The organism is Streptomyces roseochromogenus subsp. oscitans DS 12.976, assembly GCF_000497445.1.
GTDB lineage: Bacteria > Actinomycetota > Actinomycetes > Streptomycetales > Streptomycetaceae > Streptomyces > Streptomyces oscitans.
Genome location: NZ_CM002285.1, coordinates 5,668,652 through 5,726,322, shown reverse-complemented (window position 1 = coordinate 5,726,322; position 57,671 = coordinate 5,668,652). Strand labels below are relative to the sequence as shown.

The window sequence follows — 57,671 nt, the reverse complement described above, 5'->3', positions numbered from 1 at the left end:
TTTCCGAGGGCTGGGCGGGATTCCCCGGCGTGTTCTACGGATTGCGCGCCGGGCCGGATGCGCCCGGCGCCCCCGAAGCACCACTCGCACCCTCTCCGTCGTCCGCACGCCCGGTGCGCCGCTCTCCCTGAGAGCGTGCCCGCTTCCACCGCGCGAGCAACCCGTCGGGCACCTCTTCCGCGGTGAGCGCGAAGACCAGGTGGTCGCGCCAGGCCCCGTCGATGTGGAGATAACGGGGCCGGAGCCCCTCCTCACGAAATCCGAGTTTCTCCACGACCCGGCGGCTGGGCCGGTTCTCGGGACGAATGCAGACCTCGATGCGGTGCAGCCCGACGGTGTGGAAACAGTGGTCCACCACGAGCGCGACAGCCGCCGGCATCACCCCGCGCCCGGCCACCGCCTCGTCCACCCAGTAGCCGATATGCCCCGAGCACATCGATCCCCAGGTGATCCCCGCGACAGTCAACTGCCCGACGAGCCGCCCCTGGTATTCGATGACGAACGGCAGCATCCGGCCCGCGTTGGCCTCGGAACGCAAGTGCCGGACCATCTGGCGGTAGGTCGGCCGGTGCGCGATCGGTCCGCTCGGTGTGGGCGGCGGGATGGTCGCCTCCCAGGGGCGCAGCCAGTCCCTGTTGCGCCGGTTCACCTCGCGCCAGGCCCGCTGGTCGCGCAGCCTTATCGGCCGGAGGACGACGTCGCCGTCCGCCAGCACGACGGGCCAGGATGGGCTGTTCAGTTCGCACCCCCGCTACTGGGTCTGGGGTGGTCGCCGCCGCGGATCTGGTCGACGGCGTGGATCAGCAGGGGCTCCAGCACGGCGAGGCCGTCCTTCACCCCGCCCGTGGAGCCCGGCAGATTGACGATCAGGGTCCGCCCGGCCACCCCGGCCAGGCCTCGCGAGAGCGCCGCTGTCGGGACCTTCTCCCGCCCGAACGCCCGGATGGCCTCCGCGATGCCCGGCACCTCGCGGTCGATCACCGCACGGGTCGCCTCGGGCGTGCGGTCGGTGGGCGAGATCCCGGTGCCGCCGGTGGTGACGATGGCGTCGTACCCGGCGTCGGCCCCCGCGCGCAGGGCCGCCTCCACGGGGTCCCCGTCTGGAACGACCTGAGGGCCGTCGACGTCGAATCCGAAGCCCTTCAGGCCGTCGGCGATCAAGGGGCCGCCCTTGTCCTCGTAGACTCCCGCGGCAGCCCTGTTGGAGGCGGTGACCACCAGAGCGCGGTAGGTCATGTCCGGCTCCAGTCGCCCGACTTGCCGCCCGTCTTCTCCTCCACCCGCACGTCCGTGATGACCGCTCCCTTGTCGACCGCCTTGACCATGTCGATCACGGTGAGCGCGGCGACCGTCACGGCGGTGAGGGCCTCCATCTCGACGCCCGTACGGTCCGTCGTCTTCACGGTGGCCTGGATCTCCACGGCGTCGTCCGCGACCGACAGATCCAGTTTCACACCAGACACTGACAATGGGTGGCACAGCGGGATCAGGTCCGGGGTGCGCTTGGCACCCATGATGCCGGCGATGCGCGCGGTGGCGAGGGCATCCCCCTTGGGCACTCCCTCGCCGCGCAGCAGCTCGACCACGCGAGGTGAGACGAGGACGCGCCCACTGGCCCGGGCGGTGCGCGCGCTCACGTCCTTCTCGGATACGTCGACCATGCGAGCAGCGCCCGCCTCATCGATGTGTGTCAGTCCGTCCTGCGTACTCATGCTGTGTGCCGCTCCCGGTCCGGGCCCGTCACAGTGCGGTGCACGGGCCTGTTGTGCGCGACACGGTACCGCCATGTCCGCGCAGGCACCGGCCCAGGACCCCTGTGGGGCTTGGCGCCCGCGCACGCACGCGTGCCTCAGCCGAGCAGCACGACCTCCACCTCGGCTCCGGGATCGACGGACTCCACGTCCTCGGGGACGACGATCAGCGCGTCGGCGTGCGCCAGCGCCGCGATCAGATGCGAGCCGGAACCGCCGACGGGGGCCACCTCGCCGTCGCCGTACGTACCGCGCAGGAACTGCCGACGCCCCTTGGGCGAGCGCAGCGCCTTGTCCGCCTTCAGGGTGGCCCGGGCCCGGGGCCGGTTCACGTCCGTGAGGCCCATCAGGGCGCGGATGGCTGGACGGACGAACAGCTCGAAGGAGACGTACGACGACACCGGGTTACCCGGCAGAGCCAGCAGCGGTGTGTGGTCGGGGCCGACGGAGCCGAAGCCCTGCGGCTTGCCAGGCTGCATGGCGAGCTTGCGGAACTCCACGCCGCCGCCCGCCTCGTCCTCGTCGCCTACGTGCGACAGCGCCTCCTTGACGACGTCGTACGCCCCGACGCTCACCCCGCCCGTGGTCACCAGCAGGTCGGCGCGGACGAGCTGGTCCTCGATGGTGGCGCGGAGGGTCTCGGCGTCATCGACGACGGCGCCCACCCGGTAGGCGATGGCGCCGGCGTCCCGCGCGGCGGCGGTGAGGGCGAAGCTGTTGGAGTCGTAGATCTGGCCGCGGGCCAGTTCCTCGCCGGGCTGGACGAGTTCGCTGCCCGTGGACAGGACGACCACGCGCGGACGCGGGCGCACGCGTACCGTGCCGCGGCCGATTGCGGCCAGCAGTGCGATCTGCGGTGGGCCGAGGACGGTCCCGGCCTCCAAGGCGCGGTCACCGGCCTTCACATCGCTGCCCTTGGCGCGCACGTGCGCGCGTGCCTCGGCGGGGCGGTGCACGCGCACGTGCCCCTCGGCGCCCTCGGGGGCCAGGCTGCGGGCCCGCATGCCGCTCACCGGACCCTCGCCGAGCCCGCCGTCGGTCCACTCGACGGGGACCACGGCCTCGGCGCCTGGGGGCAGCGGGGCGCCGGTCATGATGCGGGCGGCCTGGCCGGGGCCGACCCGGACCAGGTCGGCCGCGCCCGCCGCGACATCGCCCACGACCTCCAGGACGGCCGGGAACTCTTCGCTGGCGCCCGCGACGTCCGCGATCCGCACCGCGTACCCGTCCATGGAGCTGTTGTCGAAAGGCGGCAGGGACACCGGCACCGTGACGTCTTCGACCAGGACGCAGCCCTGGGCATCGAGCAGCTGCAGCTCGATGGGTTCGAGGGGGCGGACGGTCTCGAGGATGTCCTCCAGGTGCTCGTCCACCGACCACAGGTGGTCCGGGCCGGCGGGGCGGGTCGCGGCGCTGCTCAAGATTGCTGCATCTCCTCGGCTACGTAACTGCGAAGCCAGGTCCGGAAGTCCGGGCCCAGGTCTTCACGTTCGCACGCGAGTCTGACAATGGCACGCAGATAGTCGCCACGGTCGCCGGTGTCATAGCGGCGGCCCTTGAAGACGACGCCGTGCACCGGTCCGCCGACCTTCTCGTCCACGGCGAGCTGCTGGAGGGCGTCGGTGAGCTGGATCTCTCCGCCGCGGCCCGGCTCGGTCTTGCGCAGTATGTCGAAGATGTGCGGGTCCAGGACATAGCGGCCGATGATCGCGTAGTTCGACGGGGCGTCCGCCGGATCCGGCTTCTCGACCATCCCGGTCACCTTGACGACGTCGCCGTCGGCGGTCGCCTCCACGGCCGCGCAGCCGTAGAGGTAGATCTGCTCGGGCGCGACCTCCATGAGGGCGATCACGCTGCCGCCGTGCTGCTCCTGTACGTCGATCATGCGCTGGAGGAGCGGGTCGCGCGGGTCGATCAGATCGTCGCCCAGGAGCACCGCGAAAGGCTCGTGGCCGACGTGCGGGGCAGCGCACAGCACGGCGTGCCCGAGTCCCCTGGGGTCGCCCTGACGCACGTAGTGCATGGTCGCCAGGTCGCTGGACTCCCGCACCTTCGCCAGCCGCTCGGCGTCGCCCTTCTTCTGGAGCGCCGATTCCAGCTCGTAGTTGCGGTCGAAGTGGTCCTCGAGCGGACGCTTGTTGCGCCCGGTGATCATGAGGACGTCGTCTAGACCCGCCGACACGGCCTCCTCGACCACGTACTGGATCGCGGGCTTGTCGACGACCGGCAGCATCTCCTTGGGAGTGGCTTTGGTAGCCGGCAGGAACCGAGTGCCGAGGCCCGCCGCGGGAATGACAGCCTTGCTGATCCTGGGGTGCGACTGAGTCATGCCCGCCACCATATCCGGTGCCTTTGTCGGAAAACTGTGGCTCCGATTGGTTGACCCTTTATGACTGCATTGAACAATCAAGAAGGACGCGAGAACGACCCGTGGAACACATCGGACGCACGAGCCAGCCTGACAAGCGCATGTTGCGGCGGGAGTTCCTCTCGGTGAGGAACAGGTTGACGCAGGATGACGTCGACGCGACAGGGCGCGCGCTGGCGGAGCGTGCACTGGAGCTGGCCGAGCTGGCGCATGCGCGCACGGTGGCGGCGTACGTCTCCGTGGGGAGCGAGCCCGGCACGTCGGCGCTGCTGGACGCGCTGCGCGCGCGGGGCGTGCGGGTCCTGCTCCCCGCGCTCCTGCCCGACAACGACCTGGACTGGGGCGAATACGCCGGCCCGGGCTCCCTCGCGCAGGTCCAACACGGCGGGAAAATGGCGCTTTTCGAGCCCTCCGGGACGCGTCTCGGCCCGGACGCCGTCACAGCCGCGGACGTCGTCCTGCTGCCTGGGCTCGCGGTCGACGCGCGTGGGATGCGCCTGGGGCGCGGCGGAGGGTCGTACGACCGCGCACTGGCTCGTCTGGAGCGCGCGGGCGCACACCCCCGGCTCGTGGTGCTGCTGTACGACACGGAGGTCGTCGCGCACGTCCCGGCGGAGGCGCACGACAAACCAGTGCACGCGGTGGTGACGCCCTCCGGCGTGCGCCGCTTCCCGAGCGCCTGACCGAGCGCCCACGCCCCGCTGCGTCAGCCGACAGCACAACGCGCCATCGATACGGCACTGCCCCGTACGACGAAACGGCCCTCCACGCGTGCGTGTGGAGGGCCGCTTCCCGTGCCGTGTCGTCAGTGGCTCACGGCTTGAGGACGAGTGTGTCGCTCGTGCTCTGGTCGACCGCCTTGTCCGAGAACGACCAGGGCAGCAGCTCGCCCTTGGCCCACAGGCTCGTCTGGTCCGTGTAGTGCGCACTGAAGGCGTGCCCGGAGGCGCCGGTCAGGTTGATCCACTTGGACTTGTCGAGGTCGGCGAGGTTGACGACCATCCGCATGGACGGCACCCAGACGACGTTGTAGCCGCCGGCGGCGTTCCAGCCGGTCGCGTTCACCGTGGCCTCGCCGCCGCTGAGCTTCCAGGGGCCGCGGTTGAGGATGTACTGCAGGACCGTGGGGCCGTCGGTGCCGAGTGTCTGGTTCTTCAGGAACAGGCGGTGCAGCCGGCCCCAGCTCCAGGTGTCGATGTCCTTGCCGAGCTTGGCGGTCAGCTCCCAGCGGGCGTCGATCATGGCGCGCGCGAAGAGCTGGTCCACGTTGTTCGCGGCCGGACGGGTGCCCGACTTGGGCGTCTTCCACCAGTCGCTGTCCGGCTTGTCCATCAGGGTGCGCACGACCTCGAACCAGCGGTCGCCGCCATCCGGCTGCGCCTGGTCGGTGTCGCGCTCGCCGCACTCGCGCACCTTGGTGTTGTCGTCGACCGGGCCAGTGCTGTTGATCTTGGGGACAGACAGGCACTGTCCGTCGACGCGCAGCTCCTTGGGGAGCTTGTTGCCGAAGGCGAGCTTGAGGATGTTGCGCCAGACGGCGTTGAAGTAGGCGGCCGCCGCGGAGTCGGCGTCCTGGGTGTAGTCCCAGCCCTCAAGCAGCTTCTGCGCCTCGCGCACGTTCTTGTCGTCGAGGTTGATCTTCAGCAGCCTGGGCACCAGGAGCTTGGCGATCTCACTGCTGTTGTCCAGCTGCATCTGCCGCATGTCGTCGGTGGAGATCTTGCCGCCGTCCTTGATCTTGGACTCGATCAGGTCGGTGATGCGCTGACTGCGGGTGCCGTAGCCCCAGTCCGTGGTGAGCGTGTACGGGTACTTGCCCTTGTCGACCACGGCCTGGTTGGCGGTGACGATGTAGCCGCGCTCGGGATCGAACTCGTAGGGGAGCTCGTTCTGCTTGATGAAGCCCGTCCAGCGGTACTTCGAGTCCCAGCCGGGCGCGGGGATGGAGCCATCGTCGGCGGCGGAGCGGGTGGGGATCTTGCCGGGCAGCGTGTAGCCGATGTGGCCGTCGGTGTCGGCGTAGACCAGGTTCTGCGAGGGCACGTCGAAGAGGGCGGCGGCCTGGCGGAACTCGCTCCAGTCGGCCGCCCTGTCGATGGCGAAGATGGCGTCCATGGAGGTGCCCGGGTCCAGCGCGGTCCACCTCAGGGCGATGCCGTAACCGTCGCCGCGGTCGGGGGCGGCGGTGTTGACCGTGGCTCGCTTGCCGACCTGGACGAGTTCGTCGTCGCGGTCGGACAGCAGTGGCATGCCGTCCTGGGTCTGGCGCACGACGATCGTCTTGGACGTGCCGTCGGCGACCTTGATGGTCTCCTCGCGGGTCTTGAACGGCCGGACCTTGCCGTCGTACAGGTAGCCGTTCGCGCTCACCTTCTCCAGGTAGAGGTCGGTAACGTCGACCTCGGAGTTGGTCATGCCCCAGGCGATGCCGGCATTGTGACCGATGATCACACCGGGCATGCCGGCAAAGGTGTAGCCGGTCACGTCGTACTGGCATGTGCTGGAGACGCTGCGGCAGTGCAGGCCCATCTGGTACCAGACGGACGGGAGCGACGCCGACAGGTGCGGGTCGTTGGCGAGCAGCGGCTTCTTGGTGATGGTGTACTTCCCGGACACCACCCAGGAGTTGGAGCCGATGCCCTGGCCGTTCACGCCGACGGCGGTCGGGACATTGTCCAGGACGTTGTAGAGGCCCGCCAGCTGGCTTGTGAGCGTCGATCCGGTCGTGGACGAGGCGGAGGAGCTGGTCGCGCCCTTCGTGGCCCCAGAGGCGCTTGTGGCGCCGCCGGCCTTACCGGTCGCGCCCGTCGTGCCGGTGCCCTGAGAGGTGCCCGTGCCGCCGCTCTGCCGGAAGGACTTGGTCAGCTGGTTGTACTGGCCCTCCTGGACGATCGGCTTGTTGCGGCTGTACGGGTACTCCGGGTACAAATCCTGGATCTGCTGCGGGCCGAGCCGGCTGGTCATCAGCGCGCGGTCGATCTCGTCCTGCATGTTGCCGCGCAGGTCCCAGGCCATCGCCTTCAGCCAGGAGACGGAGTCGACCGGGGTCCACTTCTCCGGCTTGTAGTCGTTGGTGAAGCCCAGAGCGGCGTACTCGAGGGAGATGTCCTTGCCGTCCTTGCCCTGAAGGTAGGCGTTGACTCCCTTGGCGTACGCCTGGAGGTACTTCTTCGTGGAGGCCGACAGCTTGGTGTCGTACTCCTGCTCGGCGATCCGGTCCCAGCCGAGGGTGCGCAGGAACTCATCGTTCTTGACCTGGCCCTTGCCGAACATCTCCGACAGGCGCCCGGACGTCATGTGCCGGCGCACGTCCATCTCGTAGAACCTGTCCTGCGCCTGCACGTAGCCCTGCGCCATGAACAGGTCCTCGTCAGAGGACGCGTAGATCTGCGGGATGCCGTTGCCGTCCCGCTTGACGTCGACCGGCCCCGACAGGCCGTCGAGCGTGATCGAGCCCTTGGTCTGCGGGAAGGAGGCACGGACGGTGCTGATCGACCAGTACGCGCCGTAGGCGATGCCTCCGATGATGGCCAGTACCAGTACCAGCACGATCAATCGGGCTTTGCGCCCCTTCTTCCTGCCGGACTCGGCGGGCTTGTCACCCGTTGTGGCGGTGGTGTTGGGGGGCATCGCTGTCCTTGCTGTCCTAACGCGAGCGGCAGGTCGGGCTGTGACTTTGAATGAGCGCTGGAGCAACCATAGGCGCAGGGCCCTGCGCCGCTTGACGCGGAGTGGGGAACCAGCGCGCACGAGCGTTCGATCTTGCCCCCACGAGCGTCAAGAAAGTGTCAAGACTTAGGTAAGGTAACGAAGTACTTGGGTGCGGTGCGCCGCAGCCTCGGGTCTTGTGTACGTGAGCTCGCGCGCCGGCGCGCGAGCCAAGGAAGGGAACCGCTGCTGACTGTTCACCACCTCAACCAGCTCTTGCTCGTCTGCTCCGTGGTCCTGCTCGTCGCCGTCGCGGCCGTGCGGATCTCCTCCCGCAGCGGGCTCCCCAGCCTGCTCGTCTACCTGGCGATCGGCGTCCTGATGGGCCAGGACGGCCTCGGCGAAATCCACTTCAACAGCGCCGCGGCGACCCAGGTCATGGGGTACGCGGCCCTGGTCGTGATCCTCGCCGAGGGTGGTCTCGGCACGAAGTGGAAGGAGATCAAGCCGGTCCTGTCGTCCGCCTCGGTCCTGGCGACCCTCGGCGTCGCCGTCAGCGTGGGTGTCACCGCGGCCGGCGCGCACTACCTGGTCGGGCTGGAGTGGCGGCAGGCGCTCATCATCGGCGCGGTGGTGTCGTCGACGGACGCGGCGGCGGTCTTCTCGGTGCTGCGCAAAGTTCCGCTCCCCGCGCGCGTGACGGGCACGCTGGAGGCGGAGTCAGGCTTCAACGACGCCCCGGTGGTCATCCTGGTCGTCGCCTTCTCCACGGCCGGCCCGGTCGAGCACTGGTACGTCCTGCTGGGCGAGATAGCCCTGGAGCTGGCCATCGGCGCGGCCATAGGGCTCGCGGTGGGCTGGTTCGGCTCCTGGGGGCTCAAGCACGTGGCCCTGCCCGCCTCCGGCCTCTACCCGATCGCGGTCATGGCGATCGCCGTGACCGCGTACGCCGCCGGCGCCCTGGCGCACGGCAGCGGCTTCCTGGCCGTCTACCTGGCCTCGATGGTTCTCGGCAACGCCAAGCTTCCGCACTGGCCGGCAACACGCGGCTTCGCCGAGGGGCTCGGCTGGATCGCCCAGATCGGCATGTTCGTCCTGCTCGGCCTGCTGGTCACCCCACACGAGCTGGGCGACGACGTCTGGCCCGCTCTCATCATCGGGCTGATCCTGACCATGGTGGCCCGCCCGCTGAGCGTCGTGTTCAGCCTGGCGCCGTTCCGCGTGCCGTGGCAGGAGCAGACGCTGATGTCCTGGGCCGGCCTGCGTGGCGCCGTGCCCATCATTCTGGCCACCATCCCGATGGTGAACGGCGTCGCCGACAGCCGTCGCATCTTCAACATCGTCTTCGTCCTGGTCGTCGTCTACACCCTCGTCCAAGGGCCGACCCTGCCGTGGCTGGCGCGCAAGCTGCGCCTGGGCGAGGAGGGCGAGGCCTCCGACCTCGGCATCGAGTCGGCGCCCCTGGAGCGGCTTCGCGGGCACCTGCTGTCCATCTCGGTCCCCGAGCGCTCCCGGATGCACGGCGTGGAAGTCAGCGAGCTGCGCCTGCCGCCCGGCGCCGCCGTCACCCTCGTCGTCCGCGAAGAAAAATCGTTTGTTCCGCTGCCCACGACGGTGCTGCGCCAGGGCGACGAGCTGCTCGTCGTCGCCACCGACCCGGTGCGCGACGCGGCGGAGCGACGCCTGCGCGCAGTCGCCCACGGCGGCAAGCTGGCGGGCTGGCTGGGGGCGAACGGGGCAGGCAGTTCGCGTTAGGAGGTCTTCCCTCAGGGTTCATATCCTGATCTCAGGGTTCACGTCCCGTGAATTCCCAGGTGCTCACGCCCATGGTGCTCGTTTTCACAGACAGGGAAGGCAGTGTTCCCTGTACCATGAAGGGCACCCTGATCGAACCAACTCTGCCTGACGCAGAGCTGGCGCGACCGTATGGCGGCCGCACCGCCCCCACCCGCAGTGGGCGCCGGCATCTACCGCAGTCCGCGCAAGAGGACAGCTCTCGGCGCCTTGGCCCACTCCAGGCCCGCGCTACCAGGCGGCAGAAAGGCACGGGCCGTGGTATCCACGGTCACCACCACCGAACCGGAGAAGACCTCCCCGGTCTCGTCCCGCCCGGGATACGGACAGCTGCTGCGCACCCGCGGCGCCTGGACCTTCCTGCTCCCCGGCTTCGCGGCACGCCAGCCGTTCGCGATGCTCACCATCTCCATCGTGCTGCTGGTGCAGCACACCACCGGCTCGTACGGCGCCGCAGGCGCCACCGCAGCCGTCACCGGTGTCTCCATGGCGCTGTTCGCGCCGTACAGCGGCCGCCTCGCCGATCGCTACGGCCAGCGCGCCGTGCTGATGCCCGGCGTTCTGGTGCACACGGTGTCGGGCCTGTCGCTGACGGCGCTCGCGCTGGCGCACGCACCCCTGTGGGCGCTGTTCCTGGCGGCCGTCCCGACCGGCGCCTCGGTGCCGCAGGTCGGCCCCATGGTGCGTGCGCGCTGGGGCGTGAAGCTGCAGGGCTCACCCCTGATGACCACCGCGGCGGCGTTCGAGTCGGTCACGGACGAGCTCACCTTCGTCTTCGGTCCGCTGCTGGCGACCGCGCTGTGCACCACCGTGACGCCGGCGGCAGGCCTGGTCACGGAGGGCGCGCTGACCCTCGTCGGCGGTCTGCTGTTCGCCGCGCAAAAGGGCACGCAGCCGCCGGTGACCGGTGAGAGCGGGCACGCGCGCGTGCAGCACGCCTCCGCGTTGCGCGTGCCGGGCGTGCGCGTGCTGGTCGTGACCTTCCTCGGTATCGGGTCCGTCTTCGGCGGCATGCAGGTGTCGCTGGCGGCGTTCACGGAGTCGATCGGCGAGCCCGGCCTGAACGGCGTCCTGTACGGCGTCTTCGCCGCCGGAAACATGCTGTCCGGCATCGTCTGCGGCGCCATCGCCTGGAAGACCGCTCCCCAGCGCCGCCTGGTCGTCGGCTACACGGCGCTCGCGATCATCGCGTCCGCCCTGTGGACGGCGCACTCGGTGCTGCTGCTCGCCGGGCTCGGCCTGCTGGTCGGCATGTGCATCGCGCCAGCGCTGATCACCGGCTACACGCTGGTCGAGAGCCTGGTCCCGGCCGGTGCCCGCACGGAGGCCTTCACCTGGCTGACCGGCGCGGTCGCACTCGGGCAGGCGGCCGCCGTCACGGTTGCCGGACAGCTGGAGGACCGTCTGTGGGGCGGCGCGGGATTCCTGGTGCCGATGGCCGGCACGGTGCTCGCGCTGGCGACCCTGCTGGCGCGGCGATCGAGGCTGGTCGCACGGCAGCAGAACCGCACCGTCGCACGTGGCGTCGGTCACCGCGTGCCGGTGACGGTGGACTGATCCCCGGGAATGCGTCACTATGGACCGTCGTTAGCACTCATTGAGTGAGAGTGCCAGGAGGAAGACAGTGCCGACCTACCAGTACCAGTGCACCGAGTGCGGCGAGGGCCTTGAGGCGGTGCAGAAGTTCACCGATGACGCCCTGACCGAGTGCCCCAACTGCAGTGGCCGCCTGAAGAAGGTGTTCTCCGCGGTCGGCATCGTCTTCAAGGGCTCCGGCTTCTACCGCAACGACTCCCGCGGCTCCACGTCGAGCAGCAGCCCGGCGTCGAAGTCGTCGAGCACGTCGTCGGCCGGCTCCTCCTCATCCGACTCCAAGCCGTCCTCGTCGAGCTCCGCCAGCAGCTCCGCGGCCTGACATCTCTTCCCCGGACCCTGCCGTCGTGCGACGGCAGGGTCTTCGGCGCTCAACGGCACCGGCTCCCCTGCTGTTTTGCCGCCCGCTAGTGTGCTGGTCATGGCGAACGCAGAGATCGGCGTAATCGGTGGTTCAGGCTTCTACTCGTTCCTCGACCACGTGACCGAGGTCCAGGTGGACACCCCGTACGGGCCGCCCAGCGACTCCCTCTTCTTCGGCGAGATCGCCGGCCGGCGGGTCGCCTTCCTGCCCCGGCACGGCCGCGGCCACCACCTGCCGCCGCATCGCATCAACTACCGCGCCAACCTGTGGGCGCTCCGCTCCGTCGGCGTACGTCAGGTTCTCGGCCCCTGCGCGGTGGGCGGGCTGCGGCCCGAGTACGGCCCCGGCACCCTGCTGGTGCCGGACCAGTTCGTGGACCGTACGAAGTCCCGGGCGCAGACGTACTTCGACGGGTTGCCGCTGCCTGACGGCACGGTGCCGAATGTCGTGCACGTCTCCATGGCCGACCCGTACTGCCCCACCGGACGGACGGTCGCCCTGAAGGCTGCCCGGGGGCGGAACTGGGAACCGGTGGATGGCGGCACGCTGGTCGTGGTCGAGGGGCCGCGCTTCTCGACGCGCGCCGAATCGTTGTGGCACCAGGCGCAGGGCTGGTCGGTCGTGGGCATGACCGGTCACCCCGAAGCGGCGCTCGCCCGGGAACTGGAGCTGTGCTACACGTCGCTCACCCTGGTCACCGACCTGGACGCCGGCGCCGAGACCGGCGAGGGTGTCTCGCACGAAGAGGTGCTGCAGGTCTTCGCCGCGAACGTGGACCGGCTGCGCGGCGTGCTGTTCGACGCCGTGGCGGCACTGCCGGAGACCGGGGCGCGGGACTGTCTGTGCGTGAACGCACTCGGCGGGATGGATCCGGGCTTCGAGCTGCCGTAACGCACGCGCGAGCAGTTCCCGCGGTGGTGTGTACAAGCACCCTGTGGACAAACACCCTGTGGACAAACACCGGACGAGCCGGTGGGCAACCACGCGGAATTCCCCGTTCGGGTGGGCGAGTTGTCCACAACCCGTCCGTGATCCACCGGCTCCGGCGGGGTTCGGCGCGAGGCCTCATCGTGGCATCGCAAGCCGAAATCCTCGTCGCAGGCGGTGATCCTCATGCCTCGGTCCTCGTCGTCCTCGAATCCGTCCCCGACTTCGCCCTGGCCCTCTCGTCCCTTTCCTCCTTCTCCGCACTCTCGCTCTTCTGCCCCACCCAACCGCTCTCCTTTCCCCCCTCCCCTTCGGCTCCCGCGCCCGCTGGGCACGGACGCCCCCGCGACCTGTGACGTTCCGCAGTTCCCTCCGGTACGCGTACGCGGGGGGCGTTACCAGCTGCAGCGGCTCGTACGGCACCGCAGGCGGGCCATCGCGGCCGGCCTCGCGGTGACCGCGGCCGCGCTCGTCGCCGCGGGACCGTACACCGCCCCCGAACCGCACCGCGCGGAACAGGCCCGCGGTCACCCGGTCACAGAGCACGTACGCCGGCACTCGGCCGTGGAGACAGTGGCGGCGCCGGTGCGGATCGCCGATGCGGCCGCGGTCCAGCTCCTACGGCCCGGTGACCGCGTCGACGTGATCGCCGCCGAGGACCCCTCGGCCGGAGGCGTCGCCCGGGTGCTCGCGCGCGGTGTACGGGTGACCAAGGTGCCCGAGCCTGTGGAGGGCGGAGCCGAGAGCGGGGCGCTGGTCGTGTTGTCGGTGCCGCGTGCCGCTGCGGCACGGCTCGTCGGCGCGAGCGCCACGGCACGCCTGGCGGTGACGCTGTGCTGAACCGACTCGGACAATTTCTCGGCGACTTGCTGTCAAGTCGCTGGATCGAGCGATCGAACTGGACACAATGGCCTCACCGTGCCGTAGGTTGCGGAGCGTTTCGTTCCACAACCTGTGCATGCGAGGAGAGTTCCCTAGGTGAGCGCGAAGCAGGAACCGAGCGTCTGGCAGGGCTTCAAGGCCTTTCTGATGCGCGGCAACGTCGTCGATCTGGCAGTCGCGGTGGTCATCGGAGCCGCGTTCACGAACATCGTGAACTCGGTGGTGAAAGGGATCATCAACCCGCTGGTCGGCGCGATCGGCACACAGAACCTGGACAACTACAGCACGTGTCTCAGCCCCTCGTGCAAGGGGACGCACGGCATCCAGCTGATGTGGGGCTCCGTGCTCGGCGCCGCCCTGACCTTCGTGATCACGGCCACGGTGGTGTACTTCCTGATGGTGCTGCCGATGTCCAAGTATCTGGCACGGCAGGAGGCCCGCAAGAAGGCGCGCGCGGGCACGCAGGAGGCCATCGAGGTGACCGAGCTGGAGGTGCTCAAGGAGATCCGCGACGCCTTGGTCGCGCAGCGCGGGTCCGGGCACGACGAGCGCTAGCCGCGCTCCTGCGGACGGTTCAGAGGTGGTGGGGCGGCTTCTCGTCGAGGAAGCGCTTCAGGTCGGCGGCGCTGTCGCCGTCCGTGCGCTCGCCCCAGCCGCGATCGGTGTCGTCCGAGGACTGCTGGTCCAGCGGGTCGTCGAAGACCAGCGCGGGCTTCGGATCGCTGGGCTCGGATTCGGGGGCGGTGCTCATGCCTCAAGGGTACGGCCCTGGCCCGAGCGTCCGGGCGGAGCGCTCGCCGCAGGCGGAGGGCTTGATGTCGAGCAGGACCATGTCGGTGTCGCGCAGCAACGCGTCGGTCGCGCGGACGCCCAGGAAGCAGGACGTGTCGCGCCGGTGTCCGCCCCGGAAGCCGGTCCAGGCGTCCACGGGCGTCGGAGCGGTTCCCGCGGCATCTTCCGCAAGGGGAACGTGGTGATTTCCGCAGGCGTGGCGGTCATGATCCGCACCTTCCGCATCGGGGGGTCGCTGCGAGTCCATTGCACGCCCGTGAGAGACGGCCCGGACGCCGCGTTGGTCCCGGATCCATGCCCGTAAGTCCCGGCCCGCGTCGGTCCAAGGCAAAGAAGCGCACCCTGACCTGGGGGTTCGTTCGGGGCTTTGGACCCTCCCTCGTTTGTGAATTCGTTCACAAGATTTGGAGGCGGTTTTCTGCTGTCCTGGGAGGCATGACGTCGAGTTCCGCTCCGGCGCCCGTCTCCCCGGGCGCACCACAATCCTCCGGACCGCTGCGGCGGCTCACCGCGCGCGGACGCGACGAGGCGCACCGGGTCTCCTCGCCGCTAGAGCTCTTCTTCGACCTGTGCTTCGTCGTGGCGATCGCGCAGGCGGGTGTGCAACTGGTGCACGCCGTCGCCGAGGGGCATGCGGGCGACGGCATCCTCAACTACGCCATGCAGTTCTTCGCCATCTGGTGGGCCTGGATGAACTTCACCTGGTTCGCCTCGGCGTACGACAACGACGACGCGCTCTACCGGGTCGTCACCCTGGTGCAGATCGCCGGTGTCCTGGTGCTGGCCGCCGGAATCTCCCAGGCCTTTCAGCGTCACGACTACCTGGTGGTCTGGCTCGGCTACCTGATCATGCGGCTGGCGATGGCCGCGCAGTGGCTGAGAGCCGCGAGATCAGCCGAGGGCGCCGAGAGAGCCATGGCGTTGCGGTACGCGTGCGGTGTGCTGCTGTGCCTGGTCGGCTGGCTCGGACTGGTGGTGTTGCCCGGGCCCGCGCGGCCCTGGGTGTTCCTCGTGATGGCGATCGTGGAAATGTGCGTGCCGCTGTTCGCCGAGAAGAACTACGGGACCGCCTGGCATCCCCACCACATCGCCGAACGGTACGGCCTGTTCACCATCATCGTGCTCGGTGAGACGATCTCCGCGGCAACCTTCGCCGTGAAGTCGGCCGTGGACGAACACGATGCGCTGGGCGAGTTGCTTCCGATCGCGGCGGGCGGGCTCCTGATCGTCTTCTCCGCGTGGTGGATCTACTTCGTTGTGCCCATCCACGGCCATCTGCGCTCCAACGGGCAGGCGTTCCTGTGGGGCTACGGGCACTACCTGATCTTCGCCTCCGCCGCGGCGATCGGCGCCGGCCTGGAGGTGGCCGTCGAACACGCGGTCGGCAAGAACCACATCTCCACGCTGTCCGCGTCTGCAGCCGTGACGCTGCCCACGGCGCTGTACCTGCTGACCGTCTGGGCGCTCCACTCAAGGCACTTCAAAGTCGGCATCGCCCAGCAGCTGGTGCTGCCGGTCACGGCGCTGCTGGTGATCTGCTGCACCTTCCTGGGCGACTGGGCGGTGCTCGCGGCGGGGCTCGTGTCCGCGGCCGCGGTCGCGACCGGAGTGACGCTGACGGCGCGCATGACCGGCCGGGAGCGCGCGGCGAGCGCCACCGCGCCGGCCGCCTGAGTCCTCAGCGGCGCCTGCAGGGGCGAGACTGGCGTCCATGACAGTTGACGCAATCACGGACGTCGCCGGAGTGCGGGTGGGGCACGCCACCCGCAGCGGGGACGGCTGGCTCACCGGCACCACGGTCGTTCTTGCTCCGGACGACGGCGCAGTCGTCGCTGTGGACGTGCGCGGCGGCGGCCCCGGCACCAAGGAGACCGACGCGCTCGACCCGCGCAACGTCGTGAACCGGGTCGATGCGGTGGTGCTGACCGGCGGCAGCGCGTACGGGCTCGACGCGGCGTCCGGTGTGATGGCCTGGCTGGAGGAGCAGCGGCGCGGGGTGCGGGTGGGGACGGACCCGGCACACGTCGTGCCGGTTGTGCCCGCCGCGTGCGTCTTCGATCTGGGGCGCGGCGGAGACTTCCGCGCGCGACCGGACGCGGGCACGGGACGCGCGGCGGTGGAGGCCGCGGCGGAGACTGCGCCTGGGGCGCGGGTGCCGGAGGGGTGCGTCGGGGCCGGCGCGGGCGCCGTGGCGGGACAGATCAAGGGCGGGGTGGGCACCGCGAGCTCGGTCCTCGACTCGGGGATCACCGTGGCCGCGCTGGCGGTCGTGAACGCTGCGGGGTCGGTGATCGAGCCCGAGTCGGGGGCGCTGTACGGGGAGTTGTGTCAGGGGCGGGTGGAGTATCCCGAGGAGAGCGTGCACGAGGCCGCGCGCCGGCGCCTCGACGAAGCCGCCGTCAGGAAGGCGCCGCCCCCGCTCAACACGACGCTGGCGGTGGTCGCGACCGACGCGAACCTCTCCAAAGCGCAGGCACAGAAGCTGGCGGGCACGGCGCACGACGGGATCGCGCGCGCCGTTCGGCCGGTGCACCTCTTGCACGACGGGGACACGGTGTTCGCGCTGGCGACCGGTGCACGCTCGCTCGCCGAGCACCCGTTGGGGCTCAATGAGATCCTTGCCGCCGGCGCGGATGTCGTGACGCGCGCGATCGTGCGGGGGGTGCGCGCCGCCGAGTCGGTGGACGGGCCGGGCGGGACATGGCCGTCATACAGGGAGTTGTACGGGGCGCGGTAGGGGTGGTGAGGGCGCAGAGGTGCGCCCTCACCAGTGCGCGCGTCACCCGCGCGTCGCCCAAGGGTCGGCGCGGCGGACCGCGTTGGGGCGGCGGCGTGCTGAGGGCCGGGGCGGGACTCCCCCGCCGGGCTCGAATTGTCGCGGTTTTGTCACGTGATGGCGTTCACGGGAGCGGGAGGGAACCTTCCCCGGCGCCAGTGCCCTCTTTCTCCACGCACTGGAACGGATCACGCACATCACATGAACCTGGAGCATCCCGTGACAACGCCGGACATTACAGCGCGGCGCGCACTGGGGGCCTGTGCCGCCCTGATGGTCGGCGCCCTCACCCTGACCGCTTGTGGTGGCAGCGCCAATGCGACCAGCGACGGCAAGGACTCCCCCAAGACGTCGACGGCGAACATCGTGATCTCGGCCAAGGACGGTTCGACCGACGCATCCATCAACGCGACCGGCGTGAAGGTCAGCGGCGGCAAGCTGACCGACGTGAAGATGACCGTGGCGGGGACGGGGCAGGCCGTGACCGGGGCGATATCGGCGGACGGCAGCAGCTGGAAGCCGAAGGAGCAGCTGGAGCGCGGGACGAAGTACGAGATAGGTGCGACCGCGAAGGACGCGGACGGGCGTACGGCGGCCGCCAATTCCATCTTCACCACCGTCACGTCGGCGAACAGCTTCATCGGCACCTACACGCCGGACAACGGCGCCACGGTCGGAGTGGGTATGCCGGTGTCGTTCACGTTCGACAAGTCGATCAGCGACAAGAAGGCCGTGCAGTCGCACATCACGGTCAACTCCAGTGGTGGTCAGCAGGTGGTGGGGCACTGGTTCGGGGACCGGCGGCTGGATTTCCGGCCGCAGGAGTACTGGAAGGCCGGTTCCAAAGTCACGATGAAGATCGACCTGGACGGGGTCGAGGGCGCGAAGGGCGTCTACGGAGTGCAGAAGAAGACCGTCTCCTTCACCATCGGGCGGTCGCAGGTCTCCACGGTCGACGCCAACACGCAGACGATGACGGTGGTGCGGGACGGCAAGACGATCAAGTCGGTGCCGATCTCCGCGGGCAGCGCGCAGCACACCACGTACAACGGGCAGATGGTGATCTCCGAGAAGTTCGTGCAGACCCGCATGAACGGCTCGACGGTCGGCTTCGGCGGCGAGTACGACATCCCGGACGTGCCGCACGCGATGCGGCTGACGTCGTCGGGGACGTTCATCCACGGCAACTACTGGTACAGCAAGGGCGACCCGCCGTTCGGCCGGCAGGGCACCAGCCACGGCTGCATCGGCCTCGCGGACGTGCAGGGCGCGCAGGGGGCGACCTCGGCCAAGTGGTTCTTCGACAACACGCTCGTCGGGGACGTTGTGATCGTGAAGAACTCCCCCGACACGACGGTCGCTCCGGACAACGGGCTCAACGGCTGGAACATGTCGTGGAGCGCCTGGGCCGCCGGAAGTGCCGTCTGAACGGGAGCTTTTACGGCAGCTTTTGACGCCACGTGGGGCCGCGCGGGAACTTCTTGCGCGGCCCGCGCGTTTTCCCGGCATACGTTTTCTCGGTTCCCGGACATGATGCCCGGCTGAGGGGCTACGGTATGCACCCACAAGGTGACATGCAGCAACGCCGGGAGATGCCTTGAGCGTTCCGTACGAGACAGCAGCGTACGAACCAGCCGAGTCGCCCGAGTCTCCGGAGGAGCATCTCGCGCGACTCCTCGGTCGCGCCCTGAACTCCTTCGAGCTGCCCGACGACGTGATACGGCGGCTCGACTGCGCGCTGGCGCACGACAGTTCGCTGCACTCGGCGTACCACAGCGCGGGGCTGCACCGGGAGACGTACCGGCACACCTGGCTGCTCGCCGACGGCAGTGCGGTCACGCTGTGGGAGCTCGTACACAACCCGACGCCGGGCGCCGCCCCGGAGCACGAGGTGTACGTCGACGAGGAAGAGCTGCAGACGGCCACGGCGCGGCTCGGACTGTCGCCGGACACTCCGGAGTTCGAGCTGCCCGCGCTGATGCGGCTGTGGGCGATTCCGGAGCCCCGGCACGTGTTCGCCTCCGATGACTCGGCCGACCACGCGCGCCGGCTCCTGCGCCGTGCGGAGAATCCAGACCGGCCCGATGCGGAGACGGCGGCACTGCTGGCGACCGCGACCGCACACGAGATCACGCAGGCGTTCGGGCGCCCGGGGCGCGCCGGGCGTGCGGGGCTGAGCTACGCGCTGTATGAGCACGCGTTCCTGCTGCCGGACGACCGTGAGATCTCCCTGTGGGAGGTCGAGCACACGGCGACGCCGGACGGGCGGCACATGTGCGAGGTGTACATGTCGGAGGACGCAGCCCGGGACGCGATGGAACGGCGCGCGGCGCGGCAGGGGTAGCGCGCGTAGCGGTGTGCGCCCGGCGTGAAGGGCGCTTTGAGGGTTCGGGGCCTTTTCTCGTCGTCAGCCGTTGGCGAGTTGCCGTGCCAGGCCCGCGAAGGCGTCCTGCTCGGCGGGGGTCAGCTCGACGGACTCCAGAGCGGGGCCCATCCGCCGCTGGCGCGGCAGGGCCGGGAGAGCGGTGGGGGTGCGCCGCGTGGGAGTCTGGAGGCTCGTGCGGCGCAGCAGGCGCATCAGGACGACGGTCCAGGCGACGGCGGCCACGGCGAGGACGACCACGCCGATCAGCTGGAGAGTCGGGGCGTGCTCAAGCATGCGTCCCAGTACACACCACGGTCCGGGACTTTGATCCCGGACCGTGACGTATCTCGCAGGTGCCGTGAACAACTCACAGCGAACTAAAGGGACAAGGTGCGGCGAGGGGCGGTGCGCTGGTCAGGCCGCCACGGGCTGCTTGCTCCCCTTCGTCGGGTTGGCCGCGTTCGTGGCGGGGTCGGTGGCCGGGCTTTCGGGGGTCTGCTTGCGCATGCCCTTGAGGAGGACGACCAGGGCCGTGGTGGCGCAGACGCCGGCCGCGATGGCGATGAGGTACAGCAGCGGGTTGCCGATCAGCGGGACGACGAAGATGCCGCCGTGCGGGGCGCGCAGGGTGGCGCCGAAGGCCATCGAGAGGGCGCCGGTGAGCGCGCCGCCCACCATGGCGGACGGGATGACCCGCAGCGGGTCCGCGGCGGCGAACGGGATCGCGCCCTCGGAGATGAAGGAGGCGCCGAGGACCCAGGCGGCCTTGCCGTTCTCGCGCTCGGTGTGCGTGAACAGCTTGCCCCGCACGGTGGTGGCCAGGGCCATCGCCAGCGGCGGGACCATGCCGGCCGCCATCACCGCGGCCATGATCTTCATCGCGGAGTCGCTGGGGTTCGAGACGGCGATGCCGGCGGTGGCGAAGGTGTAAGCGACCTTGTTGACCGGGCCGCCCAGGTCGAAGCACATCATCAGGCCGAGCAGGGCGCCGAGCAGGATCGCGTTGGTGCCGGTGAGGCCGTTCAGCCAGCTGGTGAGACCCTTCTGGGCGGTGGCGATGGGCTTGCCGATGACGACGAACATCAGGAATCCGACGATCGCCGAGGAGATCAGCGGGATCACCACCACCGGCATGATGCCCCTCAGGGCCGCGGGGATGTTGATCTTCTGGATGGCCATCACCACGCCGCCGGCGATCAGGCCGGCCACCAGGCCGCCGAGGAAGCCCGCGTTGATGGTGAGTGAGATCGCGCCGCCCACGAAGCCGGGGACCAGGCCGGGGCGGTCGGCCATGCCGTAGGCGACGTAGCCGGCCAGGACCGGCACCAGGAAGCCGAAGGCCACGGCGCCGATCTGGAACAGCAGGGCACCCCAGCTGTCGGCCTGGGTCCACACGAAGTGGTCCATCACCGACGGCGCCTTGTTGATCTTGTAACCGCCGATCGCGAAGCCGAGGGCGATGAGGAGGCCGCCCGCGGCGACGAACGGAACCATGTAGCTCACGCCGCTCATCAGCCACTTGCGGAGCCTGGTGCCGTATCCCTCGGTGGAGTCGCCCGCGCGCTCGACCGGCGTATTGCCCGACGCGGGCGCCGGGGCGCTCGTCTCGCCGCGCGCCGCCTTCTCGCGCACCTCCGTGATGAGTTCGGCGGGTCGGTTGATTCCGGCCTTCACTCCGACGTCGAGGGTGGGTTTGCCGGCGAAGCGGTCCTTGTCGCGTACGGGGACGTCGTGCGCGAAGATCACGCCGTCCGCCGCCGCGATCACCGCCGGGTCCAGCCGGGTGAAGCCGGCCGAGCCCTGGGTTTCGACGATGAGTTCGACGCCCGCCTCGCGGCCCGCGTTCTCCAGGGACTCGGCTGCCATGTAGGTGTGCGCGATGCCGGTCGGGCAGGAGGTGACAGCGACGATCCGGAAGGGGCGCTCGCCGGAGTCCGAGGCGGAGCCGGCACCCGCCGGGTTTGCCTGCGCCGGGGCGGATGCTCCTGGCGCCTGCGCCGTAGTGGCCGCTGCGGCGCAGGCGGAGGCCGCCACCGGCGCCGCAGCGGTGTCTTCGGAGGCGCCCGCCTGGCTGGCTGCGCCTGCGGCGCCCGCGGCGCTCACAGCGCCCTGAGCAGCGCTCGCCGTAGCGTTCGCACCCGTGCCCGAGTCCTCGCTCCCGGCAGTCGTCGAGCCGCTCGCGCTCACGTCCGCGTCCGCGCCCTCCCGCGCAGCCGACGGCGCCTGGGGCGCGCTCGGGGTCTCGTCCCCGCGGATCAGTGCCGCGGCCGTGTCCCCGTCGGTCGCCGCGCGCAGGGCCGAGGTGAAGTCGGTGTTCATCAGCTGGCGGGCCAGCGAGGAGAGGATGGTGAGATGGGCGTCGTCGGCGCCGGCCGGGGCCGCGATCAGGAAGATCAGGTCGGCCGGGCCGTCCGGGGCACCGAAGTCGATGCCTGCGGCGCTGCGGCCGAAGGCGAGGGTCGGCTCGGTGACGTGGGTGCTGCGGCAGTGCGGGATGCCGATGCCGCCGTCGAGGCCGGTCGGCATCTGGGCCTCGCGGGCGGCCACGTCGCCGAGGAAGCCTTCCAGGTCGGTCACCCGGCCCTGGGCCACCATGCGTTCGGCGAGGGCGCGTGCCGCCGCTTCCTTGGTGCTGGCGGACAGGTCGAGGTCGACCAGGTCCGCGGTGATCATGTGGCTCATCGCGGGCTCCTATGCACGCGTATCGCCCGGGGAGAGGGGTGGGCGGAGAGGGGGACGGGGGTGCTGTGGGGGGAAGCGGTGGGGGTGGCGGCCGTGGTGAGTGACGGGGAGTCTCGCCATGGCCGGGGCGGGGTGGGCGTACGGCGGCGGGTCAGAGGGGTCATGACACGGGCTCCGTCAGTTCGCGGTCGAGGGGGATCTCGGCCGTGACGGTCACCGCCGCCGGGTCCAGGTCGGTGGGGGTCGGCATGACGCTGCCGGGGAGCTGGACGGCGGCGGCGCCGTGGGCGACGGCGGAGGCGAGGGCCTCGGGGCCGGTGCCGCCGGCGACCAGGAAGCCGGCGAGGGAGGAGTCGCCGGCGCCGACGTTGCTGCGGACGATGTCCACGTGGGCGGTGGCGAACCAGGCGCCCGCGTCTTCCACGAGGAGCTGTCCGTCGGCGCCCAGGCTCGCGAGCACGGCGCGTGCGCCCATGCCGCGCACCTCCTCGGCCGCCTTCAGTGCGTCGCCCACGGTCGCCAGGGGGCGCCCGACGGTTTCCGCGAGCTCCTCGGCGTTGGGCTTCACCACGTCCGGCCGCGCGGGCAGCGCCTCCAGCAGCGCACGCCCCGAGGTGTCCAGCGCGATGCGCGCGCCCCCCGCGTGCGCCTCCGTGACGACATCGGCGTACCACGAGGGCGCCAGCCCCCGGGGCAGGCTCCCGCAGCACGCGATCCAGTCGGCATCGCGGGACTGCTCGCGGACGGTGACCAGGAGCAGGGCCTGCTCGGCCGCGGAGAGCTCCGGACCCGGCGCGTTGATCTTGGTGAGCACCCCGTCGGACTCGGCGAGTGCGATGTTGGAACGGGTGGCTCCGGTGATCGGGACCGGCGCGACCTCGATGCCCTGCGCGTCGAGCAGATCGGCGATGAGCGCCCCCGGCGCACCACCCAGGGGCAGAACGGCGACCGTACGCCGCCCGGCGGCCGCGACGGCGCGCGAGACGTTCACGCCCTTGCCGCCGGGGTCCATGCGCTCGGTGTCGGCACGGATGACCTCGCCGCGCTTCAGGGCCTGGACCTCATAGGTGCGGTCGAGGGAGGGGTTGGGGGTGACGGTGAGGATCATGCGCGCACTACTTCCGTGCCGCCGCGCTCGATCGCGGCGGCGTCTTCGGGGCTCAGCCCGCTGTCGGTGATCAGCAGGTCCACATCGCTCAGGTCTCCGAAGCGGGCGAAGTGCTCCTGACCGTGCTTGGAGGAGTCGGCCAGCAGCACGACGCGGCGGGCGGCGGCGACCGCGGCCCGCTTGACCGCGGCCTCGGCGAGGTCCGGGGTGGTCAGACCGTGCTCGGCGGAGAAGCCGTTCGCCGCCACGAACAGCACGTCGGCGCGGATCTCTCCGTACGCGCGGAGCGCCCAGGCGTCCACGGCGGCGCGCGTGCGGTGGCGTACGCGCCCCCCGACCAGGTGGAGCTGGATGCCGGGGTGGTCGGCGAGGCGGGCGGCGATGGGGAGGCTGTGCGTGACGACGGTCAGGGAGGCCTCCAGCGGGATCGCGGCGGCGACCCGGGCGACCGTCGTACCGGCGTCGAGGATCATCGTGCCCTCGGCCGGGAGTTCGGCGAGGGCGGCCTTGGCGATGCGGTCCTTTTCGTCGGCGGCGGTGGACTCGCGCTCGGTGAGGTCCGGTTCGAAGTCGAGGCGGCCGACCGGGATGGCACCGCCGTGCACCCGGCGGACGAGACCTGCGCGGTCGAGGGCCTTCAGATCGCGGCGGATCGTTTCCGCGGTGACCTGGAACTCCTCGGCGAGCGACAGCACGTCCACCCGGCCGCCGTCACGGGCGAGCCGGAGGATCTCCTGCTGCCGTTCCGGTGCGTACATGTCGTTGGCCTCCGCCTCGATGTCCGTTCGTGGTGCCCGTTGCTGGCGTCCGTTCACTTCCGAGTGATGCCCGAACGTGTGGTTTCACTGGGAGGCTACGCCCGGATTTCTGGAAAGTAAACAGGTTCGGATTTCAATCGGGCATGAACGGACTTCCGACCCTGCACGAAGGGTCCTGTGACAGGTCCTCGCGGACAGCGCGAGGGCCCGGCACCTGGTCGGTGTCGGGCCCTCGTCGCGCCTGGTCAGGGCACCAGTTCGGGTTCCCTACTCAGCGTCGGCGGCTCGGCGTCCGCCGCCCCTTCGACATGCTGCGCGGGCCGTTTCGGCAGGGCGGACATCAGCAGGAAGATCGCGACCATGATCCCGGCGACCCACCACAGCGCGTGCTGGAAAGCGTGCACGAAGGCCGGCCCGACCTGCGCCGGGGCCAGCCGGTCGCCGATCTCACCGAAGAACACCACCGACACGAGCCCCAGGCCGAGCGCGTTACCCATCTGCTGGACCGTGTTGATCAGTCCGGACGCGGATCCGGCGTGCTCGCGCGGCACCTCCGAGAGCACCGCGTCGGTCAGCGGGGCGACGATCAGACCCATGCCGGCGCCCATGACGACCAGCGGCAGCGCCATCTGCCAGGAGGCGATGGCGAGGCCGTACCGGTGTGCCTCCCACAGATAGAGCAGCACGCCCGCTCCCATCACCAGCGCGCCCGCCTGGAGCACCTTCCGCCCGAACCTCGGGACCAGCTTCTGCACCGACATCCCGGCCGCCGTCGACACCGCGAGGGAGAACGGCACGCCGGTGAGCCCGGCTCGCAGCGGGCTCCAGCCCAGGCCGATCTGCATGTACAGCGTCCAGACCAGGAAGAAGATGCCGAGCGCGACACCGAAGACGGTCTGTACGGCGATGCCCGCCGCGAAGCTCTTCACCCGGAAGAGGGACAGCTCGATGAGCGGGGAACCGTCGCCGGCCGCCTTCCGTTTTTCGTACGACACCAGCGCCACGAAGACGACGAGCGCACCGGCCATACAGCCGTACCCCCACAGCGGCCAGCCCAGCTCACGGCCGCGTGTGAGCGGGTACAGCAGCATCAGCAGACCGAGCGAGACCAGGGCGACACCGACGAGGTCCAGTTTCAGGGCCTTGGGGGCCTTCGATTCCGTGATGAAACGGCGGCCCAGCATCCAGGCCAGAACACCTACAGGGAGGTTGATGAGGAAGATGGGCCGCCATTCGAGGCCGAAAAGGTTCCACTCCGTCAGCAGCGCGCCCAGCAGCGGGCCGGAGACCGCGCCCAGACCGACGACCGCGCCGAACATGCCGAACACCTTGCCGCGTTCGTGGGCCGGGAAGGTGGCGTGCACGATCGACAGCACCTGCGGCACCATCATCGCCGCCATACCTCCCTGCAGCAGGCGGGAGGCGACCAGCATCTCCGGGTTCGCGGCGAAGCCGCACAGGGCGGAGGCGAGGGTGAAACCGCCGATACCGATGAGGAAGAGCCGTTTGCGGCCGTGGATGTCGCCGAGACGGCCGCCGGTGATCAGACCGGCGGCGAAGGCCAGGGCGTAGCCGGCGGTTATCCACTGGATCTGGCTGACCGAGGCGTCTGCACTCCGCTGGATGGACGGGATGGCGATGTTGACGATCGTCACGTCGACCAGGTCCATGAAGGCTGCGGCCATGACGATCGCCAGAGCCAGCCAGCGGGTTCGGTCGGGTGACGGTTCGGGAAGCACCGTCGGAGTCCCCGAGTCGTCCCGGCTGCCGGTCGTCTGCGGCTTGTCGCGCCGCGCGGCGGAGCCGCTGCCGGACACAGTCCCGCGCCCCTTGAGGGTGTTGTCGTCGTGCGAAGTCATGACCTGAAGGTAGGACGGCACTAGGTCAGATTGTGTCCTAGTCGTGCGGCATGCTCGTAGGTATGACTACCGACACACCCGCCCGGGTGTTGCAGCTGCTCTCGCTCCTCCAGACGCCTCGCGAGTGGCCCGGTGGGGAACTGGCCGAGCGACTCGGGGTGTCGCGTCGTACCGTGCGGCGGGACATCGACCGGTTGCGGGAGCTGGGCTATCCGGTGCAGGCCACGAAAGGCGCGGACGGCGGGTACCGGCTGGTCGCGGGCAAGGCGATGCCGCCGCTGGTGCTGGACGACGAGGAGGCGGTGGCGATCGCGGTGGGCCTGCGGGCCGGTGCCGGGCATGCGGTGGAGGGCGTGGACGAGGCGTCCGTACGGGCCCTGGCCAAGCTGGAGCAGGTGCTGCCGACCCGGCTGCGCCACCGGGTGTCCACGCTGCAGGCGGCGACCACCTCGCTGACCAGCGGGGACGGACCGAGCATCGCGCCGGAGACGCTGACCGTGATGGCCTCGACGGTAGCGGGGCATGAGCGGCTGCGGTTCGCCTACCGCGACAAGGACGACAGCGAGTCGCGACGGCTGACCGAGCCGTATCGGCTGGTGTCGACCGGGCGGCGGTGGTATCTCGTCGCCTACGACCTCGACCGCGCCGACTGGCGCACCTTCCGGGTGGACCGGGTGAGTCAGCCGTTCGCGACCGGAGTCCGGTTCGTGCCACGGGAGTTGCCGACAGGGAGCGCCGCCGAGTATCTACGGCGGTCCATTCATCGGCGACAGGAGACGTACGAGTTCGCGGTGCGGTTCGCCGCACCGGCGGCGCAGGTCTCCACGCGGGTGCAGGCCTGGCTCGGGGTGCCGGAGGACGACGGCGAGGGCGGCTGTGTCCTGCGGGGCACCTCCGGCGAACCCGTGGAATGGCTGGCGATGCGGCTGGCGATGGCGGGGTGCGAGTTCACGGTGCGGGGGCCGGATGAACTGGTGGAATGCGTGCGGGAGTTGGGGGGACGGCTGAGTCGGGCGGGTCGTTGAGCCGGGTGAGAGGGAAGAGGTGAGGAGTGGGTGGGGTTGGGTGATTGAGTCGGGTGGGTCGTTGAGCAGCGTGGGGGCGAGACGGGCCGGTAGGGCGAGTCGGGCCGGGGGGAGTCGGGCGGGGGGTTGGGGCAGGCGGGGGCGGCCGGTCTTGGAGCCCCGGTAGTTACCGCCTGTGCGAGGTCCCGGCTGGGGTGACCTAGGTGTAGCCCTGGGTTTGCCCGCCCCACCCGAAGCCCCGCAAGGATCCGAGGTTGTGCAGCGCCAGGGCTGCGGGGCCTTCGGGGCCGGTGGGCGGGGAGGAGGTGGCGGCCCAGGACTCCACGGCCACGCGGACGGCCGCACCGGCGACGGCCGCGGCGAAGCGGAGGTCCGGGGTGACGGAAAAGGGGCGTGTGGGGGGCATGGAGGGCGTGGGACGCGCGTCAACGTTGTCGTTCGCTTCGCGCCCTTCGTAGGCTTCGCGTCTTTCGTAGGCTTCGCGTCTTACGTGGCCCTCGCGTCTTTCGTAGCCCTCGCGTCCTCCGCGTCCTCCGCGTCCTCCGTGGCCTCCGTGGCCTCCGGATTCTTCGCGGTCTTCGGCTGACTCGGATCCAGCAGCTTCGCTCGCGTCAACTCCGCTGCTTTTGAGGCCAGTTGGCCTGGACGCCAGGATCTCGGCCAGGGTTTGGTCCGACTCCTGACATACCTCGGCCCAGACCTTGCGCAGGGCGGGGCTGGCGTCGGCCAGGCGGATGAGAGTGCGGACCCATTCCCAGGACGCCGCCGAGACACCGACACCGGGGGTGAGGGTGTGGTGGACGGCGTGTTCCAGAGCCTCCGGGACGGTGAGGTGGGCCGGGGCCGCGCGGACCGCTTCCGCCCAGCGCTGGGCGCCCGCCGCGTAGAGAGGGGCGACCGCTTCCTCCTTGGTGGCGAAGTAGCGGTAGAACGTACGAGGTGCGATGCCCGCGGCCTGGGCGATGTCCTCGGCGCGGGTGGCCCGCAGGCCCTGGCGGACGAACAGGGCGGCCGCCGCGCGGGCGATCTCCGTCCGGGTCTCGGCCTTCCGGCGCTCGGTCAGCGAGACCGGCGCGGAAGCGGAAAACTGCTGGTGGGCGGGGCTGGGGGTGGTGCTCACTCCGGCAGGCTATGCCCATGTGGCAGAATCTGCCATCCGGCGGTCCACCCCGGGGTTCAGGTACGGGGTGGGCCGCCATTCCAAGTTCCAGGTTCCGGCAGCGCCCCGTCACCCACGCGGACTTGAGTGTCCCCCAAGGACTTGAGTCTCCCCCAAGGGGAGACCGGAAGGTGGGGCGCCCTGGCGCAACCGGTGACCCGGTGATCGACTGGGCGGCCACGGCACTGCGCGCACGGGCGGCTGCCCGACGGGAAAGGGCGGCCTGGAACAGTCCTCAACGGTCAAGCAGATCAGAGCAGTTGGCCAGTACCCCAGCCCTTTGACGGACCTGCGCGCACCCTACGAACAGGGACACAGATGAAGCCGGGCTTCGGCACCCGGGGGGACAGGTGCCGAAGCCCGACTTGGGAAGGTCCCGGCGCCGGGGGGGATGTGCGTCGGGACGTGGCTGGGGGTGAGGTGGGTCGTGCGGGGCTAGCTTGTGGGGTCGGCCGGTCTGTTCGGTGCGGTGCGATGAGGTGCCGTGGGGGGAGTGCGTTTCCCTGGGCCTGGCTGCTGCTGGACCCGCAGAGGTTGTTCCCGCGGGTCCGGGACTTGAAGCGATGCGACCAGGCCATGTTTGCGCCGTCTTTCGCCACCGGCGTGCGCGCCCCCCAGGCACCGTACGCCCACTGCCGCCACCCGCCCCCGAGCACCGCGCCCATGCACCCTACGCCCACTGGCGCCACCCCCCTCCAAGCACCGTACCCCCGCACCGCACGGCCACAGGCGCCCCAGTCGGCCGGGCACGGCACACCGGAGAAGCGGAGAACCGGAGGCACGACCGCAGACTGCCGGAAACAACAGACTGCAGGTCACCGGAGGCCGCCAGGCGCCGTATATCCGGCGCCTGGCCCATACAGCCCTGCCGTTACGCCGCCGCGTCGAAGCCCGTGTCCCGCGCCAGCTTCTTCAGTTCGAGCAGCGCGTGCTTCTCGATCTGGCGGATGCGTTCGCGGGTCAGGCCGTGCTCCTTGCCGACCTCGGTCAGCGTGCGCTCGCGGCCGTCCTCGATGCCGTACCGCATCTTGATGATGGAGGCCGTGCGCTGGTCCAGGCGGCCGATCAGGTCGTCCAGTTCCTCACTGCGGAGCAGGGTGAGGACCGACTGCTCGGGCGACACCGCCGACGTGTCCTCCAGCAGGTCGCCGAACTGGGTCTCGCCCTCGTCGTCCACCGACATGTTCAGCGAGACGGGGTCGCGGGCCCAGTCGAGGACGTCGGTGACGCGCTCCGGCGTGGTGGCCAGCTCCGCGGCGATCTCCGCGGGCTCCGGGTCGCGGCCGTTCTCCCGGTTGAACTCGCGCTGCACACGGCGGATACGGCCCAGCTCCTCCACCAGGTGGACGGGGAGCCGGATGGTGCGGGACTGGTCGGCGATGGAGCGGGTGATGGCCTGACGGATCCACCAGGTGGCGTACGTCGAGAACTTGAAGCCCTTGCGGTAGTCGAACTTCTCGACGGCGCGCACCAGGCCGGCGTTGCCCTCCTGGATCAGGTCCAGCAGGGGCAGGCCGCTGCGCGGGTAGCGCCGGGCGACGGCGACGACCAGGCGGAGGTTGGAGCGGATGAAGACGTCCTTGGCCCGCTCGCCGGCGGCGGCCAGCGCTTCCAGCTCCTCGCGGGTGGCGTCCGTCTTGGACTCCTCCTCACCGTCGAGGACCTGCTGCGCGAAGACACCCGCCTCGATGGTCTGGGACAGCTCGACCTCCTTTGCGGCGTCGAGCAGCGGCGTACGCGCGATCTCGTCGAGGTACATGCCGACCAGGTCGCGGTCTGCGATCTCGCCGCCATGAGCGCGAACACTGCTTGCCGAGTCGGCCGTCTCGCCGGTGGCGGACTGACGACGGGCGACGGCACGGGTTGCCATGCGTGCTCCCTTGCGATGGTGGTCTGGCGGGTGGTCCTGACGAACGCTCGGCACCGGGGGGAGTGACTCTGGGACTCTCTCCGAGCGCCCTGCATCCGTGGGAAACAACGACTGGAATCCGGACAGAATTCCCAACCCGCCCCCCAATTTTTATGATCATGCAGTACCCTGTCCGCCACCTGGGGAGGCGGCATGCCGACAGAACACACAGAGGTGCAGGTCAGGGCGGGAATCGAGGGGGACCTCGACGCCCTCACGGCGATCTACAACCACTATGTACGCGAGACGGCCATCACATTCGATACCGCGATCTTCACTCCGGAAGAGCGCCGTCCTTGGCTGCTCTCCCACCCGGAAGACGGCCCGCACCGGCTCATGGTTGCCACGGGAGCGGAATCACAGCAAATCCTGGGGTACGCCACATCCAGTCCTTACCGACCGAAGCCCGCGTACGAGACATCCGTGGAGGTTTCGGTGTACGTCGCCGCAGACGCCGGCCAACGCGGTATCGGCACGCTGCTCTACGACGCCCTCTTCAAGGCGCTGGCCGACGAGGACGTGCACCGCGCCTACGCCGGGATCGCCCAGCCCAACGAGGCCTCCGAGCGGCTGCACGCCCGCTTCGGCTTCCGCCACGTCGGCACGTACCGCGAGGTCGGCCGCAAGTTCGGCCGCTACTGGGACGTGGCCTGGTACGAGAAAGAGCTGTAGCTCAGCCGAACTGCACCGACCGCTTCGCCATCCCCATCCAGAAACCGTCGATCACCGACTTCTGCGCGTCCAGCTCGCCGCCCGCCTCCGCCGCGCCCATGGTGACGAAGAGCGGGGCGAAGTGTTCGGTGCGCGGGTGGGCGTAGCGGCCGGCCGGGGCCTTGTGCAGGAAGTCCAGCAGGGCGTCCCAGTCGCGGGCCTCCAGGGCCCGCCGGCCCCAGTCGTCGAACTCGGAGGACCAGCTGGGCACGCCGCTGCCCGCGTACCGCAGGGCGGCCAGATTGTGGGTGAAGAAGCCGGATCCGACGATCAGCACGCCCTCGTCCCGCAGCGGGGCGAGCTTGCGGCCGACGTCCATCAGGCGGACGGGGTCGAGAGTGGGCAGGGAGATCTGGAGCACCGGGATGTCGGCGCCGGGGTACATCTCGACGAGCGGGACGTAGGCGCCGTGGTCGAGGCCGCGGTCCGGGATGTCCTGGACGGGGAGGCCGGGGGCGCGCAGCAGTTTGCGGACGGATGCGGCCAGCTCGGGGGCGCCGGGGGCGGCGTACCGGACCTGGTAGTAGTGCTCGGGGAAGCCCCAGAAGTCGTGGACGAGCGGGACGGTGTCCACCGCGCCCAGGGCGAGCGGGGCCTCCTCCCAGTGGGCGGAGACCATGAGGATCGCCTTGGGGCGGGGCAGGGCGGCGGACCAGGCGGCGAGCTGGCCGGGCCAGACGGGGTCGTCGGCGAGGGGAGGGGCGCCGTGGCTGAGGTAGAGGGCGGGCATGCGCTCCTGGGCGGCGGCGGACGTTGCGGCGGACATGACTGCGGCTCCCGGTCATCAGATGCGAATGCTTTAACTCTCAAGTTCTATGCCGAACCGTACGCCTGACTTGTTCAAGTTTCAAGGAGCCGGCTCGTACAGTGGGACACATGAACACGGCATCCGACTCCGCCGCACAGCCCCGCTGGCTCAGCGACGAGGAACAGCGCGTCTGGCGCGCCTATCTGCACGCCACCACCCTGCTGGAGGACCACCTCGACCGGCAGCTGCAGCGCGACGCGGGCATGCCGCACATCTACTACGGCCTGCTCGTCGGCCTCGCCGAGGCCCCGCGCCGCCGGCTGCGGATGACCGAGCTGGCGATGCAGGCGAAGATCACCCGGTCCCGGCTCTCGCACGCGATCGCACGGCTGGAGAAGAACGGCTGGGTACGCCGCGAGGACTGCCCCTCCGACAAGCGCGGCCAGTTCGCGGTGCTCACGGACGAGGGTGTCGAGGTGCTGAAGCGCACCGCGCCCGGCCATGTGAACGCCGTACGGCAGGCGCTGTTCGACCGGCTCACCCCCCAGCAGCAGAAGGCCCTCGGCGAGATCATGGAGATCGTCGCCGAGGGCCTCCAGCCCAACGAAGCGGGTGCGGACCTGCCCTGGCTCCGCTAAATCACCCGACGGAGATCACCGTACGGAGATCACCGTACGGACCAGGTCAGTGGGCCACCACCGGCACCGGCACCTCGTCCTCGACGCCCTCGCCGCGGATCACCTCGGTGCCGCCCGGGCGGCCGGCGTTGACGAAGGTGAAGGCGATCAGAGCGGCGAGCCCGAGGATGCCGACGGCGAACCAGATCGCGGTGCTGTAGCCGTGCACCATGGCCTGGAGCCCGACCAGCTGCTGCTGCGGCTTGGTGGCCGCACCGGCGATGTGGTCCTTGACGTACGACGTCTTCGCGGACGCGGCGATGGTGTTCAGCAGGGCGGTGCCGATCGCGCCGCCCACCTGCTGCGAGGTGTTGACCATCGCGGAGGCGACACCGGCGTCCCGGGGCTCGACGCCCGTGGTGGCCAGGGACATGGCCGGCATGAACGCGGTACCCATGCCGAGGCCGAGCAGCAGCATCGCGGGCAGCAGGAGCATGCCGTACGAGGAGTCGATCTTCAGCTGGGTCAGCAGCAGCATGCCGACGCCGGCGACCAGGAAGCCGGGGCCCATCAGCAGCCGGGGCGCGATCCTGGTCATCAGGCGGGTGCCGATCTGGGTGGAGCCCGTGATCATGCCGGCGATCATCGGCAGGAACGCGAAGCCCGTCTTGACCGGCGAGTAGCCCTTCACGACCTGCAGGTAGTAGGTCAGGAAGAGGAACAGGCCGAACATGCCGATGATGGCGAGGCCGAGGGAGAGGTAGATACCGCCGCGGTTGCGGTTGCTGACCACACGCAGCGGCAGGAGCGGGGCCTTGACCCGGGACTCGACGGCCACGAAGGCGAGCAGCAGCACCGCGGACGCGACGAACATCGAGACGGTCACGGTGTCGCCCCAGCCGTCGGACTCGGCGCGGGTGAAGCCGTAGACGAGGGCGACCAGGCCCAGGGTGGACAGGATCACGCCGGGGATGTCGAGCGGGGCGCGGTTGCGGCCGCCCTCGGGCTCACGGATGACGAAGTAGGCGCCGGCCGCGGCGATCACGGCGAACGGGACGTTCACGAAGAAGGTCCAGCGCCAGTTCAGGTACTCGGTGAGGAAGCCGCCGAGGATCAGGCCGACGGCACCGCCGCCGCCGGCGATGGCGCCGTAGATGCCGAACGCCTTGGCGCGCTCCTTGGCGTCGGTGAACATCACCGCGAGCAGGGAGAGGGCGGCCGGTGCGAGCAGGGCGCCGAAGACGCCCTGGAGGGCGCGGGCGCCGAACATCATCGGGCCGCTGGTGGCGGCGCCGCCGAGCGCTGAGGCGAGGGCGAAGCCGGCCAGGCCGGTGACGAAGGCGCGCTTGCGGCCCCACTTGTCGGCGATACGGCCGCCGAACAGCAGCAGACCACCGAAGGCGAGCGCGTAGGCGGTGACCACCCACTGCCGGTTGCCGTCGGATATGCCGAGGTCGGTCTGGGCCGAGGGCAGGGCGATGTTCACGATGGTGGCGTCGAGGACGACCATCAGCTGGGCGAGCGCGATGAAGACGAGCGCCTTCCAGCGGTTGGCGTCGCCGGCCGGTGCGGCGGCGCCGGGAGCCTTGAGGGCTGATTCGGACATGGGGGTACCCACTTCGGGACTTCGTGACGGAAAACGTGCCGGAAAAACGGAAGACAGTGGAAGCGGCTCGTCGACGGTGACGGCCGGGGGTCTGCGGTCGGGCGTTGTGGTGGACTGAGGTGCGGGGCCGAACTCATCGGTCAGGGCGCGCGCAGCTCCTTGATCGTCACGGCCTCGCCCGGCAGGGCGGAGCGGGCGGGTGCCCGCAGCCCGTCGAGCAACAGCTGCAGATGACGGTGGACGAAACGGTCGCCGCGCAGACAGTCCGTGCCGGCCGGGGGCCGGCTCAGCTGGGCCACGACGATCATCAGGTCGCCGACGCCGACATCCGGCCTGAGCTGCCCGGCCGCCCTGGCCCGGCCCATGACCTCCTCGATGAGCCGCTCGACGCGCTCGCGGGAGGCCTGCAGGTCGGGGTGGTGCTGGTCGAAGGTGCTGGAGATCATCGGGCACAGCGCGCTGATCCGCTCGTCGGCGGAGGCGTGCACGAAGCGCTCCAGTGCGGCGAAGGCGTCCCCGGTCTCGGCGAGGGCCAGCTCGGCCGCCTCGGCCGTACGGTCCATGACGGAGCAGACGACCTCGCGGACGAGGGCCTCGCGGTCGGGGAAGTTGCGGTACACCGTGGCGTTGCCGACGCCGGCCCGGCGGGCGATCTCGTCGAGCGGCACGTCCGGGCCGTGCTCGACGAACATCTCCCGGGCGGCGGTGACGATCCGCTCCCGGTTGCGCACGGCGTCGGCGCGGGGCCGGGTCACCTTGCGCGGTGCGGGGGTGGTCGCGGTCGGCACGGCGGACTCCTCGGAGGCGATGAGGGCGATCCGGGGAGGGTGTCCCCGTTTCGCTCGGACACAGGTCCAAACGGGGAAAGGCTCCCCGGTTATTTCCCGCCCGCCAAAAGAACCCCTGTGACCTGAGACACACTCATCTCCCGCCGGGATTCACCCTCCTGCGGGCCGGCTTTCCCACGATCGGTCTCCTCCAGCGCGCGCCCCGCACCCCTCCGACACAGGGTGATCGCAAGGGTGCAGCCGGAGAACGGCGGCTGCCGTGGAGCGAGAGGTCCATGCATGCAGCCGCAGCCCGAGCCGCCGCGCCCGATATCCCTCTCCATATCCGGCGGGCGCACGTCCAGCGGGCGCACGTCCGGCGGGCGCACATCCGGCGGGCACACGTCCGGCGGGCACACGTCCGGCGGACGCCGGCACATACGCGTGCGCCGGGTGGCCGCTCTCGCCGCGGTGACCGCGCTGACCCTCGCGGTCAGCACCTCGGCCGGGACCGGACATCTGTCGGCGCCCACCACCGCCGGGCCCGTCGGCCTGGCCCGCTCCTCCGCCCTCGCCCCCTGCACCGTCCACGCCGGTCTGGACATCCAGATGACCGAGGGCCTGCCCACCCCGCACGGCTACGCCCGCTCCACCGGCACACTGCACGCGCTGACCCTGATGGTCGACTTCTCCGACGCGCCCGGCGAGGGCAACGCCATGGACCGCTTCCATGAGTTCTTCCCGCAGACCGAGCGGTGGTTCCGCACCGCGTCGTACGGCCGCCTGCGCTACCAGGCGCTGACGCCGATCAGCGGCTGGCTGCGGATGCCGAAACCGTTCAAGGCGTACGGCATCGAGCGCGGCGCGCCCTTCGATCCCGGCTACCGGGAGCTGGTGAAGGACATGGTGGCCGCAGCCGGCCAGAAAGTGGACTTCCGCTCGTACGACATCCTGAACGTCCTGGTCACCCCGAACGCCGGCCCCTCCGCGCTGGACACGGTCCTGTCCGTGACCTTCGCCGGGAACGGCGACGCGCCGGTCGCCGACGGGGTCCCCGTCGCCAACGCGTCGTTCATCTACTCCCGGCAGGACGACGGCTCCGGCTCCTACGCCCGTACCGGCTACCGGGTGCTGCCGCACGAGAACAGCCACACCTTCGGGCTGCCCGACCTGTACACGCAGGAGGGCGGGGGCGCGGTCGGGCACTGGGACATCATGAGCGAGGACTGGGGGGCCGACAACGATCTGCTCGGCTGGCACAAGTGGAAGCTGGGCTGGCTGGACGGCTCCCAGGTGGCCTGCGCGGCGACCCGGGGCAGCTCCGAGTACCAGCTGACGCCGCTGTACAAGCCCGGCGGCGGAAAGCTGGTCCTCGTGCCCGTCAGCGCGCAGAGCTCCTACGCACTGGAGGTCCGCGCGCAGGGCGGCAACGACGAGGCGGTGTGCCGGCCCGGCGTGCTGATCTACAAGGTGGACGGCACGATCGACACCGGCCGCGGCCCAGTCACGGTCTACGACAGCCATCGCAACAGCGGCGGCTGCACCCGCAGCCCCAACGTCCAGGCCGAGCTCTCCGACGCCACCTTCACCCCCGGCGAGACCTTCAAGGACCCGGGCCACGGCATCACCGTGGAGATCCTCGACACGGACGCGGACGGGAACTACCGGGTGCGGGTGACTCGCGGGTAAGGAGACGGGCGGGCGGTGGGGTTTACCGTAGGCGTGCCCGTATGCCGTACCGGAGAGCCGATGCCCGCGAAGACCGCACTGGATGCCGACGCCCGTGGTGAAGCGGGGGAAGCGGTCGGGCCGTTGGTGCGCGGGGTCGGTGTGCTGCGGCGGCTGACCGAGGCGGGCGGCACCCTGAGCCCGAGCGCGCTGGAGCGGGCCACCGGGCTCGCCCGGTCCACGGTCGACCGGATCACGGCGACCCTGGCCCGCATGGGCTACGTCCGTCTCGACGGCCGGGACGTCGTCCTCACCGCCGGTGTGATGGAACTGGGCAACGCCTATCTGGCCGCCCTGCGGCTGCCCGCGCTGCTCGGCGCCCGCGCCGACGCCCTCGCCGACGAGCTGGACGAGTCGGTGTCGCTCGCGGTCGCCGACCTCGACGGGATCCGGTTCATCCGGCAGGCCACCCGCCGCCGCGCGATGTCGGTGAGCTTCCGGATCGGCGACCTGCTGCCGGCCGAACGCACGGCGCCGGGGCCGCTGTTCGCGACCGAGTGGGCCGAGGGCGACTGGGCGCGGTGGCGGGCCCGCCGGGCGGCGGATCCGGCGGACGCGGCCTTCCCCGCCGTACCGCCCCGGCAGCCGCCCGCCGACGACTTCGCCTTCGCGCGGCGGGTGGAGCGGGCGCGCCGGGACGGCTGGGCGGTGGACGACCAGCTGATCGAACCGGGGCTGGTCGCCGTGTCCGTACCGGTACGGGAGCCGGGCACCGGCCGTCCGGCCTGCGTGGCGAGCGTGGTCAGCCACACCAGCCGGCACTCCGCGGCCGGCCTGCGCACCAGCCTCCTGCCGCGCCTGCGTACGGCGGTGGCGGCGATGGAGGCCGAGCTGCGTACGGCGCCGCCGCCCCAGCCGGGGCCGCCGCCCGCGGGCCTGGCGATCTGGACGGCGGCCTCCAAGCAGGAACTGGGCCGGGAGTTCGTGGAGTCGCTGGCCCGTGGCCTGACCGTGCTGACCGCTTTCGGGGCGGGCCGCCCGGCGCTGACGCTGACGGAGGCGGCGCGGGCGACCGGCCTCAGCCGGGCCACCGCCCGGCGCGCCCTGCTCACCCACGAGCACCTGGGCCTGGTGACGGCGCACGCCGACCGCACCTTCACGCTCACCCCGCGCGTCCTGGACCTCGGCTTCCCGCCGCTGTCCCGCAGCACGCTCGCCCGGCTCGCGGGGCCCCGGCTGCGGGCCCTGGCGGACCGGGTGCACGAGCCGGCGGCGCTCGCGGTGCTGACGGGGGACGGTACGGAGATCCAGTACACGGCCGGGGCGGGCACGAGCCGGGTGCTGACGGTGGACGTCACCGTGGGCGCGCGCCTGCCCGCCGCCGCGACCTCGCTCGGCCGGGTGCTCCTCGCGGACGCCGACCCGCGGTCCCGGGAGTTCGCCGAGGTACGTGCCCGGGGCTACGCCCTCGTCGACGAGGAGCTGGAGTCGGGACCACGGTCGATCGCGGTCCCGGTGCGCGACCGCACGGGCCGCACGGTGGCCGCGCTGAACGTGGCGACCCACCCGGCCCGCCGCACCCTGGAGGACTGCGTCCACACCCTCCTGCCCGAACTCCGCGCCACCGCCGACGAGATCCAGCGCGACCTGCACACGGCGTCGCGGTTCACCCGGGTGGCGCTGAGGTGAGCGAAGCGGGCTGCGGAGTCCGCACGTCCGCCGGTGGTGCGGCGGGGCGTTCCGGGCGGGCCGCGAGGACCGCCACAGCGATCAGCAGGGCGATGAGGGCGCAGGTCACCGCGTCGAGGGTGCCGCCGAACAGCGACTGGCTCAGGTAGACCAGGCCGGGCAGGGTGCTGAGCAGGACCATGGCCGACAGGGGTTCCGCGCGCTGCAGGCCGATCTGCAGCAGGAGCAGCGGGAGAGCGACCGCCCCGAGGGCCGTCAGCGCCATGAGGGGCAGCGCGGGCCCGGCGGACGCGGTACCGCCGGCGCCGAGGAGCAGCAGGGCGCCCGCGCAGACGTAGGTCAGGTGGAAGCGGTGGGTCATCACCCAGGCCGGCTCCGCGCCCGCCTGCCCCAGCTGCCGGGACAGCCGGGCCAGCAGCGCCGCCGAGACGCCCGACAGCGCGACCAGGGCCGTACCGCCGAGCGCGGCGCCGTCGAGGAGGCCGGCCCGGCCGTCCAGTCGTAGGGCGATCGCCCCCGACAGGACCAGGAGGCCGAGTGCCGCGGCCGCCCTCCCCGCTCTCGGCCGCCCCTCGCCGCGCACCAGGCCGGTGCAGATCACCGCGAGCGGCCCCACCCCGGACTGCACACTGCTGGCGAGCGCCGCGGGAACCCACGCCAGCGAGACGTAGAAGCCGAGGAAGGTGACGGCGGTGGCCAGGTTCATCAGCACCATGAGCCGGAGGGTCCCGCGGCCGCGCGGTGCCGGGCGCCGGGCCGTACGGCGGCTGCGCACGGCGTGGAGCGCGCCGCAGGCCACGGTGGCGGTGACGAAGGCGATGCAGGAGAACCGCAGGCTGCCGCCGAAGCCCAGCCGTCCGGAGAGAAAGCCGTCGGCGAGGGCCTGGAGCAGGACCGAGACCAGGATGAGGGCGGTCGGCACGTCAGCTCACACCCTCCGGTACGGGCCGCGGTGCCGCCTCTGCCAGCCGGAAGAAGCGGCCCTCGTCCTCGATGGCGTGCAGCGTGGCCAGCGAGTCGAGCAGCACCGTCTCGTCCTCGTGGACCAGGAAGGCGATCCCGGAGGTGCCGGTGGTCAGGTAGCGGTCGCGCACCGGCTCGCCGATGACGGGGGCCCGGTCCAGGCTGTGGAAGCCGGGCAGCCGGCGCAGCACGCGCAGGCCGTCCACCGCCCGCAGCACCCCTTCGCGATGGGGGCGCAGGAACGCCTTGGCGACCGTGCGCGGCGGCGCGTACGGCTGCTCGAACCGGGCCGCGAACTCGGCCGGCCGCAGATAGCGCTCCACCACCAGGTGCTGCTGGCTGTAGGAGAGCGCGGAGAAATACGGGTCCGGTGCGAGGGACGGGCCCATGACCCGGGAGTTGACCTCGATCAGCCGGGGTCCGCGCGGGGTCAGCATGACCTCGGTGTGGGCGGCGCCCTCGCGGATGCCGAGCGCGTCGAGGCAGTCGAGGACGTACGCGGTCAGCCCCTGTTCGGCCGCGGTCAGGGTGGGCCGGGAGATGATGTGCCGCAGCACCGGTGCGCCCTCGATGTGGTCGATGCGCTCGCGGTAGACCTCGGTGAGCAGATGACGCCCGTGCAGGCTCACGGTGTTGACGATGTACTGGGTGCCGGCCAGGAACTCCTGGACCAGTACCTCGTCGTTGACCTCGCCCATCAGGTTCCGCTCGGCCGCGATCGCGGCGAACGCCTCCTGGGCCTCCTCGCGGCTGTGGCAGATCCGGCAGCCGTCGCTGCCCGCGCTGTTACGCGGCTTGATCATCAGCGGGTAGCCCTCCTGCCAGGTGTCGAGCGTGGTGCGCAACTCCTCGCCGGTGCGGACGGAGACGGTGCGCGCGGCCGGGACGCCGGCGGCCCGGAGCGCCTCCACCATCAGCTGCTTGTCGCGCCGGGCCTCGATCAGTTCGGGGCGGTGGTGGTCCAGGCCCAGTGCGACGGCGAGGGTGTCGGCGAGGATGACGCCGTACTCGCTGGCCGCGATGACTGCGGTGGGCCGGAGGGCGCGCAGGTGCGCGAGGGTGGTGGGCAGGTCCTGGTGGAGCAGCTTGTGCGGTGAGGTCCGGTCGGCCTCCCAGGCCTCGCGCAGCTCGGGTTCGTAGAGGTGCAGGCAGTCGGCGCCCTCCTCGCGGAAGGCGCGGGCCAGTTCGGCGCCGGTGGAGACGGGGCTGACGAGAACGATCACGGGAGTCTGCTTTCGAAAGGTCGGGTTCCGAAGGATCGGGCGGGTGTCAGGCGGCCAGCACGCTCGGGGCGGCCGCGGCAGTCGCGGCGGTCGCGGTGAACTGGGCGGCCACGCGCTGGGCCTGCTTGGCGGCCGTGTTGAGGTAGTTGACGATGGCGGTGCGCGGATGCGCGGCGGCGCCCAGCACCCAGATCCGTTCGACGGAGCCGCGGTGCGGATCGCACAGCCGCAGCTCCTCGGTGATCGCCGGGGCGGCACCGTGGGTGACGGCGGGACCGATCCTGTAGAGGCCCGGGGCGGCCACGTCGAGCTGCGGGGTGTGGAACCCGGTCCCGCACACCACATGGGTGAAGCGCTCACGGCGGCCGTCCGGCCACTCCACCTGCCAGCCGTCGTCGTCCGCGGCGGGCTCGACACCGACGGGGTAGCCGGGCGCGAGCGCCAGCCGGCCGGTGTCCAGATGGCCGCTGAGCAGGCGGGCGTTGCGGGCCGGGATGGAGGAGATGTACCGGGACATCAGTCCCCGGTACCGGGCCAGCACCTCGGCGCGCAGAGCCGGATCCCACGGCGCGGTCCACGCGTTGATCGCGTCGATGACCTCGGCGATCACGTCCTGCCAGGGCACCCGGCCGGCCGCGGCCAGGGCCAGCTCCTCGCGGAGCCGCTCGTCCCCCACGGCCGCCGAGGAGGTCTGCGCCCGCAGCCCCAGCCCGGATCCGGCGCGGCCGATCGCCCGCAGCAGCAGCCGGGTCAGCTCCCGGTCCAGGTCTTCGGCGCGCGGGTCGAGTCGCTGCCAGCGGCGGGAGTCGAGCAGCGGCCGGCCGGGGCGGCACAGCCGGGTGCGTACGGCGGGGAGGCCGCCGGACGGGGAGGCCATCACCGTCCGGCGGCCGCCGGCGCACAGCACCAGGGCGGCGTCGATGGCCGACAGCTTGGTGCCGATGACCAGGACCTCGGCCTTCTCCGGCAGCGCACGCAGGCGGTCGGTCGGGTAGGGCTGGGGCAGCAGCCGCGGGTGACCGTCGTACGGGCGCAGCAGCTCGGGCAGCCGGGGCCGGTCGAGGCCGAGGCAGACCAGGACGTCGGTGGCGGCCAGCCGCCGGCCGTCGGCGAGTTCGACGCGATAGCCGTCCGCCGTGGACCGGACGGCGGTGGCCCGCGCAGGGTGGTGGGATACGGCGATGCCCTGCCGTTCGGCCTCGCGCCTGCCCGCCAGATAGCGCTCCCGGCAGTAGTGGCCGACGAGATAGCGCGGCACGAAGTCCTCGGGCCGGGCGGCCCAGCCGCGCTCGGTCAGATAGTCGAGCAGGTCGGAGGGGCCGTCAGGATGGAGGGAGGTGACGTCTACCGAGGTGTTGCACAGCAGCATCGGATCGGTGACACCGAAGGCGTGGCCCAGGCCCACGGGATTCGGGTCGACCGTGGTGACGGAGGCGATACCCGGCGTCCGTACGACCTGGGTGAAGGCGGCGACCGCGGTGGCCCCGCCGCCGATGATGACGATCTCGCGATGCATGGGCGAACCATTCGTGGAACTCGTGGGACTCGGGGAACTCAGGGGACTCAGGGGGGAACACTCGGACTCCAGACGATGACCTGATGTCGCGTCAGGCTCCTACGGGGTGACGGGCGGGGCGGTGCGGGGCGACGGCCGCGTGCAGCGCCAGCGCGTCCTCGGCCCGGTTGAGGGTGATGAAGTGCAGCCCGGGCACGCCCTCCGCGACCAGTCGCGCGCACATCGCGTGCGCGTGCTCCATGCCGATCCGGCGTACGGCGGCCGGGTCGTCCCGGTGCCGCTCCAGCCGGTCGGCGAGCGCGGCGGGCAGGGGGGCGTCGCTGAGCGCGGCGAACCGGCGCAGCTGCTTGTGGTCGGTGATCGGGATGATCTCCGGGACGATCGGGGTCGGGCAGCCGGCGGCGGCGACACGGTCACGCAGCCGCAGATACGCCTCGACGCGGAAGAACATCTGGGTGATCGCGTAGTCGGCGCCGGCCCGGCACTTGTCCACGAAGTGGCGCAGCTCGGAGTCCGGGTCGGCGGACCGCGGGTGCCCCTCGGGGAAGGCGGCCACGCCGATGGAGAACTCCCCGCAGGACCTGACCATCTCCACCAGCTCCGCCGCGTGCCTGACGCCCTGCGGGTGGGGGATCCACTCGCCGCTGGGATCGCCCGGCGGGTCGCCGCGCAGCGCGAGCACGTTGGTGATGCCGGACTCGGCGTACTGGCCGATGATGTTGCGCAGTTCGGCCCGCGAGTGGCCGACGGCCGTCAGGTGCGCGACGGGGGTCAGCGTGGTCTCGGCGGCGATCCGTTCGGCGATGCGCACCGTCCGGTCCCGGGAGGTGCCCCCGGCTCCGTAGGTGAGGGAGACGAAGGCCGGTGCGACCGCCTCCACCCGGCGCAGCGCCTTCCAGAAGCGGCGCTCGGCGAGTTCGCCCCGGGGCGGGAAGAACTCGAAGGAGTACGAGGTGCCTCCGGCAGCGATGACCTCGCCCAGCGTCCCGGCGGGCGACGTTTGCCCGTCAAGGAGCGGAGCGGCGTCCGGTGCGGGCTCCGGTGCGGCGAGTGGGAGCACCTCCCGCGCCCTCAGGGCAGCGGGGGTGTGTGCCGGGCGTCGCGACGGGGCGAACGTTGACGGCCGGGGCGCCGGCTTCGGCTGCGGCCCTTGGTGCAGGACCATGGTGAAGGTCCCCTCTCTGCTGCTGTCCGCTCAACGGGCGTTGAAGTACTTGGCTTCGGGGTGGTGGATGACGAGGGCGTCGGTGGACTGCTCCGGGTCCAGCTGGAACTCCTCCGACAGATGGACGCCGATCCGCTCCGGCTTCAGCAGCCCGGCGATCTTGGCGCGGTCCGCCAGGTCGGGGCAGGCGCCGTAGCCGAGGGAGAAGCGCGCCCCGCGGTACTTGAGCGCGAACATGTCCTTCATCTCCTGCGGATCCTCGCCCGAGAAGCCCAGCTCGGCGCGGACCCGGGCGTGCCAGTACTCGGCGAGCGCCTCGGCCAACTGGACGGACAGACCGTGCAGTTCGACGTACTCGCGGTAGGAGTCGGCGGCGAACAGCTCGGCCGCGGCCGCAGAGACGCGGGCGCCCATGGTCACCACCTGGAAGGCGACGACGTCCTTCTCGCCCGACTCCTCCGGGCGGAAGTAGTCGGCCAGGCACAGCCGGCGGCCGCGGCGCTGGCGGGGGAAGGCGAAGCGGGTGTGCTCGGCGCCGTCGTCACCGAGGACCAGCAGGTCGTTGCCGCTGGACACGGCCGGGAAGTAGCCGTAGACGACGGCGGGTTCCAGCCAGCCCTCAGTCTGCAGGCGGTCCAGCCACATCCGCAGCCGGGGCCGCCCCTCGGTCTCCACCAGCTCCTCGTAGGAGGGGCCGCCGGTGCGCGCGGCCTTGAGCCCCCACTGGCCCTTGAACAGCGCGTCCTCGTCCAGCCAGGAGGCGTAGTCGGCGAGGTGCAGTCCCTTGACGACGCGGTCGCCCCAGAACGGCGGCACGGGCACCGGGTTGTCCGTGGCCACGTCCGAGCGCCGGGTGGAGTCCTCCGGCTCCGTGACCTCCACGCGCGCGTGCCGGCGCTGTTTCAGCTCGGGCAGCCGGGCGCCGGGTACCCCGCGCTTGACGGCCATCAGGGCGTCCATCAGGCGCAGGCCCTCGAAGGCGTCGCGGGCGTAGCGGACCTCGCCGTCGTAGATCTCGTGCAGGTCCTGCTCGACATAGGCGCGGGTGAGGGCGGCGCCGCCGAGGATCACCGGGAAGTCGGCGGCGAGGCCGCGCCGGTTCAGCTCCTGAAGGTTCTCCTTCATGATCACCGTGGACTTCACCAGCAGCCCGGACATGCCGATCACATCGGCCTGGTGCTCCTGGGCCGCCTCCACGATGGCCGAGACCGGCTGCTTGATGCCGATGTTGACCACGTCATAGCCATTGTTGGACAGGATGATGTCGACAAGGTTCTTGCCGATGTCGTGGACATCGCCCTTGACCGTGGCCAGCACGACGGTGCCCTTGCCCGCCCCGCCCTTTCCGTCCCCGGCCTTCTCCATGTGCGGTTCGAGATGGGCCACCGCGGCCTTCATGACCTCGGCGGACTGCAGCACGAACGGCAGCTGCATCTGGCCGGAGCCGAACAGCTCGCCGACCGTCTTCATGCCCTCCAACAGCACCTCGTTGACGATCTCCAGCGCCGGCCGGACGGTCAGCGCCTCGTCCAGGTCGGCTTCCAGACCGGTGCGCTCGCCGTCCACGACGCGCCGCCGCAGCCTCTCCTCCAGCGGCAGCGCGGCCAGCTCCTCGGCCTTGCCGGCCTTCAGGGACGTGGCGGTGGCGCCCTCGAACAGGGTGAGGAAGCGCTGCAGCGGGTCGTAGCCCTCCCGGCGCCGGTCATGGATCAGGTCGAGGGCGGCCTCGCGCTGCTCGGCGGGGATCCGGGCCATCGGGAGGATCTTGGCGGCGTGCACGATCGCCGAGTCCAGGCCGGCCGCCACGCACTCGTCGAGGAACACCGAGTTCAGCACGATCCGTGCGGCCGGGTTCAGGCCGAAGGAGATGTTGGACAGGCCCAGCGTGGTCTGCACGTCCGGGTGGCGCCGCTTCAGCTCGCGGATCGCCTCGATGGTCTCCACGCCGTCGCGGCGCGACTCCTCCTGCCCGGTGCCCAGCGTGAACGCGAGACAGTCCACCAGGATGTCGTGCTCGGGAATGCCATGGCGGCTGCCGAGGGTCTCGATCAGCCGCTCGGCGACCGCGACCTTCTTCTCGGCGGTGCGGGCCTGGCCCTCCTCGTCGATGGTCAGCGCGATCAGCGCGGCGCCGTACTCCTGCGCCAGGCGCGCGATCCGGGTGAAGCGGGAGTCCTCGCCGTCGCCGTCCTCGAAGTTGACCGAGTTCAGCACCGCCCGCCCGCCGAGCATCCGCAGCCCGGCCTCCAGCACCTTCGGCTCGGTCGAGTCCAGCACGATCGGCAGCGTGGAGGCGGTGGCCAGCCGGCCGGCCAGCTCCCGCATGTCCTCGGTGCCGTCCCGGCCGACGTAGTCCACGCACAGGTCCAGCAGGTGCGCACCCTCCCGGATCTGCTCCCGGGCGATCTCCACACAGGTCTGCCAGTCGGCCGCGAGCATCGCCTCGCGGAACTTCTTCGACCCGTTGGCGTTGGTGCGTTCGCCGATGGCCAGGTAGGAGGTGTCCTGCCGGAACGGCACCGACTGGTACAGCGAGGCCGCCGACGGCTCGGGCCGCGGGGAGCGCGGGCTGAGGGCGCGGCCGCGCACCCGGTCCACCACGGCCCTCAGGTGCTCCGGCGTGGTGCCACAGCAGCCGCCGACCAGGCCGAGGCCGTAGTCCTGGACGAACACCTCGATCGCGTCGGCCAGTTCGGCCGGGGTCAGCGGATAGTGTGCCCCGTCGGAGGTGAGGACGGGCAGCCCCGCGTTGGGCATGCAGGACAGCCCGATCCTGGCGTTGCGGGCCAGATGGCGCAGATGCTCGCTCATCTCCGCGGGGCCGGTCGCGCAGTTCAGGCCGATGTGGTCGATGCCGAGCGGCTCCAGCGCGGTCAGGGCCGCGCCGATCTCCGAGCCGACCAGCATCGTCCCGGTCGTCTCGACGGTCACATGGACGAGCAGCGGCAGCGTGAGACGGGCCTCGGCCATGGCCCGCTTCGCCCCGAGGACGGCCGCCTTCGCCTGCAGCAGGTCCTGGCTGGTCTCCACCAGCAGCGCGTCCGCGCCGCCCGCGATCAGCCCCGCCGCGTTCAGCCGGTAGCCCTCGTACAGCGGCTCGTACGGCACATGGCCCAGGGTGGGCAGCTTGGTGCCGGGGCCCATGGAGCCGAGCACCCAGCGGGTACGGCCGTCCCGCGCGGTGAACGCGTCGGCGGCCTCCCGGGCGATCCGTGCGCCCGCCTCGGCCAGTTCGAGGATCCGGTCCCCGATGTCGTACTCCCCGAGCGCGGAGAGATTGGCGCCGAAGGTGTTGGTCTCCACGCAGTCGACGCCGGCCGCGAAGTACTCCTCGTGGACCGAGCGGACGATGTCCGGGCGGGTCACGTTGAGGATCTCGTTGCACCCCTCCAGCTGCTGGAAGTCCGCGAGCGTGGGGTTCCGCGCCTGCAGCATGGTGCCCATGGCGCCGTCACCGACCACGACCCGGGTGGCGAGTGCCTCGCGCAGCGCGGCCACCCGGACGCGACCGGCGTCGGCACTCATGCCGCCACCGCCAGCCGCTCCACCAGGCGCGCGGCCACCTGCTCGCCGTAGGCCGTGCGGAGCCGGTCGACCACGGCGGCCGGGCCGAGGCCCAGGTCCTGCGAGCCCACCGCCTCCAGCACCAGCGTCGCGCAGGCGCTGCCCAGCCGGGCGGCGTCCTCGTCGCCGAGCCCCCGGCTCACGGCCGCGAGGAACCCGGCCCGGAAGGCGTCGCCGATACCGGTCGGGTCGGCGACGGCCTCGGCGGGTACGGCGTCCACGGTCACCGTCGCACCGCCCGCCCGCTCGATACGGGCACCGCGCGGGCCCAGCGTGGTGACCCAGGCGCCCACCCGGTCCAGCACCTCCGCCTCGCTCCAGCCGGTGCGCTCCAGCAGCAGGACGGCCTCGTACTCGTTGGTGAAGAGGTAGCGGGCGCCGTCGACCAGCGAGCGGACCTGCTCCGGGGTGAGCCGGGGCAGCTGCTGCGAGGGGTCGGCGAGGAAGGGCACAGCGAGTTCGCGGGCCTCCTCGGTGTGCCGGACCATCGCCTCGGGCGCGTTGGGCGAGATCACGACCAGGTCGAGTCCCTCGGCGGCCTCGGCCACCGAGCGCAGCGAGATACGGTCGGCCTCGGCCATCGCCCCGGCATAGAAGGAGGCGATCTGGTTCTGGTCGAGGTCGGTCGTGCACATGAAGCGGGCGGTCTGGGCGGTGCCGGAGACATGGACACATCCGGTGTCCACGCCGTTCTCCTCCAGCCAGGCGCGGTAGGGGCCGAAGTCAGCTCCGACGGCGCCCACCAGCAGCGGGCGCAGCCCGAGCCGGCCGAGGCCGAAGGCGATGTTGGCGGCGACCCCGCCGCGGCGCACCTCCAGATGGTCCACCAGGAAGGACAGCGAGACCGTGTCGAGGCGGTCGGCTATCAGCTGATCGGTGAACCGGCCGGGGAACTGCATGAGGTGGTCGGTGGCGATCGAACCCGTGACGGCGATGCGCACGGTCTGCTCCTTGTCTCGTATGAGGTGACGGCAGGCGGTCCGGCCGGACCGTTCAGGACTGGGCGGCGGCGCGCAGGTCGGCGGCGCGGTCGGTGCGCTCCCAGGTGAAGTCGGGCAGCTCGCGGCCGAAGTGGCCGTAGGCCGCCGTCTGGGAGTAGATCGGGCGGAGCAGGTCGAGGTCGCGGATGATCGCGGCCGGGCGCAGGTCGAAGACCTTGGACACGGCCTCCTGGATGCGCGCCACCGGCACGGTCTCGGTGCCGAACGTCTCGACGAACAGGCCGACCGGCTCGGCCTTGCCGATCGCGTAGGCGACCTGGACCTCGCAGCGGGAGGCCAGGCCCGCCGCCACCACGTTCTTCGCGACCCAGCGCATCGCGTACGCGGCGCTGCGGTCCACCTTGGACGGGTCCTTGCCGGAGAAGGCGCCGCCGCCGTGGCGGGCCATACCGCCGTACGTGTCGATGATGATCTTGCGGCCGGTCAGCCCGGCGTCGCCCATCGGGCCGCCGATCTCGAAGCGGCCGGTCGGGTTGACGAGCAGCCGGTAGCCCTCCGTCTCCAGGGTGATCCCGCTCTCGGCGAGGGCCCTCAGCTCCGGCTCCACCACGAACTCGCGGATGTCGGGCGTGAGCAGCGACTCCAGGTCGATGTCGGCGGCGTGCTGCGAGGAGACGACCACCGTGTCCAGGCGTACGGCCTTGTCGCCGTCGTACTCGATGGTGACCTGTGTCTTGCCGTCCGGGCGCAGATAGGGGACGGTCCCGTTCTTGCGGACCTCGGCCAGGCGGCGGGAGAGCCGGTGGGCCAGGTGGATCGGCAGCGGCATCAGCTCAGGGGTGTCGTCGCAGGCGTAGCCGAACATCAGGCCCTGGTCGCCGGCGCCCTGTTTGTCCAGCTCGTCGTCATCACCGTCCACACGGGTCTCGTACGCCGTGTCCACACCCTGCGCGATGTCGGGCGACTGCGCGCCGATCGACACCGACACACCGCAGGAGGCGCCGTCGAAGCCCTTCTTGGAGGAGTCGTAGCCGATCCGCAGGATCCGGTCGCGGACCAGCGTCGCGATGTCCGCGTACGCCTTCGTGGTCACCTCACCGGCGATGTGCACCTGGCCGGTGGTGATCAGCGTCTCCACGGCGACCCGGGAGGCCGGGTCGGCGGCGAGCAGGGCGTCGAGGATGGTGTCGCTGATCTGGTCGGCGATCTTGTCGGGGTGGCCCTCGGTCACGGACTCCGAGGTGAACAGGCGGCGAGACATGGTGGATTCCCTTTGCTGGTCGGGGAGTTGACTGCTGGTCAGGACGGATCAGTAGCGGTACTGCTCGGGCTTGTAGGGGCCCTCCACCGGCACACCGAGGTAGTCGGCCTGGACCGGGGTCAGGGTGGTGAGCTCGACTCCGAGGGCGGCCAGGTGGAGGCGGGCGACCTTCTCGTCGAGGTGCTTCGGAAGCACGTGGACACCGGTCGGGTACTCGTCGGGCTTGGTGAACAGCTCGATCTGGGCCAGGGTCTGGTCCGCGAAGGAGTTGGACATCACGAACGACGGGTGACCGGTGGCGTTGCCCAGGTTCAGCAGGCGGCCCTCGGACAGCACGATGACCGTGTGACCGTCCGGGAAGCGCCATTCGTGGACCTGCGGCTTGACCTCGGTCTTCACGATGCCCGGGATCCCGGCGAGGCCGGCCATGTCGATCTCGTTGTCGAAGTGGCCGATGTTGCCGACGATCGCCTGGTGCTTCATCCGCTCCATGTGGCCGGCCATGATGACGTCGCGGTTGCCGGTCGTGGTGACGAAGATGTCGGCGATCCCGACGACGCTCTCCAGGGCGGCGACCTGGTAGCCGTCCATCGCGGCCTGGAGCGCGCAGATCGGGTCGATCTCGGTGACGATGACGCGGGCGCCCTGCCCGCGCAGGGACTCGGCGCAGCCCTTGCCGACGTCGCCGTAGCCGCACACCACCGCGACCTTTCCGCCGATCAGGACGTCGGTGGCGCGGTTGATGCCGTCGACGAGGGAGTGGCGGCAGCCGTACTTGTTGTCGAACTTCGACTTGGTGACGGCGTCGTTGACGTTGATCGCCGGGAACAGGAGGGCGCCGTCGCGGTGCATCTCGTACAGCCGGTGGACGCCGGTGGTGGTCTCCTCGGTCACCCCGCGGATCTCACCCGCGAGCGCGGTCCAGTCGAGGGCGCTCGCCTTCAACAGGCTCTGTACGACAGCCAGTTCCTCGTTGTCGGCGGGCGGGAGCTGGCCGGTCTTCTGGTACTCGACACCCTTGTGGACGAGGAGGGTGGCGTCACCGCCGTCGTCCAGGATCATGTTCGGGCCCGCCTGGCCCGGCCAGGTCAGCGCCTGCTCGGTGCACCACCAGTACTCCTGGAGGGTCTCGCCCTTCCACGCGAAGACCGGGATCCCGGCGGCGGCGATCGCCGCGGCGGCGTGGTCCTGGGTGGAGAAGATGTTGCAGGAGGCCCAGCGCACCTGCGCGCCCAGCGCCACCAGGGTCTCGATCAGGACGGCCGTCTGTACGGTCATGTGCAGCGAGCCGGTGATCCGTGCGCCGGCGAGGGGCTGGGCCTCGGCGTACTCCTTCCGGATCGCCATCAGGCCCGGCATCTCGTGCTCGGCGAGGGTGATCTCCTTGCGGCCGAACTCGGCCAGCGACAGGTCGGCGACCTTGAAATCGGCGAAATCGGCGAAATCGGCGGTGTGCGGGGCGGTTTCGGACATGCCGGTACTCCAGACGGGGTCAGCAGGGGGCAGCAGGGCAGGGGGCATCGACGGCGCGGCCCGCGCGTGGGCTGCCGGTGATGCGGGTCAGGTGAGGGTGAGGTCAGTGATGTCCGGCGGTGCCGGAAGGGTCACTGTGCGGCGGTGCCGGAGAAATCCTCGACGATCAGGGCCTCGGGCAGATCGCGGGCGCGGTCGAGGACGAGCGAGGCGAGGGCGATGTCGAGGGAGCCCAGGCCGAAGGGGGCGTACACGGCACGGCGGTCCGGGGTGCGCCGGCAGTCGCCGATGAGCACCTCGCCCACGGCGCGGATCGCGGCGCGCTGAACCGTTCCGGCCTCGACGGCGAGGGCGAGCGAGGTGCGCTCACGCAGGGCGTGGGAGACGTCGTCGACGAAGTGCTCGGCCCCGGCCAGGGCGTCGGCGGTCAGGTCCCGCAGGGACATGTGCAGGACGGTGGCGTGCGGGGCGAGCGGGGCGAGGCTGTCGATGTGCGGGGTGATCGCGGTGGTGGTGAGCAGCACCAGGTCGGCATCGGTCAGTGCCTCCTCGGCGCTGTGTGCCACAGCCAGCCCGGCCGCACCCGGTTCGGCCCGGCCGGCGAACCGGCCGGCGAAGGCCTCGGCGCGCTCGGTGGCGAGGTCGAACACCACGGCCTGGTCCCACGTCCAGCCGTCGGCGAGGAACGCGGAGACCGTGTTCGCGGCGATGTACCCGCTGCCCAGAATCGCGACCTTGGCGGCCCGCCGGGCGCCCGCGGTCAGCGCGTTGGCGCCGACCAGGGCGGAGAGCGCGGTGCGCAGCCCGCTGATCCGGGCGCCCTCCAGGAGGGCCACCGGGAAGCCGGTGGCCACGTCGTTCAGGACGATGGCCGCGGAGGCCCGGGGCAGCCCGAGGCTGAGGTTCCCCGGGAAGCTGGAGATCCACTTGATGCCCATGGCCGGGGTCGGCTCGGGCACATAGGCGGGGAGGGCGATCACCCGTTCCCGTGCTTCCGCGTCCGGGCGCAGGAACAGGCTCTCCGGGTTGACCAGGCGGTTTCCGACGGACTGGACGTAGACCTCCTCGACGATCCGGAGCGCCTCCGCGTGGGCGTCACGCAGGACGTCCTCGACGAGGGCGCCCGGTATGACGGCGAGGGGCGTTGCAGTGGTCATGAATCCTCATCTCCTGGATGTTCATGACTCCCCGCGGCTACTTCCACAGGGAGAACTTCTTGGTGAGCGGATCGAGTTCGTCGCGCCGGCCGAACGCGGCCACGGCGTAGTACTCCAGCTCCGCCTCGGGCAGGGCGGCGACCCGCTCCAGCTGTTCGGCATAGGTGTCCCCAGTCATCGCCGAGACGAAGTCGTTGACCAGCAGCCCGGCGGCGCTCGCCTCGGCGCGGAACCGGCGCAGTCCGGCCGCGCGGCCCTCCAGGACGACCAGGGAGAGCCCGGAGATCGGCGCGTGGGTACCGCCGTCGGCGTCCAGGAAGTTCAGGAAGGACATCTTGGCGGCCAGTTCGGGGTGCTCGGCCGCGGCCTTGGCGGCCAGTCCGAGAGCGGTGTGCGTGGCGGCGTTGATCGCCACCCCGGCGGGCAACTTGGCCTTGAGGACCACGGCGAACTTCCAGTCCGCGGCGACGTCGGACGACTCGATGATCAGGCGGGACACCCGGGCTCCTTGAAACGGTTCGAAATTGACGGTTTCGAAATTGACGGTTCGGAGTTGATGGCTGGCGTTGATGGTTGGGAGTTGATGGCCGGTCAAATTATGGGTCAGGCCATGGACTTGCCACCCGGCACCAGCCGGAACTCGACCTCGCCCACGACGGTCGGGCTGAGCCGGTAGCCGGGCCGGCCCTGGAGCACGTCGTCCGGTTTGAGGCCCAACTCGGTACTGCGGTCCAGCTGTTCCTGGCAGACGGCCCGGAAACGCCGTACCACCTGGACCACGGCACTGCTGGTCCGTCCGGTCCGCTCGGCCAGCTCCGCCGCGGAGAGGTAGGGGACCTCACGCTCTTCGGCGCGGGCCTCCTTCAGCTCGCGGCCGAGTTCGCCGAGGATCCCGACGAGTGCGGCGGGAGCGGTCTCGTAGATCAGGATTCCGTTGATCCACAGGCTCTCCCCGTAGCAGGCGAGGTCCACCTCGGCGGGCAGTTCCCGTCTGCTGCGCAGGTCCCGGCGGAACACCCCGAACGCCGGCATGAAGTCCGGCACCCGGTAGGCCGCGCGGGCCCCGAGATAGTGCGCCAGCGGGGTCTGCAGTCCGGCCTGCGGCGGCACCTGGAGCGCCTCCACGACGGCTTGCAGGGGGCCCGGCACCAGCCGGCGCAGCTCGGCGAGCTGCCGGGAGAGCCAGGACGCGGTGGCCGCCTTGCCGTAGAGGGCGAAGTGGAGCATGCCCGCGTCCAGCAGGGCGATGTCGGCCTCCTTCTCCAGGCCCGCGGCCTGCAGACGCTCCCTCAGGTCCATCGCGGTGCGGATCAGATCGGCCGACCGAATCCGCAGCTGGCTGGCCTGGAGCAGGCCGCGCCAGCGGACGTGCACGGTGAGCAGCAGGGGTGCGACCGGTTCGGGGCCCTCCAGGTGCCGGACCAGCCGGTGGAAGATCTCCGGGTAAGGCGAGTCGAGATAGCCCAGCCAGCCGAAGGAGAACAGGTCCAGTGCCGCGTCGAGGTCCCGGCGGGAGCGCGAGCCGGCGTAGGCCAGCAGGCTCTCGCTGACCCGGACGTAGCGGCGCAGCAGTGCGCGGTCGTCGGGGCCGAGCCCCTGCGGCCCCACCGCCGCCGAGTCCACGAACGAGCTGTACCCGCCGCTTCGTACGTCGCCGAGGTGGAAGGCGTAGGAGGAACCCTCCGTGGCCGGCCGGTGCCCGGCCGACGCGATCACGTCGTCCACGTACCGGCGCTGCTCGTCCAGCACCCGGACGGCCGCCTGGACCTCCCCGGCGAGCAGCCGGGCGATCACCAGGTCGGTGTAGAGCCAGGCGGCGTCCGCGTAGTAGGAGTATTTCCGGTATTTCTCCAGGCTGGTCCCGAAAGCGGCGAGCGCCTCCTCGACGGAGCCACGGGCGCTGTCCTCCAGTCCTCGCTTCCAGGAGATGTACGAGGTCTCCAGGAATTCTTCTCCGCCGCCCTCGATCCCCAGCGCCGAGGCCAGCTGCGAAAAGGCGGCGGGGAAATCGGAGCGGGCGTATTCCGCCCAGCCCTGGCTGATGGCGTCGGCCGCCTCCAGCAGGATCTCCGCCGATTTCTCCGCGACGCCCCGGTAGATCAGCTCGACGGTCTCCTTGACCCGGGGCAGGACCCGGCCGGTGTAGAGGATGGAGGTGTCGGCGTACCGGTCGGCCACCGCGCGGAGTTCGAGCGCCGACGGTCCGCCGCCCGCCAGGCCGGCGCAGACGCCGGCCAGGCACAGCAGCATGGCCACGTCGTGCTCGTCCGTGCGCTGCAGTTCGCTGTCGGCCAGCTGCCCGACGGCCGCGAACGCCGGCTCGACAGCGGCCGGACGGCCACCGCCCCGCACGAACTCCTGGAGTTCGTCCCGGATCTCCGAGACACTCTGCATTGGCATGCCCCAACCTCTAGAATTCCCTGAAATTCCTTCGGAATTCCGCACAGTTCGCTGTATTCATTTCAGCTGCATTTATTTCATCCGACTCCAGAGAGGATAGCGCTCCCGGAGAGAGCGGAGCCGGCCGCGTCGCCGCCGGGCGGTGCCACCCCGATCGAGCGCAGCCAGTGGTCGTTGTAGACGGTGCCGGCGTACTTCTCCCCGCCGTCCGCGCAGAGGCAGACCACGAGTTCGGCCTCGGGATGGGTCTCCAGGTACCGCGCACAGCCCGCGAGGACCGCGCCCGCCGAGGCGCCGATGTGCAGTCCGGCCTCGCGCAGCACCAGCCGGCAGTAGTGCGCCGCGCTCCGGATGTCGGCGACCTGGAGGTGGTCGACGAGGGAGTCGTCGAGGAACGCCGAGGGCCGGCTCGCTCCGATGCCGGAGAGGTGCCGCCGACCGGGCCGGCCGCGGAAGGCGACCGAGCCCTCGATGTCCACCGCGACCATCTCGGTGGTCGGGCTGTGCTCCCGGAAGTACCGGCTGACGCCGGCGAACGTCCCCCCGGTGGAGATCGCGGCGAAGACCGCGTCCGGGGACTCCGGCAGCTGCCCGAGCAGCTCCGGGCCGGTCAACTCCCGGTGTACGGCGGGGTTGTCGGGGCTGCCGTACTGGTTGGTCCAGACGTAGCGGGGGTTCTCCTTCAGGAGTTCCGCCACCCGGTCCAGCCGGGAGAGGAGGTATCCGCCGGAGGCGTCCCGCTCGGTGACCGTGACCACCTCGGCGCCCAGTTCCGACAGCCGCCGCAGACTCTCCGGCGCCACCAGCGGGTCCACCACGGCGGTGAAACCGATCTGCAGATAGCGCGCCAGCATCGCGAGCGCGATGCCGAGGTTCCCGGAGGTGGACTCCAGGAGCCGGTCGCCGGGCCGCAGCCGTCCCGACTCCAGCAGACCGCGCACCAGACCGTAGGCCGTGCGCGCCTTCACCGAGCCGGCGAGGTTGTGCCCTTCCAGCTTGAGGTGGACGGTTCGCGGGCGACCGCCGATGTTCAGGGTGACGGGCGTGACCGGGGTGGGGCCGAGGAGCGCCCGGAAGTGACGCAGACGCTCCTGCAACGCCGACCCGGCCGGGCCTTCGACCGTGGTCATCCGGCTCATCCGGCTCAGTCCACCGGGGTCGCGTAGACGATCCAGTTGTCGTGGGTGTGCGCGTAGGGACGGAAGTCGCCGTGCGGCGGGTCGTCCCAGGACACGCGCTCCAGCGCGATGATCTCCCACCCGTCGAACAGGGCCCGGATCTCCTCCTCGCTGTAGTAGCGGAAGAGGGTGTCCTTGTAGGCGAAGGTGTTCGGCGCGATCTCCTCGCCCTCGCCGTAGGTGTCGTCCTGCGGGGTGAAGGCGTTGGTGACGAAGATGCCGCCCTCGGCCAGGAGCCGGCGCGCCTCGGCGATCAGGGCGCTCGGGTCCTGGATCTGGCCGAAGACGTCGAAGCAGGTGACCGCGTCCACCGAGGCGTCGATGAGCGGGAGTTCGGTGGCGTCCGCGCGGAGCAGGAAGGAGCGCTGCCGGATGATCCGGCGGGCGTGCTGCAGACCGGTCGGCGCGATGTCCACACCGAGCGCGGTGAAGCCGGCGTCCACCAGCGCCGCGAGGTTACGGCCGTCACCGCAGCCGAGGTCGACGACCGTACGCGCCTCACGCGCGGTGAGCGCCTTGATGGCCTGCGGGATCACGGGGATCGGGTCGTCCTGCCAGAGCGGCCCTTCGGACTGCTGCTGGTACGCGGCCTCCCAGCCGTACTGGAGATCCTTGTACGAGACGTCCGTGGTCATGCTTTCCTCCACAACTCGGGGAAACTTTCTGGGCGTTCGGTTCCGGCCGGAGAACCTTGTCGCTGCGTTCCCCCTGCCGCAGGAACAGACTGCAGGGGGGCTGCCAAGCGACGGCCAGCGCGCGACCAAGCGGCGGTGAAGCGGGGCCGGGAGGACGGAAAGCCGCTGGTCAGGAAAGTCCCGCAGCGAACGGATGCGGCGTTTCGCGACGCCGGAGCAGCCAGGGTCCTCCGGAGAGCCCGGCCAGGCACGGCACACAGACCCAGCGACTCGTGGCAGGGCTCGTCGGCAGGGTCCGTCGCCAGCGGGCAGAGGCGGCCACCGACGCGCGGCAGTGGGAGTACACGACCTACGCCCCCATGGCTGACCGGTCCGCATTCGAGTTCGTCGGCATGTCCGCGTGCCGCCCCCGCTCCGGGGTCAACAACTGCCGCCGGTGGCCGCCGGTGTTCCCGGCATCGTCGCCTTTCGCGACAGCGGCGACCCGGACATCATCGTTACGATGACGGCGGAGTCCTGGGCGCTGTTCACCGACGCCGTGAAGGCCGGGGCGTACGACATCACGGCATGACCTGAGAACCCATCCTTAAACCCGCAGGGCGAACCAGTGCGGGTTGTGGCTCCTTGGACGGGATGTAAGAGAAGAAGAACGGGCCCGGGCAGGTGGGTTGATCGGCCCGCGAGTCTTGATCGCTACTCACCGCGATGAAGCCGGGCGAGCGCGCGAGGAACGCGAACGCCTGTTCGGTCTGCGTGTGGTGGGACCTTAACCTACGTGAGGGCGGCCGCGCCGACCTGTGCGGGGATGTGGGGCGTGAGGGCGAGGATCATGGCGTCGGCGCTGGCGGCGTTGAGGGCGACGGGGATGTTGGCCAGGACGGCAAGACGGATGAGCGCGCGGACGTCGTCCCCATGAGGGTGGGAGGAGAGTGGGTCGAAGAAGAAGACGAGGAGGTCGATCTCGCCGCGGGTGACCAGGGCGCCGATCTGCTGGTCGCCGCCGAGGGGGCCGCTGCGCAGGGCGGTTACGGGCAAGCCGAGGCGACGGGTGATGAGGGTTCCCGTGGTGCCGGTGCCGAAGAGGCGGTGCTGCTCCAGCTCCTTGGCGCGGCGCTCGGTCCAGCCCAGCAAGTCGGCCTTACGGGTGTCGTGTGCGACCAGCGCGATACCGCGGGGGCCCGAGGTGGGAGCCGCGTCGGTGGTCAGCCAGGCGGGGTCGGCCAGTGGGTACAGGTGGACGGCGGCTGCTCGCAGCTCGGCACGGGTGATGCGGCCGTCGCCGTCGGTGTCGACAGCCGCGAACCCGAGCGCGGAGGTGGTCGTGTCGAGCCCAGTGGCACCGAAGATCCGCTCGTACTCGGCCGGATCGATGGTGCCGTCACCATCCCGGTCCAGGGCGTCGGCGAGCGCGTCGAGGGCACGCAGCGTCGAGTCACGGAAGTGGGGGTCGCCGTCGAACGCCCCGCGCGCGGTGGCAGCGACGAACTCCTGCTCGCTGATCCGTCCGCCGCGGTCGGTGTCGGAGACGGCGGACAGTTGGGTCCACAGCTCAGCGTAGGCGTCGTAGAGCGCCGCTCGCCGCTTGGTGTCGCCCGGCTCGGTGAGATTCTCGGCGACTCGGCCGGCGTAGGCGATCAGGTCCTCGCGGCCCAGTTGACCGTCGCCGTCCAAGTCGTACATGCGGAAGATCGATGTGATCCGGGGCAGCCAGTCCTCATGCGCCATGGGAAACCTCTTTTTCACGGCATGGAGAAAATGCAGGAATGGGAAGTCGGTTGGCGGTCGGGGAAGCCAGGGGCCATTCAGACAGTCGATCGTTGCAGGGCTGGAGCACCGGCTCCGCCCTCCCGCGGGACCACAACCCGATCGAGTGACGCCCATCGCCAACCTGACGTCGGCCTCGGCGAGGAAGCCGTTCCGTGAGCGCGGTCAATGAAACATCACGTTCATCGACCACGCCTCCGTGGACGTCTTTTTCCTTGCACTGCTGTCGGCAGCTGCTCAGCCGAGCGAGGTCGGGGGCGGTGCCCAACGCTGGTAGGGGCCACCGGCCCCACACGGAACAGCCGTCCAGTCTCGTGGGTTGCGTCCCACGTATGAGATCAACAGAGGTTCACAGATGGGTTCTGAGAGTGCGGCTCATGCAGGAGTGCCCGCGCTGTCGCGCCGGGTGGGTGACGGACCCCGAAACGGGGTGGGGCTACTGCCTGCCGTGTGGGAGCCTGTCGCCCCTCCGGAACCTCCGCACCTCCGTCGTGTCCCGGCCCGGGACCCTGGCGGGGCAGGCTCACGCAGTTGCCCTACCGGCCGCGCGAGCACTGAGCCGGTACGCCTTCGGCCCCGGTCGGCAGGATTCGCCGTGTGCCGGCCGGGGCTGTCGCTGTTCGGGCAGCCGTCTGGGAACGCGTATCCCAAGGGGTGTTGCCGGTGCGGGCCTCCGTTCGGAGCTCGCGCACCGGCCCTCGGTGAGGGGGCGTCAGGCCGCGGGCGGCTCGCGGTCGCGGCACAGTGCCTCGACCATGTCCCAGAGCAGTTCGACGTCGTCCCGTACGGCGCCGTTCGGCCCCGGTCGGCAGGATTCGCCGTGTGCCGGCCGGGGCTGCCGCTGTTCGGGCAGCCGTCTGGGAAC

49 protein-coding genes are annotated in these 57,671 nt (G+C 70.9%); 17 read left to right on the top strand and 32 right to left on the bottom strand.

What is annotated here, in order from left to right; all coding sequences use genetic code 11:
- Positions 1-34: 34 nt before the first annotated feature.
- From M878_RS74420 to galU, 5 genes are all read right to left on the bottom strand, one after another.
- A complete protein-coding gene (locus M878_RS74420; RefSeq protein ID WP_023549880.1) occupies positions 35-715 on the bottom strand; it encodes a GNAT family N-acetyltransferase in 681 nt (226 codons plus the stop codon).
- 20 nt (positions 716-735) lie between these two features.
- Positions 736-1,236 carry a MogA/MoaB family molybdenum cofactor biosynthesis protein gene (locus M878_RS74415; protein ID WP_023549879.1) on the bottom strand — a complete coding sequence of 167 codons (501 nt, stop codon included), beginning with the start codon at positions 1,234-1,236 and terminating at the stop codon, positions 736-738.
- A complete protein-coding gene (gene moaC / locus M878_RS74410; RefSeq protein WP_031225696.1) occupies positions 1,233-1,712 on the bottom strand; it encodes a cyclic pyranopterin monophosphate synthase MoaC in 480 nt (159 codons plus the stop codon). The genes M878_RS74415 and moaC overlap by 4 nt, the downstream gene beginning before the upstream one ends.
- A gap of 137 nt (positions 1,713-1,849) precedes the next feature.
- Positions 1,850-3,172: a molybdotransferase-like divisome protein Glp gene (gene glp / locus M878_RS74405; protein ID WP_023549877.1), complete on the bottom strand. Its 1,323-nt coding sequence runs from the start codon at positions 3,170-3,172 to the stop codon at positions 1,850-1,852.
- Positions 3,169-4,080: a UTP--glucose-1-phosphate uridylyltransferase GalU gene (gene galU, locus M878_RS74400; protein WP_031225695.1), complete on the bottom strand. Its 912-nt coding sequence runs from the start codon at positions 4,078-4,080 to the stop codon at positions 3,169-3,171. The genes glp and galU overlap by 4 nt, the downstream gene beginning before the upstream one ends.
- Positions 4,081-4,220: 140 nt before the next feature.
- Between galU and M878_RS74395 the strand changes: the two genes are divergently transcribed.
- Entirely contained in the window at positions 4,221-4,802 is a 582-nt protein-coding gene (locus tag M878_RS74395) for a 5-formyltetrahydrofolate cyclo-ligase (protein WP_078630660.1), read from the top strand.
- Between the two features lie 130 nt (positions 4,803-4,932).
- Here the strand turns inward: M878_RS74395 and M878_RS74390 are convergent, their stop codons facing one another.
- The gene (locus M878_RS74390; RefSeq protein ID WP_023549874.1) at positions 4,933-7,749 is read right to left on the bottom strand and encodes a penicillin acylase family protein; all 2,817 of its coding nucleotides are present in this window, start codon (positions 7,747-7,749) and stop codon (positions 4,933-4,935) included.
- A 195-nt stretch (positions 7,750-7,944) separates the two neighbouring features.
- On the opposite strand from M878_RS74390, the gene M878_RS74385 reads away from it, so the two are divergent.
- The 6 genes from M878_RS74385 (at position 7,945) to mscL (ending at position 13,882) form a co-directional block, all read left to right on the top strand.
- Positions 7,945-9,522, top strand: coding sequence for a potassium/proton antiporter (locus M878_RS74385; RefSeq protein WP_051430116.1), 1,578 nt, complete (start codon positions 7,945-7,947; stop codon positions 9,520-9,522).
- A 297-nt stretch (positions 9,523-9,819) separates the two neighbouring features.
- Positions 9,820-11,118, top strand: a complete 1,299-nt coding sequence (locus M878_RS74380) for an MFS transporter (protein WP_023549872.1) — start codon at positions 9,820-9,822, stop codon at positions 11,116-11,118.
- A gap of 67 nt (positions 11,119-11,185) precedes the next feature.
- Positions 11,186-11,476: an FmdB family zinc ribbon protein gene (locus tag M878_RS74375; RefSeq protein WP_023549871.1), complete on the top strand. Its 291-nt coding sequence runs from the start codon at positions 11,186-11,188 to the stop codon at positions 11,474-11,476.
- 99 nt (positions 11,477-11,575) lie between these two features.
- Positions 11,576-12,409, top strand: coding sequence for an S-methyl-5'-thioadenosine phosphorylase (locus M878_RS74370; RefSeq protein ID WP_023549870.1), 834 nt, complete (start codon positions 11,576-11,578; stop codon positions 12,407-12,409).
- 222 nt (positions 12,410-12,631) lie between these two features.
- Positions 12,632-13,285 (top strand): RcpC/CpaB family pilus assembly protein, encoded by a 654-nt coding sequence (locus M878_RS74365; RefSeq protein WP_245238200.1) that lies wholly within the window; start codon positions 12,632-12,634, stop codon positions 13,283-13,285.
- 138 nt (positions 13,286-13,423) lie between these two features.
- Positions 13,424-13,882 (top strand): large conductance mechanosensitive channel protein MscL, encoded by a 459-nt coding sequence (gene mscL / locus M878_RS74360; protein ID WP_023549867.1) that lies wholly within the window; start codon positions 13,424-13,426, stop codon positions 13,880-13,882.
- 19 nt (positions 13,883-13,901) lie between these two features.
- On the opposite strand, the gene M878_RS96655 is transcribed toward mscL, so the two are convergent.
- Both M878_RS96655 and M878_RS000000101105 read right to left on the bottom strand, forming a co-directional pair.
- Positions 13,902-14,078 carry a hypothetical protein gene (locus M878_RS96655; RefSeq protein WP_023549866.1) on the bottom strand — a complete coding sequence of 59 codons (177 nt, stop codon included), beginning with the start codon at positions 14,076-14,078 and terminating at the stop codon, positions 13,902-13,904.
- Between the two features lie 3 nt (positions 14,079-14,081).
- Positions 14,082-14,255, bottom strand: coding sequence for a hypothetical protein (locus tag M878_RS000000101105; RefSeq protein ID WP_023549865.1), 174 nt, complete (start codon positions 14,253-14,255; stop codon positions 14,082-14,084).
- A 299-nt stretch (positions 14,256-14,554) separates the two neighbouring features.
- On the opposite strand from M878_RS000000101105, the gene M878_RS74355 reads away from it, so the two are divergent.
- From M878_RS74355 to M878_RS74340, 4 genes are all read left to right on the top strand, one after another.
- Positions 14,555-15,793, top strand: coding sequence for a low temperature requirement protein A (locus M878_RS74355; RefSeq protein ID WP_023549864.1), 1,239 nt, complete (start codon positions 14,555-14,557; stop codon positions 15,791-15,793).
- A 37-nt stretch (positions 15,794-15,830) separates the two neighbouring features.
- On the top strand, positions 15,831-16,856 hold the full coding sequence (locus M878_RS74350) for a P1 family peptidase (RefSeq protein ID WP_023549863.1): 1,026 nt from the start codon (positions 15,831-15,833) through the stop codon (positions 16,854-16,856).
- Between the two features lie 258 nt (positions 16,857-17,114).
- Positions 17,115-18,323, top strand: a complete 1,209-nt coding sequence (locus tag M878_RS74345; RefSeq protein ID WP_031225687.1) for a L,D-transpeptidase — start codon at positions 17,115-17,117, stop codon at positions 18,321-18,323.
- 169 nt (positions 18,324-18,492) lie between these two features.
- On the top strand, positions 18,493-19,239 hold the full coding sequence (locus M878_RS74340) for a DUF6227 family protein (protein WP_023549861.1): 747 nt from the start codon (positions 18,493-18,495) through the stop codon (positions 19,237-19,239).
- Positions 19,240-19,302: 63 nt separating this feature from the next.
- Here the strand turns inward: M878_RS74340 and M878_RS74335 are convergent, their stop codons facing one another.
- The 5 genes from M878_RS74335 to M878_RS74315 all read right to left on the bottom strand — a co-directional run bounded on the left by M878_RS74335 (position 19,303) and on the right by M878_RS74315 (position 25,493).
- Positions 19,303-19,554 carry a hypothetical protein gene (locus M878_RS74335; RefSeq protein ID WP_023549860.1) on the bottom strand — a complete coding sequence of 84 codons (252 nt, stop codon included), beginning with the start codon at positions 19,552-19,554 and terminating at the stop codon, positions 19,303-19,305.
- 120 nt (positions 19,555-19,674) lie between these two features.
- A complete protein-coding gene (locus M878_RS74330) occupies positions 19,675-21,942 on the bottom strand; it encodes a PTS fructose transporter subunit IIABC (RefSeq protein WP_023549859.1) in 2,268 nt (755 codons plus the stop codon).
- Between the two features lie 160 nt (positions 21,943-22,102).
- On the bottom strand, positions 22,103-23,050 hold the full coding sequence (gene pfkB, locus M878_RS74325) for a 1-phosphofructokinase (protein WP_023549858.1): 948 nt from the start codon (positions 23,048-23,050) through the stop codon (positions 22,103-22,105).
- Positions 23,047-23,808, bottom strand: a complete 762-nt coding sequence (locus M878_RS74320; protein ID WP_031225684.1) for a DeoR/GlpR family DNA-binding transcription regulator — start codon at positions 23,806-23,808, stop codon at positions 23,047-23,049. The genes pfkB and M878_RS74320 overlap by 4 nt, the downstream gene beginning before the upstream one ends.
- A gap of 245 nt (positions 23,809-24,053) precedes the next feature.
- Positions 24,054-25,493, bottom strand: coding sequence for an MFS transporter (locus tag M878_RS74315; RefSeq protein ID WP_245238417.1), 1,440 nt, complete (start codon positions 25,491-25,493; stop codon positions 24,054-24,056).
- A gap of 236 nt (positions 25,494-25,729) precedes the next feature.
- On the opposite strand from M878_RS74315, the gene M878_RS74310 reads away from it, so the two are divergent.
- Positions 25,730-26,692 carry a helix-turn-helix transcriptional regulator gene (locus M878_RS74310; RefSeq protein WP_031225682.1) on the top strand — a complete coding sequence of 321 codons (963 nt, stop codon included), beginning with the start codon at positions 25,730-25,732 and terminating at the stop codon, positions 26,690-26,692.
- A 199-nt stretch (positions 26,693-26,891) separates the two neighbouring features.
- Here M878_RS74310 and M878_RS000000100155 read toward each other — a convergent pair whose 3' ends face one another.
- Together M878_RS000000100155 and M878_RS74300 are read right to left on the bottom strand one after the other, a co-directional pair.
- Positions 26,892-27,812 (bottom strand): TetR/AcrR family transcriptional regulator, encoded by a 921-nt coding sequence (locus M878_RS000000100155; protein WP_023549854.1) that lies wholly within the window; start codon positions 27,810-27,812, stop codon positions 26,892-26,894.
- A gap of 910 nt (positions 27,813-28,722) precedes the next feature.
- Positions 28,723-29,721, bottom strand: coding sequence for a sigma-70 family RNA polymerase sigma factor (locus M878_RS74300; protein WP_023549853.1), 999 nt, complete (start codon positions 29,719-29,721; stop codon positions 28,723-28,725).
- A 192-nt stretch (positions 29,722-29,913) separates the two neighbouring features.
- On the opposite strand from M878_RS74300, the gene M878_RS74295 reads away from it, so the two are divergent.
- Positions 29,914-30,432 carry a GNAT family N-acetyltransferase gene (locus M878_RS74295; protein ID WP_023549852.1) on the top strand — a complete coding sequence of 173 codons (519 nt, stop codon included), beginning with the start codon at positions 29,914-29,916 and terminating at the stop codon, positions 30,430-30,432.
- Between the two features lies 1 nt (position 30,433).
- Here the strand turns inward: M878_RS74295 and M878_RS74290 are convergent, their stop codons facing one another.
- Positions 30,434-31,201, bottom strand: a complete 768-nt coding sequence (locus M878_RS74290) for a dioxygenase family protein (RefSeq protein WP_031225680.1) — start codon at positions 31,199-31,201, stop codon at positions 30,434-30,436.
- A gap of 146 nt (positions 31,202-31,347) precedes the next feature.
- Here M878_RS74290 and M878_RS74285 point away from each other — a divergent pair, with 146 nt between their 5' ends.
- Positions 31,348-31,857 carry a MarR family winged helix-turn-helix transcriptional regulator gene (locus M878_RS74285; protein WP_023549850.1) on the top strand — a complete coding sequence of 170 codons (510 nt, stop codon included), beginning with the start codon at positions 31,348-31,350 and terminating at the stop codon, positions 31,855-31,857.
- Positions 31,858-31,903: 46 nt separating this feature from the next.
- On the opposite strand, the gene M878_RS74280 is transcribed toward M878_RS74285, so the two are convergent.
- Positions 31,904-33,442, bottom strand: a complete 1,539-nt coding sequence (locus M878_RS74280; protein WP_023549849.1) for an MFS transporter — start codon at positions 33,440-33,442, stop codon at positions 31,904-31,906.
- Between the two features lie 140 nt (positions 33,443-33,582).
- On the bottom strand, positions 33,583-34,230 hold the full coding sequence (locus M878_RS74275) for a TetR/AcrR family transcriptional regulator (RefSeq protein WP_023549848.1): 648 nt from the start codon (positions 34,228-34,230) through the stop codon (positions 33,583-33,585).
- A gap of 432 nt (positions 34,231-34,662) precedes the next feature.
- On the opposite strand from M878_RS74275, the gene M878_RS74270 reads away from it, so the two are divergent.
- Both M878_RS74270 and M878_RS74265 read left to right on the top strand, forming a co-directional pair.
- Positions 34,663-35,898 (top strand): M6 family metalloprotease domain-containing protein, encoded by a 1,236-nt coding sequence (locus tag M878_RS74270; protein ID WP_037730851.1) that lies wholly within the window; start codon positions 34,663-34,665, stop codon positions 35,896-35,898.
- Between the two features lie 60 nt (positions 35,899-35,958).
- Positions 35,959-37,566, top strand: a complete 1,608-nt coding sequence (locus tag M878_RS74265) for an IclR family transcriptional regulator domain-containing protein (protein ID WP_023549846.1) — start codon at positions 35,959-35,961, stop codon at positions 37,564-37,566.
- On the opposite strand, the gene M878_RS74260 is transcribed toward M878_RS74265, so the two are convergent.
- From M878_RS74260 to M878_RS74205, 13 genes are all read right to left on the bottom strand, one after another.
- Positions 37,544-38,488 (bottom strand): hypothetical protein, encoded by a 945-nt coding sequence (locus M878_RS74260; protein ID WP_023549845.1) that lies wholly within the window; start codon positions 38,486-38,488, stop codon positions 37,544-37,546. The genes M878_RS74265 and M878_RS74260 overlap by 23 nt on opposite strands.
- Position 38,489: 1 nt before the next feature.
- Positions 38,490-39,752 (bottom strand): ATP-grasp domain-containing protein, encoded by a 1,263-nt coding sequence (locus M878_RS92415; protein WP_023549844.1) that lies wholly within the window; start codon positions 39,750-39,752, stop codon positions 38,490-38,492.
- Positions 39,753-39,798: 46 nt separating this feature from the next.
- Entirely contained in the window at positions 39,799-41,268 is a 1,470-nt protein-coding gene (locus M878_RS74255; protein ID WP_023549843.1) for an FAD/NAD(P)-binding protein, read from the bottom strand.
- 91 nt (positions 41,269-41,359) lie between these two features.
- Positions 41,360-42,250 carry a methylenetetrahydrofolate reductase [NAD(P)H] gene (gene metF, locus M878_RS74250; RefSeq protein ID WP_037730850.1) on the bottom strand — a complete coding sequence of 297 codons (891 nt, stop codon included), beginning with the start codon at positions 42,248-42,250 and terminating at the stop codon, positions 41,360-41,362.
- Between the two features lie 213 nt (positions 42,251-42,463).
- Positions 42,464-45,958 (bottom strand): methionine synthase, encoded by a 3,495-nt coding sequence (gene metH, locus M878_RS74245; protein ID WP_023549841.1) that lies wholly within the window; start codon positions 45,956-45,958, stop codon positions 42,464-42,466.
- Entirely contained in the window at positions 45,955-46,938 is a 984-nt protein-coding gene (locus M878_RS74240) for a carbohydrate kinase family protein (RefSeq protein WP_023549840.1), read from the bottom strand. The genes metH and M878_RS74240 overlap by 4 nt, the downstream gene beginning before the upstream one ends.
- Positions 46,939-46,990: 52 nt before the next feature.
- A complete protein-coding gene (gene metK / locus M878_RS74235) occupies positions 46,991-48,199 on the bottom strand; it encodes a methionine adenosyltransferase (protein ID WP_023549839.1) in 1,209 nt (402 codons plus the stop codon).
- A 48-nt stretch (positions 48,200-48,247) separates the two neighbouring features.
- A complete protein-coding gene (ahcY, locus tag M878_RS74230; RefSeq protein ID WP_023549838.1) occupies positions 48,248-49,672 on the bottom strand; it encodes an adenosylhomocysteinase in 1,425 nt (474 codons plus the stop codon).
- 131 nt (positions 49,673-49,803) lie between these two features.
- On the bottom strand, positions 49,804-50,829 hold the full coding sequence (locus M878_RS74225) for an NAD(P)-binding domain-containing protein (RefSeq protein WP_023549837.1): 1,026 nt from the start codon (positions 50,827-50,829) through the stop codon (positions 49,804-49,806).
- 37 nt (positions 50,830-50,866) lie between these two features.
- The gene (locus M878_RS74220; RefSeq protein WP_023549836.1) at positions 50,867-51,328 is read right to left on the bottom strand and encodes a DUF2000 domain-containing protein; all 462 of its coding nucleotides are present in this window, start codon (positions 51,326-51,328) and stop codon (positions 50,867-50,869) included.
- Positions 51,329-51,432: 104 nt separating this feature from the next.
- Positions 51,433-53,229, bottom strand: a complete 1,797-nt coding sequence (locus M878_RS74215) for a hypothetical protein (RefSeq protein ID WP_158692773.1) — start codon at positions 53,227-53,229, stop codon at positions 51,433-51,435.
- 77 nt (positions 53,230-53,306) lie between these two features.
- Complete coding sequence (locus tag M878_RS74210) at positions 53,307-54,359, bottom strand: pyridoxal-phosphate dependent enzyme (protein ID WP_023549834.1); 1,053 nt, start codon at positions 54,357-54,359, stop codon at positions 53,307-53,309.
- Positions 54,360-54,373: 14 nt separating this feature from the next.
- Positions 54,374-55,042 (bottom strand): class I SAM-dependent methyltransferase, encoded by a 669-nt coding sequence (locus M878_RS74205; RefSeq protein ID WP_023549833.1) that lies wholly within the window; start codon positions 55,040-55,042, stop codon positions 54,374-54,376.
- A 400-nt stretch (positions 55,043-55,442) separates the two neighbouring features.
- On the opposite strand from M878_RS74205, the gene M878_RS74200 reads away from it, so the two are divergent.
- Positions 55,443-55,613: a DUF397 domain-containing protein gene (locus M878_RS74200; RefSeq protein ID WP_245238198.1), complete on the top strand. Its 171-nt coding sequence runs from the start codon at positions 55,443-55,445 to the stop codon at positions 55,611-55,613.
- Between the two features lie 200 nt (positions 55,614-55,813).
- Here the strand turns inward: M878_RS74200 and M878_RS94755 are convergent, their stop codons facing one another.
- Complete coding sequence (locus tag M878_RS94755; RefSeq protein WP_023549831.1) at positions 55,814-56,767, bottom strand: methylglyoxal synthase; 954 nt, start codon at positions 56,765-56,767, stop codon at positions 55,814-55,816.
- Positions 56,768-57,671: the final 904 nt, after the last annotated feature.

What these genes read in the sequence shown, in the direction of transcription:
- M878_RS94755 (WP_023549831.1), bottom strand. Translation starts at nt 56,767, where the DNA reads ATGGCGCATGAGGACTGGCTGCCCCGGATCACATCGATCTTCCGCATG.
- M878_RS74395 (WP_078630660.1), top strand. Translation starts at nt 4,221, where the DNA reads ATGTTGCGGCGGGAGTTCCTCTCGGTGAGGAACAGGTTGACGCAGGAT.
- metH (WP_023549841.1), bottom strand. Translation starts at nt 45,958, where the DNA reads ATGAGTGCCGACGCCGGTCGCGTCCGGGTGGCCGCGCTGCGCGAGGCA.
- M878_RS74315 (WP_245238417.1), bottom strand. Translation starts at nt 25,493, where the DNA reads ATGGCCGCAGCCTTCATGGACCTGGTCGACGTGACGATCGTCAACATC.
- M878_RS74390 (WP_023549874.1), bottom strand. Translation starts at nt 7,749, where the DNA reads ATGCCCCCCAACACCACCGCCACAACGGGTGACAAGCCCGCCGAGTCC.
- M878_RS74280 (WP_023549849.1), bottom strand. Translation starts at nt 33,442, where the DNA reads ATGTCCGAATCAGCCCTCAAGGCTCCCGGCGCCGCCGCACCGGCCGGC.
- M878_RS74310 (WP_031225682.1), top strand. Translation starts at nt 25,730, where the DNA reads ATGACTACCGACACACCCGCCCGGGTGTTGCAGCTGCTCTCGCTCCTC.
- moaC (WP_031225696.1), bottom strand. Translation starts at nt 1,712, where the DNA reads ATGAGTACGCAGGACGGACTGACACACATCGATGAGGCGGGCGCTGCT.
- M878_RS74215 (WP_158692773.1), bottom strand. Translation starts at nt 53,229, where the DNA reads ATGCCAATGCAGAGTGTCTCGGAGATCCGGGACGAACTCCAGGAGTTC.
- M878_RS96655 (WP_023549866.1), bottom strand. Translation starts at nt 14,078, where the DNA reads ATGAGCACCGCCCCCGAATCCGAGCCCAGCGATCCGAAGCCCGCGCTG.
- M878_RS74295 (WP_023549852.1), top strand. Translation starts at nt 29,914, where the DNA reads ATGCCGACAGAACACACAGAGGTGCAGGTCAGGGCGGGAATCGAGGGG.
- M878_RS74350 (WP_023549863.1), top strand. Translation starts at nt 15,831, where the DNA reads ATGACAGTTGACGCAATCACGGACGTCGCCGGAGTGCGGGTGGGGCAC.
- M878_RS74370 (WP_023549870.1), top strand. Translation starts at nt 11,576, where the DNA reads ATGGCGAACGCAGAGATCGGCGTAATCGGTGGTTCAGGCTTCTACTCG.
- M878_RS74365 (WP_245238200.1), top strand. Translation starts at nt 12,632, where the DNA reads ATGCCTCGGTCCTCGTCGTCCTCGAATCCGTCCCCGACTTCGCCCTGG.
- M878_RS74335 (WP_023549860.1), bottom strand. Translation starts at nt 19,554, where the DNA reads ATGCTTGAGCACGCCCCGACTCTCCAGCTGATCGGCGTGGTCGTCCTC.
- M878_RS74330 (WP_023549859.1), bottom strand. Translation starts at nt 21,942, where the DNA reads ATGAGCCACATGATCACCGCGGACCTGGTCGACCTCGACCTGTCCGCC.
- M878_RS74210 (WP_023549834.1), bottom strand. Translation starts at nt 54,359, where the DNA reads ATGACCACGGTCGAAGGCCCGGCCGGGTCGGCGTTGCAGGAGCGTCTG.
- M878_RS74205 (WP_023549833.1), bottom strand. Translation starts at nt 55,042, where the DNA reads ATGACCACGGACGTCTCGTACAAGGATCTCCAGTACGGCTGGGAGGCC.
- M878_RS74265 (WP_023549846.1), top strand. Translation starts at nt 35,959, where the DNA reads ATGCCCGCGAAGACCGCACTGGATGCCGACGCCCGTGGTGAAGCGGGG.
- metK (WP_023549839.1), bottom strand. Translation starts at nt 48,199, where the DNA reads ATGTCTCGCCGCCTGTTCACCTCGGAGTCCGTGACCGAGGGCCACCCC.
- M878_RS74255 (WP_023549843.1), bottom strand. Translation starts at nt 41,268, where the DNA reads ATGCATCGCGAGATCGTCATCATCGGCGGCGGGGCCACCGCGGTCGCC.
- galU (WP_031225695.1), bottom strand. Translation starts at nt 4,080, where the DNA reads ATGACTCAGTCGCACCCCAGGATCAGCAAGGCTGTCATTCCCGCGGCG.
- M878_RS74415 (WP_023549879.1), bottom strand. Translation starts at nt 1,236, where the DNA reads ATGACCTACCGCGCTCTGGTGGTCACCGCCTCCAACAGGGCTGCCGCG.
- M878_RS74285 (WP_023549850.1), top strand. Translation starts at nt 31,348, where the DNA reads ATGAACACGGCATCCGACTCCGCCGCACAGCCCCGCTGGCTCAGCGAC.
- M878_RS74320 (WP_031225684.1), bottom strand. Translation starts at nt 23,808, where the DNA reads ATGTACGCACCGGAACGGCAGCAGGAGATCCTCCGGCTCGCCCGTGAC.
- M878_RS74300 (WP_023549853.1), bottom strand. Translation starts at nt 29,721, where the DNA reads ATGGCAACCCGTGCCGTCGCCCGTCGTCAGTCCGCCACCGGCGAGACG.
- M878_RS74225 (WP_023549837.1), bottom strand. Translation starts at nt 50,829, where the DNA reads ATGACCACTGCAACGCCCCTCGCCGTCATACCGGGCGCCCTCGTCGAG.
- ahcY (WP_023549838.1), bottom strand. Translation starts at nt 49,672, where the DNA reads ATGTCCGAAACCGCCCCGCACACCGCCGATTTCGCCGATTTCGCCGAT.
- M878_RS74290 (WP_031225680.1), bottom strand. Translation starts at nt 31,201, where the DNA reads ATGCCCGCCCTCTACCTCAGCCACGGCGCCCCTCCCCTCGCCGACGAC.
- pfkB (WP_023549858.1), bottom strand. Translation starts at nt 23,050, where the DNA reads ATGATCCTCACCGTCACCCCCAACCCCTCCCTCGACCGCACCTATGAG.
- M878_RS74355 (WP_023549864.1), top strand. Translation starts at nt 14,555, where the DNA reads ATGACGTCGAGTTCCGCTCCGGCGCCCGTCTCCCCGGGCGCACCACAA.